A 57,671-nucleotide genomic window follows, 5' to 3' on the forward strand; every position below is an offset into this window, starting at 1 on the left:
AATACCGCCATCACTGCCTTCAATGCCCTGCTGACCGTGCTGGATGCGTTCATGGGTGTTCTGGGCATCAGCATGTCCAGTGTGACGGATGATCAGGAAGCGACCGCACTCAAGACGCTGGGGGCATCATGATCGGAGTAGCAATCGGGGCAAGCGCCGTTGCGGGCGTAGCCGTTGGCGCAATCATCGGCTTTTTCTTCGCCGCCAGCATCAGTGCCAGTTTGTAATGACGCCGGACTTTGAATGCGGAGCCATCGCCGGGGGCGCATTTGTCGGCCTTGGCATGGTCCTGCTGGCGCTCATATGGAGCTGGCGGGCAAGCGCTGGAAGCTTCTGGGGGCGACTTACGAAAGGGAAGGATGATGGTTGACCTGCCGAAAATTGCACGACCTGCCGGTTTGGCTTTGGCCTGCCTTCTGGCTCTCTCTGCCTGCTCCACCGTTCCCATGCGGGCAAAGCATGACCTAATCGGCATGCCCCGCTCGGACCTTATCGCCTGCGCTGGCGTGCCGGATAACGCAGCCAGCCTTCCCGATGGCGAAGTGCTGCAATGGCGGCAGGACCAGCAGGTGCAGGGGCCGCTGAGTTTCAAAGGGCCGTTTAGCCTGGAGCTGGACCTGTCCGGCCATGGCACATGCCACTTTGTCGCCCGGCTGCAACAGGGGCGTGTAGCGCAGGTGGAATACACCGGGCCGAGCGGCACTATGCTGGGGCCATACTCGGCCTGTCGGCCTTTGGTGCTGGCTTGTGAGCGAAACAGAAGGCTTACACCTAGAATCGGAGATAGCCCCTGAAAATGGTGCACGGATTTTGCACGTATCAGCATGGTTTAAGGCGGTCTGGTATGGGTCAATATGGACCGATATAAACCGATAGAGCACTTATTATTTTGTGGATTGTTTTCTGTAACCCGCAGAAAACTAAGGCAAACCGTGGTGGGTGCGACAGGGATTGAACCTGTGACCCCCGCCGTGTGAAGGCGATGCTCTACCGCTGAGCTACGCACCCGGTTTGTGAGGGCTAAATACCTCTATCACGAGGGGTTTGGCAAGAGGTGATTTGCTATTAAAGTCAAAAAAATCAAATATTTTGCAGCCGAACTTCACTGTCGGAATAAATGGGGAGAAGACATGCTCTTTCTGGAGCAGGAGAAACGGAATTTTGTCACAAACCGCAGGCTTGGCAGTTCTTTGGCTATAGTCGCCGGGGCAATCAACGTCGCTGCCTTTATGGAATTTGGATATTATTGCGCCAACATGACCGGCAATGCCTCCGCCTTGGCTTTGAACTTGCAGCAAAGAAAACCAGCGGAAGGGTTACACACACTGGAACTGGGCTGCTGTTTTGTGCTGGGTGCTATTGTGTGCACCTTTTTGGTTAATATTGGCCGCAGACGGCACTGGCGTGTCGTTTATGCTGTGAGCATTCTGCTGGAGGCCGTCATGCTGGCAACGCTCGGGGTTGTTGACGCTCTGGGCCTCTTTACACGCGGTAGTTTTATTCCTGCACTCACGCTCTGTTTTCTCATGGGCTTACAGAATGCAACTGTAACCCGTATATCTGGCTCAGTTGTGCGTACCACACATATTACAGGTATGCTGACTGATTTGGGGATGGAAATAGCAGACTGGTTTGACTTATGGCGCCGTCATGTCAGTAGCGAGCATCTACTCTCAATCCGGCAGCGTTTATGGCTACACTTGCAGATTATCTTCTGTTTTGTCGGTGGAGGCATTGCAGGAGCATTTGCATATCATGCATGGCCTGCTTATTTCCTGTTTATCGTCGCCATCTTGCTGGCTGCGTGCGCCATTTCAAGCATAATTGCAAACTCAGACTCACTGTTTTCTGAGGAATAGCACATCATTTGTTCTCCTGATTTGCAACAATATCTATGGTTGCAAATCAGGAGAATGAAATGGTGGTTTACGCCATAACTTCAGGGTTCAGGCGATAGCCTCCCCCTTCGGTCACAAGCAGGGATGCGTGTGCAGGATCGGGCTCAATTTTTTGCCGAAGGCGATAAATATGAGTTTCCAACGTATGGGTCGTAACCGCTGCGTTATACCCCCACACTTCGTTCAGCAGAACCTGCCGGGGTACCGGGCGGGTCCCCGCTCGGTAAAGAAACTTGAGGATAGCGGTCTCTTTTTCCGTCAGCCGAATGCGACGGTTTTTAACCGGTTCCAGAAGCAACTTGGCCGAAGGGCGGAAAGTATATGGCCCGATTGAGAAGACAGCGTCTTCGCTGTTCTCAAATAGCCGCATCTGAGCCCGCAGACGTGCAAGAAGCTCCGCAATACGGAACGGTTTTGCGACATAATCGTTCGCGCCGGCATCCAGACCACGCACAATATCCGCTTCATCATCTGACCCCGTCAGCATGATGACCGGCATACGCAGGCCTTCCTTACGCAGTTCTGCGCAAAAATCGCGGCCGTCACCATCGGGTAATGTCACATCAAGCAGGATGGCATCACACCGGGCATCCGGGCCTTTCATTTTCTCGCGCGCTTCGGCCAGAGTTGCAGCTTCCAGAACCAGAAACTCACCATCAACCTGCAATTGTTCCGTTAACGCGCGGCGGATGACCTGATCGTCGTCAACAACCAAAATGGGGCGTGCACCCGTCATGTGGTTCCATCTCCTTGTGTCAGCCTTCTACGAGTGGCTGCCTGACCTATTCTTTTGCTACCGTGCCACGAATCTTCACGCAACGTAAGAACCGACATGATACGTGAGCCGCATGGCAGGCCATGAACAGAGGCAGGATCATAAGCATGATAATACACGTGTGGCCCATAGCTGGCAGCCACAGCTACGCAAAACTGCAATGCGGGCGGTCAATAATACCAGCCGTAATTGGTAAAAACGGTCTAACCACGCACAAGCGTGAAGGAGACCTGTGCACACCGGTTGGCCATTTCACTCTCAGAAAAGTGTATTATCGCGCAGATCGGATAGAACCGCCCGTTTCGGCCTTACCCGTTGTTCCCATGACGCAGCATGATGGCTGGTGCGATGATCCAACGTCCCTCTTCTACAATCAATTCATCACTTGCCCGCACCCTGACCGGCATGAGGCATTGTGGAAAGAAGACCACGTTTATGATCTCGTGGTTGTTATTGGCTACAATGATGATCCACCCATAGCCGGGCACGGTTCTGCCATCTTCATGCACCTGCAACGGCCAGAACGCACACCCACGGAAGGGTGTGTGGCATTAACCGAGCAGGATTTACGCGCGGTGCTGGCCTCAGGAGCCAAAGCCATTACCATTCATGCCCCCCAAGAGTGACCTCGCTAAACTGGCTGAGATGCGGCTGTATCTGACGGTGGCGGCATTAGACCAATAGCCACAAGACCAACCCAGAAGGGAGGAGACGCATCATCCTCCAAAGACACAACGGTAATGGCTGCCCCCTTCTGAATCATCAGGAAAATGAGAAAATCACTACTTTCCTTAAGCAGGCGGTCTTTGTTTTCTTCCGTTATGTCCTTGGCGACAAAACGCCAGCCCTGTTTGATTAGAGTTTCGAGTAGCGTGAAATTCCATCCCGGTTGACCTAGAAGCTTTCCCCTCGCTTCGCGGCTGATGCCACGGTACTGGTCAAGTCGGGCGATGCCGGGGCTGACCTGATAAACACGTTGATGACCAAAATGGGGGGCCAGATGGGCGCAGACCAAGCCGTTGTAAATGGCGTCTGGGGTGGCGGCAATCAGGTAGTCTGCCGGGCGCTCTTCCAAGCTCTCGGCTCCCTCTTCCGATAGCACTTCTGTGCAAAGAACAGGTACCCCGGCTTTTTGTGCCGCGATCAGGTCCCGAGCCGAACTGTCCACCAGGAGCACTGGAGTTCCTACTTCATGAACGACCTGCGCAAGCTGGGTGGACCAATCGTTTGCACCGACAATGGCCAGAGCAGGCTGATCAGACAGTGTTAGATGCAATTTCCGTCCCAGCGGAATAAGGGAAAAGCCATGCAGGATCATGGTGGAGGCGATAACGGCAAAAACAGCGGGCATGACCAGCCCAGCACCGGGGTAACCTGCGTCCTGCAACCTCACTCCCGCAATACCGGCAACGGCTGCGGCAACAATACCGCGCGGAGCAATCCACCCAACAAAAAAACGTTCCCGCCAGCTAAGGCTGGACCCCATGGTAGCCAGCCAAATTCCCACAGGCCGCACAAGGAATAGAACGGCCAGAGTCAGCCCGCCAATCGACCATGAAATGCTGGCCAGTTCATTGCGCTGTAGGTCTGCCGCGAGCAGAACAAACAGGACAGATACAATCAGAACAACCAGCGCCTCCTTCATGCGCTGGATTTCGCCCATGCCAGGAATGCGTAGGTTGACCAGCCCCATGCCAAATACGGTGGACGCAATAAGGCCCGCACCATCCATGCTTAATGTGCCGATAACATACAGTATAAGCGCCAGTGTGATGAACAGCGGCATCTTCATGATTTCGGGTATAAGGTCGCGGACGCATAACCAGCGGACGCACCATGCTGCGCCCACTCCCAGCCCGATCATTAGAGCGGCACTGGCCAACATGTGCGGTACTATTGCGGCAAAGACCGTGCCCGACCCTTCATCTGGCTGCATTAGCAGTACTTCCAGCACCAAGGTTGCCAGAATAGCGCCTACGGGGTCGTTGAGTATGGCTTCCCATCGCAAAAATGCGGCAATACGGGGCTTGAGCTTGGCATGTCGCAACAGAGGCAGCACAACAGTCGGACCGGTCACCACAACAATGGAACCGAACAGAAAAGCTGGCCCCCAGCCCATGCCACCGATGTAATGCGCCGCGAGACTACCAAGGCCAAAGTTAATGGGGAGCGCCACAAGGGTCAGGCGTAAAACGCCCTCCCCAGCCTCTTTCAACTGCCGGAAATCAAGCGCAAGCCCACCTTCAAAAACAATAAGGGCAACGGCAAGAGACACCATTGGATGAAAGGCCGAGCCTATCATTTCCGACGGGTGCATGACCTGCAACACCGGGCCATAAAGCAGCCCAAGAGAAAAAAGCAGGACAATAGCGGGTAACCTGAAGCGCCATGCCGTCCATTGTGCGAGCATACTGCCGCCCAGCACAAAAAAGACAAACAGAATTACACTATCGGTCATGCAGATCTATCTCTTGGTCAGATGTGAGCCATGGTCTTTTACGCATATGGCACAAAAGCATGACAGTTATACATCAAACCAAGAGGATAGACCTTAAAGAACCTTAGAAAATATTCTTTTTATGGAAAATAATCAGGATTCAGCCACCTGACGTTCCAGAACAGCAGCAAAAAAACCGTCTGTTTCGTCTCGTGCCGGTGTCAGGCTGATCATGCTTTTGTCCCGCAGGCTATCTGGCAATGCGGGAGAACCCGATGGCACAAGGCGGAAGTCTGGATGCCGAGCCAGAAACAGTTCAACCTGCCCCGCATTTTCTGCCTTAAGTAAGGAGCAGGTCGCATAGATCATGCGCCCTCCCGGCTTAACCAACGCTGCGGCGCGATCCATGATGACGGCCTGTTTGGCCAGAAGTTCATCCAGATCGACCTGTGTGGTGCGGAAACGGGCGTCCGGGTTACGGCGCCATGTGCCTGTGCCACTGCATGGTGCGTCCACTAGAACACGGTCAAAGGAGGCCGCGCGGCGCTTAGCCCATTTGTCGCCTTCAGTCAGTAAATGGCGTTCCACATTGTGGACCCCTGCCCGACGCAGCCTTTTTACAGCACCTTCCAGACGGACGGCAGAAACATCGCAGGCAACAATGTGGCCTTTGTTTTCCATCATCATGGCCATGGCCAGTGTTTTGCCACCAGCGCCAGCACAATAGTCCAGAACGCGCATACTGGGCTCAACGCCTGCCATCGCGGCAACCAGCTGACTGCCTTCATCCTGAATTTCTATCAGACCATCCCGAAAAGGCTTGCTGGCCGTAACAGGCTGCCGCCCTTCCAACCGCAGCCCCCAAGGGGAGAGCTTTGTTTCCTCTGCGTGGAGACCCTCACGAGCCAAGGCATGCATGGCTTCCGAGCGGGTAGAGCGCAGCATGTTGATCCGCAAATCCAAAGAGGCTGGCTGCGCCATGGCCTGTATTTCGGTTTCAAGATCTGCGCCAAATGTTTCTTCCAGTTTAGGAAGCAGCCAGTCGGGCACTTCTAGCTGAACGGCCCGTGGCATTTCAGCACATGACAGGTCCTTGCCGACCAGCGCCTCAAGGGTGCTTTGTTCCTGTTGATTTAAAGCACCAGCCGCAAAGCGACCGCCTCCATACATGGAAATCAGCTTTTCCATGGGAGTGCGGTCAAATACCAGTTGGGCGCCTGCCAGCATACGGGGGCAGGCCTCCCCCCCATTCTGCTCAAGCCACCATCCCAACCTGCGCCAGTTGCGCATGATGTCCCACACAAGGCCGGAAATGGCACGCCGGTCGCCGCCGCCAATGTAGCGTCTTTCTCTGAAAAAGCTGTTGGCAACGGCATCCGCTGGTTTGCGTGGTGCCGCCTCCATAGCCACCAGCAGGTCAATGCTGGCAGCAAGTCTGGCAGTAGGTGTCATAAAAGCAGATCAGTCCTGACGGTAATTAGGGGCTTCACGCGTGATGGAAACATCATGCACGTGGCTTTCTCGCAGGCCTGCCCCGGTAATGCGGCGGAATTTGGCCCGTACCTGAAGGTCGCTGATCTCGCGCGAGCCTGTGTAGCCCATGCCTGCTTTCAGCCCACCGACAAGCTGGTGGATAACGGCAGCCATGCTCCCTTTGTAAGGCACGCGGCCTTCAATCCCTTCCGGCACCAGCTTGAGTGCGTCTTTGACTTCCTGCTGGAAGTAGCGGTCAGCCGAACCGCGCGCCATGGCGCCAAGGCTGCCCATGCCACGGTAGGACTTGTAGGAACGTCCCTGATACAGGAACACCTCACCGGGAGCTTCTTCCGTGCCCGCCAGCAATGAGCCAATCATCACCACGTCGGCGCCAGCCCCAATGGCTTTTACAATATCGCCCGAGGTGCGGATACCACCGTCAGCAATGCAGGGCACATCCATTTCCTTACAGGCAAGGGATGTTTCCAGAATAGCGGAGAACTGCGGCACGCCCACACCAGCAACAATACGGGTTGTGCAAATGGAACCCGGACCAATACCGATTTTAACACAGTCAGCACCGGCCGAGACGAGCGCCCGTGCGGCTTCTGGCGTGGCAACGTTCCCCGCCACAACCTGAATTTCATCATCCAGCGCCTTGAGGCGTTCGACCGCAGCTAGCACCCCGGCGGAGTGTCCGTGGGCCGTATCGACCACCAGCACGTCCACCCCTGCGTCAATCAGCAGTTTTGCGCGGCTGAAGCCTTCTTCCCCCACACCGGTTGCAGCAGCGCAGCGGAGGCGTCCCATGCTGTCCTTGATAGCCAGAGGATGCGCAACCGCCTTATCCATGTCCTTGACGGTGATGATGCCGACGCAGCGATCTGCATCGTCCACAACCAGCAGTTTTTCAATGCGATGTTTATGCAGAAGCTGGCGGGCCGTATCCCGGTCCACACCATTTTTGACTGTGACCAGACGATCCTTGGTCATCAGTTCGGAGACCTTCTGGTTGGGATCAACAGCAAAGCGGGCGTCACGGTTGGTGAGAATGCCGACCAGCTTCTGCGTGCCGGGCTGCACCACAGGCAGACCGCTAATGCCGTGGCGGTGCATGATCTCGCGCACTTCTGCCAGCGTCTGGTCTGGCCCAACGGTCACAGGGTTAACGACCATGCCGGATTCAAAGCGCTTGACCCGGCGGACATGTTCCGCCTGTTCTTCCGGCTTCAGGTTCTTATGGATAACACCTAGGCCGCCCTGTTGCGCCATGGCAATTGCCATGCGCTCTTCCGTAACCGTATCCATGGCGGAGGAGATGAGAGGAATGTTGAGTTCGATGGAGCGCGTCAGGTGCGTGCGCACCATTGTCTGACCTGGCACGACATCGGAAGCAGCCGGAACGACAAGAACATCGTCAAACGCCAGAGCTTCTGTAACGCGGCTGTACGGGGAGGAAGTCATGCAGCGGGCACCCTTGCTGAATTACAACGTGGCGGGTTAACCCAGAAGCAAGCAATGCCATAGGTCACCCGACCTTTGGCGCTTCCTCTTATGACTTTGGCTGGGTAAACGCAAGCGTTTAACGCCATTATGCTGCATGTTTTTTAAAAAGTGTTTTTGATGCGGTGCATGACGTCAGGCCCGACAGGCGTACGCGTGCCGGGGTATCTGACAATCGTGAGGCAATAATGCGGGGCCTTACTTGCAACTAGGCTGGTTGCGGTTCAGCCGCGTTTTTGGGCGCAGGAAGATCACTTTCTGGCCATGGCTGGCGATCATGCCATTTGCTGCTCCCGCGTCGCGCTCCCATGCGCTCAACAGAGTAACGCGCCAGCGTTCGCGCACGGCTTCACGCCAGCGGTCAGATGTCTCTGCCTGCGTGGTCTGGGCTGCCTGATGAACATACATGCGTGATCTCCCTCCCCCATGCTGTGCCTCAACTCTACACCGCTAAAAATGGCTTGGGGTATGATCGTTTTGTGACGTGTGGCTGTTCTTTAGTACCCATCGCTATGGGCGTTCGCTCTGCATGAAAGATCAGCTCCATTTTCCGGTTTGAACGTGAGCACAAAGCACGCCATACTTTTGGCCATGATCAATCGGCTTTCATGTTTACTGCTCAGTCTGGCAACGCTCCATTTTATGGTCTCTCCGAAGGCATGGGCCACGGATGATGTATCTGGTGCCCATGTCGGTGGCACACTGCGCGTTCTTGCGCAAAGTGATGCGGGCACACTCGACCCGCAGATATCCTACGTTGCCCTGACCAAAATGTTTGAAACGCCAGTCTATGACACTCTGCTGACGTACCCCAAATTTTCAGGCTCGCAGGCTCAGCCGGTTATTCCCAATCTTGTGGAAGCCGTTCCTGTGCCGGAGGATGATGGACGCACGTATCGCCTGACCCTGCGCAAGGGGTTACGTTTTTCCAATGGCAAACCCGTAGGGGTGGAGGACGTGGCCGCTTCATTCCGCCGCCTTTTCAAGGTGGGGAGCCCAACGGCTGGACCGTATTATGGCGCGCTTGTTGGTGCTCAGGCCTGTCTGGAAAATCCGGGAACATGCACGTTGGCGGGTGGCATAGAAACAGACCCTGAGACCAGGCAGATCGTCTTCCACCTCACAGCACCAGACCCGGAATTTCTGGATAGGCTGGCATGGTTGCACTCCGTCATTTTGCCAGCGGACACACCAGCGCACGATATGGGGAATACGCCCATAGCTGGCACAGGCCCTTACCGCATAGCGGAGTATGATCCGACTTCGGTTTTGAGGCTTGAGCGTAATCCGTATTTTCATGAATGGTCGCACGATGCTCAACCAGCGGCTTATCCTGATGAAGTTAGGGTATCATTCGGTCTGGATGCTGAATCTGCCGTAACGGCCGTAGAAAATGGGCAGGCTGACTGGATGTACGAAAACGCTCCTTTGGACAGATTGGGGGAAATAGGCAGCCGTTATGCCGAACAGGTGCATATGTACACGCCTCTTCTCTCCTATTTTGCCATGTTGAATGTCCATGAAGCGCCGTTTACATCCCTCAAAGTCCGGCAGGCTTTGAATTATGCGGTCAACCGACATGCAATGATCATTTACCGGGGTGGGCCTGCGGTCGCCTCTCCCCTGTGCCAGATTTTGCCCAGCGGCACACCGGGTTATGAGCCATTCTGTTTTTATACGTTAGGCGCGTCTCCATTTCGCCCGATGAAAGAGTGGCTTAAACCGGATATGGAAGAAGCGCGGAAACTGGTGCAGGAAAGTGGAATGCTGGGGCAAAAGGTTACCATTATTGTCCCATCAGAACAGCATGGAAGCGCAACTGCCGAGGATATACGTAATACGCTGCAAATGTTGGGGTTTAAGGCAACAGTAAGGAGTATAAGTCCGGCAATAGCCTTCACCTACATTCAGAATACACAAAACCATTTTCAAATTGCATTGGCCGGGTGGAATGCCGACTACCCATCTGCATCTAGCTTTTTGCGCACATTGTTCTCGTGCCAGACATTCCATCCAAATTCAGATAACTCGCCCAATTATTCAGGGTTTTGCGACCCGAAAATTGATCAGCTTATGGATAAAGCGGCCATGCTGGCGTTGACCGATAGAGCGGCCAGTAACCACACTTGGGCAGAGGTTGATAGAGAAATTATGAAACAGGCCCCGTTTGTTCCTCTGTCTCAAACGCAACGGGTTGTTTTGTTTTCCAAGCGCGTCAAAAACATCATCACAACCTTGAATGACGAAGTTATCTTTTCACAAATTCAGGTAAAATGATCTGGCTCTTTATGAAGCTGCCTGCTGAACTTCCCTTACAGTATCATGAATAAATCGTAGTTTGGTCCGCACACCATCCGTGATGACAAACGGGTAAAAATCCGCCAACCCCATGGATCTGTTCAGACTATTAACTGCGTAAGTTAAGGGGAGCCATGCTGCTATAATGTCATCAAACGGCATAAGCAGGTAAGGGTCGCTTTTGTGTGTCAGGGTAGCCTGACCATCAACAATCGGGCCTATGGTCATATCATAAGACAAAGCGGTTTCGAGTGTTGAGACAATATGGAAGTAATGCGCCCATGTTTCCGCAAAATCTTCCCAAGGGTGAGACATAGCGTAAAGGCTGACGTAGTATTCTCGCCAGTTGTTTTGTGGCAAGCGGGCATAGTGCCGTTGTAACGCCGCCTGATAATCCATACGGTCATCACCAAATATGGCGCGGAATTTTTCCAGACGTCCACCATCCCGAATAAGGACGTTCCAGTAATAATGGCCAATCTCGTGCCGGAAGTGCCCTAATAGGGTGCGGTAATACTCTCCCATTTCTACGCGCATACGTTCTCTGTACGCATCATCGGCTTCTTTGGTTGCTATTGTAATCACGCCGTTGCTATGGCCCGTCATAATGGGAGCGGCGCCATCTGGTGAATCATCTAGAAAATCGAATACAAGTCCTTCCTGCGGGTCCTGCCGACGATTTTTTATAGGCAGCTTTAAACGTAGAATAGTATAAAAAAGACGGTGTTTTGCAATTTCCAGCTTACGCCAACGTTCCATATTCCCCGGTATGTTCAGGTTGGGAATAACCCGATTGAACTGGCACGCAAAACAGAAGTCAGAATGCTCTTCCGTGGGGGGAACAAGCCAGTTGCACACATCGTAGGCATGATTGGAGCAAAAAGTGCGGAGCGCCGTATTCCCGCAGCCTCTTACAGGACGCCATAACCCTCCCCCTTGCGGAGCCAGAGCAGAAAGAATGGCGTGCTCTGGCATATAGCCCAAAGGGGCTTTGCATTGATCGCATCGCGCATCTTCAAAATGGAGTAACTGCCCACAGGACTGGCAGGTAAAGCGTTTCATCCTGCACTTCCTTCCCGTATTCAGCGTGACCGGTCCTAGCTGCAGCGTATCATGTAAACAGGCGCTCTACCTGCATGGAAACATTAAAAGTCGCCTCACACCGATCCAGTAGGCCAGAAACAGGTGCTGCGCTTTCCGGGTTAGCTGCCACAGCGAGGGGAATATGTCCCTCGCCTGTCAGGCGGCCTGAAGTTGTATCAAACCCCAACCACCCGCGTTCTGGTATGAAAATCTGCGTCCATGCGTGTAAATCACCGGTCAACACATCTTCACCATTGGATGTGGTTGCACTCTGAATAAGATACCCTGAGACAAAACGGGCGGCATAGCCCAGTTTTCGCGCTAGATTAACAAGCAGCCATGCGCTGTCCCGACAGGAACCGGCGGCATTCCTCAATGTTTCTTCCGGGGACCATACCCCCGGTTCCATCCGCCGCTGATAGCTGATTGTTTTGGCAATGGCGCCGTTGAGCGCCAACATGTTCTTTAACGCATCATCGGTCGCGCAAATGGGGTGAGATGCCAAAAACTCTTCGATTTCTGGCCCCAAAGGAGGGCAAGCCAGATAATCATCCAGCAAAACGCCGTCCTGCCCCTCAATCAAGAGAGGCTGGCGCAGCGGGTCATAAGCGGTCATATCCGCTACAAGCGAGACCTCAATATCAAAATGTGTCAACCGACTGGGAAAGCCGACACAGGCAACATCGTTGCCACAACAATCACGCTCCCATGTCAGATTAAAACCTTCTGGCTTAATGTGCAGATCATAGGATTCAATGGGGGTACGGCTTCCAGCCATGGGGCGTAGCCGTATTGTCTGCGGCCCCATGGTGACGGGGCGGTCATAACGGTAACAGGTCCGGTGCAAAAGCGTTACGTATGAACTCATAAATAAAACGGTCCTGCTGGTTATCCGCCATAGACTGTTATCATATCATAACAATAAATTGACGCGAAATCATAGCATTCTGTGCAATGTACGCAAGGAACCCATACGTGTTTGCACCCGCAGAATATGAGCGCACATTTTATGCTTGGCAAACGTTGAAAATCCTGCTCCGTTAATACGAATTCGAAACGTTTTGGCGTGAAGGGCGGCTCCGAGCCAAGGTCACTCCGCCAGATGGGAGGCTTTTATGACCAATGCTTTACACCTTGCCCCCTCCCCCACCCACGGATTGTTGGACGATTACAAGACCCCGGATTTTTTTTGCGAACTCATGAATCGTAAAGCGCCGTATCCCCCACTTGTAGAATGTATAAAAAAACGTCTGTCTGCCTTACAAATACAGGAACTTCAGAAGCGGACAGATTCAGCGGAAGCACAACTGTACAGGATGGGCATTACCTTTACGGTTTATACAGACCGAGAGGCGATCGACCGTATATTACCTTTTGATGCTATTCCGCGCGTCATTACAGCCAGCGAATGGCAGCATATTGAACGAGGTGTTCAGCAACGTATTCAGGCGATCAACCTCTTTTTGCACGATATTTACCATGAGCAGCATATTCTAAAGGATGGTGTTGTACCATCTGAACTTGTGTTGAAAAATGCAAATTACTGTCAGGCTATGGTTGGTTTGGCCGTGCCCGGCGGTGTTTACGTGCATATTAATGGCACAGACCTTATCCGCGACCAGCAGGGGCGTTTTCTGGTACTGGAAGATAACGCTCGCACCCCCTCAGGGGTCTCCTATGTCATAGAAAACAGACATATGATGCTTCGCCTCATGCCGGATCTGGCATCCGGGTTGCCCATCAGATCCGTGGAGGATTATGGTCTGCGGCTCCATCGCGCATTGTGCGAAGTCGCGCCACAAGGTGTGGACGATCCACGCATTGTTCTGCTTTCTCCCGGTATTTATAATTCCGCTTATTTTGAACATGTCTTTCTATCCCGCGAGATGGGTGTCCCTTTAGTGGAAGGTAAAGACCTGTTTGTGGAGAACCATAGGGTGTTCATGCGAACCGTTATGGGGCCTAAGCCTGTTCACTCCATCTACCGGCGTCTTAATGATGAGTTCCTCGATCCGCTCGCTTTTAACCCAGATAGTCTTTTGGGCGTGCCGGGGCTGATAGAAGCCTATCGGCGCGGGAATGTTACACTGGCCAATGCATTGGGTACCGGCGTTGCGGATGATAAGGCCATTTATGCCTATATGCCGCGCATTATCCGTTATTATCTGGATGAAGACCCTATTTTGGAGAGTGTGGAAACACACATATGCGCCGAACCAGAAGGACTGGCTTATACTTTGGCCAACCTCGACAAGCTTGTGGTCAAACCAGTGGGAGAATCTGGTGGTTATGGACTGTTGATAGGACCGCAGGCAACACCTGCCCAGTTGGACGAGTTCAGGCAGAAATTACGGAGTAATCCGGGGAACTACATCAGCCAGCCAACCATTGGCCTTTCTGTTACCCCCACGCTCTGTGGGGATACCATAGAGGCCCGACATGTGGACCTTAGACCGTTTGCTGTAACGGGGCGGTCTGTATGGGTTATGCCCGGAGGGTTGTCCCGTGTCGCACTCCGTAAAGGGTCTCTGGTCGTTAATTCGTCTCAGGGTGGTGGTTCAAAAGATACGTGGGTCATGGCGTCATGATGATTGTTTCCCCTACTCCTCTTCTTTCCCGCTATGCAGAATGCATGATGTGGCTCGCGCGCTATATGGAGCGTATGGAAAATCTGGCCCGCCTTTTGGAAGTGACCGAAACTTTTGTGCGTAATGCCGAAGGGCAGACCGCATGGGATTCCATTCTGGCGATTAATTCGGATGAAGCCATATTCGAGCAGATTTACAACAATGCCCAACATGGGGAAATTGTGCCGTTTTATGTAACGGAGACACGTAACCCCGGCTCTCTGGTTTCGCTTGCTCAGGCGGTCAGGGATAATGCGCGTGCGGTTCGTCCTCTTGTCTCCATTGAGTTATGGACGCAACTCAATGTCTTTTCCCGAAATATACTGAACCTCAAAAATGAGGATATGTCAGCCCATAACCTCGCTGAATTATGCACACGCGTACGACAGGATTGCCAGGCCCATTTTGGCATAGCCGAGGGCACGCTCTATCGCGATCAGGCTTGGTTATTCTATCGTCTCGGCAAGGCTCTCGAGCGGAGTGACCAGATTACACGCCTGATCGACATTCGTTACCATATGCTGCTCCCTAGAGCGGAAGTTCCCGGTTCGGAAATTGATATGACGCAGTGGACATCCGTACTGCGTTCAGCTGCGGCTTATCACGCATTCAGGCGATTGCGCCCTGTCACGTTAACCCCGGCCAACATTGTCGGCTTTTTGCTCAAAAATGACGGCTTCCCACGGTCTCTCAGCATCAATTTACGTCAGATTGATGAGACGCTGACACACTTGGCGGCGCATGAGAATTTACGCCAACTCTGCGCGCCCCTTCTGGAATGTGTTGCTGAATTACGGGCTAGCTTGCTGGATCAGACAGCTGAAGAGATCATTATTCGTGGGTTGCATGATTATATGGACTGGATACAGGGCCAGCTCAGACATTTACAGAACGCCATTGCAGCAACGTTTTGGCCAGTTGCAATTTATCAGGAAAGCCCATCAGAGAGCGTAGTCAGACAGGAGCAGAGCTAAAGAGGCCGGTTCCACGGTCAGTGCAACCGATAAAAATCGGTTTTCAGGGGCATCATAACCTCTTATGCTGCTTACCAGTTATCAAAGGGCATCAACTTTTCAGCATTCGAGGCGCAAAATGATCAGAAAAAGTAGGGTTTCAAAAGGGCTCCTGCTCTCCTTACTCGCTGTGCCATTTTGTGCTGGTGTTCAGTTGACCTGTAACCCTGCACACGCGGCTTTGTCGCAAGGTGCCAATGCCCCGGATTTTACATTGCATGGCGCTCTTGCGGGCAAGCCAATCCTTTTTTCTCTTAAAGCGGCCCTCGCTAAAGGCCCGGTCGTGCTTTATTTTTTCCCAGCGGCCTTTACACCGGGCTGCACGCAGGAAGCGCATGATTTTGCAGATGCGGCTGACCAGTTTCAGTCAGAAGGCGCTACCCTTGTTGGGATAACCGCTGGGAACATGGATAGGGTTGCTGAATTTTCCAAGGTGGAATGTCGGGACCGTTTTGCTGTTCTGGCAGACCCGGGTGCATTAACTGCAATCCTGTATCATTCCGTGAACACTGACCATCAGACCCTCCTTTCTCAACGCACGTCCTATGTCATTGCGCCAGACGGAACTATTCTGTTCAGCTTTACGGGTAATGACCCGGAACAACACGTTACCAAAACGCTTGAGTCTTTAAAAAATTGGCAAAAGGGTAAAATACAAGAAGAGAGTAGAAAGTAAATTAATTAGAATTCATTTATGCTTCTGCAAGCTAGTTGATGCCTGCGTAACGCGTAAACCCTGATGATTTATATTTGAAAAGTTTTCATGAATCCGTAATATCTGGAGCATGAACCACAAACAAAAAATGTTCGGCCGGCGGCTCTTTGGCTTTTCTCTCGTCGGGATTGGTCTGGCATCCCCGATTAATAAAGCTTTGGGGGACACCGCTCCCCCTCCCGCGCCCATTCCCAAAGCGGCACTGCCAAAGGCTAATCCAGAAAAGGCTGCCAACAAATCGGGGCCACGTATCCTGTGTTATGTGGGAGGGTACACCCGCTCTGGGCCAGCGGAAAGTAATGCTGCGGGCATTACTCTTTTTGAGATGAACCCCAAAAGTGGTATCTTAACGCAGTTGGGCCAAGTGACGCCCGCGGATAACCCATCGTTTCTTACACTATCGTCCGACCAGAATTACTTATACACGGTTAACGAAATAAGCGATTTTGAGGGTGGACATACGGGGTCGGTCACAGCCTTCAAGCTTGATCGTCGCACCGGGGTCCTAACGCGACTGAACGTTGTCAGCAGTGGTGGCGCTGATCCCGCTCATCTCAGTGTTCATCCATCTGGGAAATATCTGTTTGTAGCGAATTACACTGGTGGCAGCGCCGCTGTCATACGCATTCAGGAGGATGGGAGCCTAGGGTTGCTGACGGACCTTATACATAACACAGGCCCCAAAATGCCAGAAAGGGCGACAGACAACCCACCTGGTAATTATGCAGTCAGTGACCATTCTGGGGCCCATGTACATATGGTGCAATCTGACGTAAGTGGGAAATTTGTGCTCGCTTGCGATGCGGGTCTGGACCGTGTGTATGTATGGCTGTTTGATGAGGAAAACGGCACATTAAAACCAGCAGAAAAACCTTGGCTGACTATGGAACCGGGTTCCGCCCCTCGTCACTTCTGCTTTAGCCATGATGGTAAAGTCATTTATATTCTGGGTGAGCAGGATTCACGCGTGGTTGTAGCTGACTACGATCCGCAAACTGGGGCCATGCAGGTTAAACAAACAGCCTCAACTGTTACGGCTCAGTTCCGTGGCAGTACTTTGGCGGCCGAGATCATTCTTCATCCAACAGGAAAATTTCTCTACGTTACCAATAGATTAGGGAACGCTATTGCCTGTTTTAAGGTCAATGATGATGGTTCGATCACGCTATTTGATGAAGTTTGGGAACATGCAGATTATGGACGGGCCTTGAGCTTTGATCCGTCGGGTAAATTCGTATTCATTGCTAACCAGCGGAGTGATAGCATTACATCGTTCCGTGTTAACACAGATACCGGCACGCTTGATTTTACGTGGAACTTTGTTCCAATCGGCACACCAACTTCTTTTGCATTTACTGTAATTGATTCTGTGTAATTACTCATAAAACCGCGCTGCATGTTTAAGTGCAGCGCGGTTTTTCCCTTTATTTATAAAGACCATCAAAAATTCCACCGTCAGAAAAATGCTCTTTTTGCAGCTTGGTCCACCCACCTAAACTCTGCACATCAAATGTATCCACTTGAGGAAAGAGTGCTTTGTTTTCTGCCAAAACGGCCGGATCAACAGGGCGGAAATAATGTCTGGCGCCTATTTTCTGCCCTTCTGTTGTAAACAAAAAGTCCAGATATGCCTGAGCTACTTTTTCAGTACCATGCGCCTTAACATTTTTATCAACCAAAGATGCTGGCGGTTCTGCCAGAATGGTCTGGGACGGCACAACAATATCAAACTGGTCTGGCCCAATGTCGCGTGTGGCTAGCAGAGCTTCATCCTCCCATGCCAGCAAAACATCGCCCAAATTACGCTGTACAAAACTGTTTGTAGCACCGCGAGCCCCCGTATCCAGCACAGGCACATGTTTGAACAGCTCTTTGAGGTAGGCTTTTGCCGTCTCGGGTGTGCCCCCTTTCTGGTGGAGTGCCCACCCCCAAGCCGCCAGATAATTCCAGCGTGCGCCACCGGATGTTTTAGGGTTGGGAGTAATAACCTGCACACCGTCGCGGATCAGATCGGGCCAGTCATGAATGTTTTTTGGGTTCCCCTTCCGGACGAGGAAAACAATGGTACTGGTATAAGGTGTGGCGTTATGAGGCAACCGGCTCTGCCAGTTCTCCGCGATCAAACCATGCTGCGCCAGCAGATCAACATCGTAAGCCAATCCAAGCGTTACAACATCCGCCGGTGCACCTTCTAGCACCGACCGCGCCTGTGCTCCCGAACCGCCATGTGCCGATTTGACGCTAACCGTATCTTCCGGATGATCTTTGTGCCACGTCGCTGCAAAAGCCTTGTTAACATCAGCGTAAAGTTCACGAGTGGGGTCATAAGAGACGTTGAGAAGATGGTAGGACTCAGCGTGCCCAGCCGAAGCCTGAAGCCCTACCAGAAGCGACACCCCCAATAGACCGGTAACCTTGAGAACAGCGCGACGGATATTAGAAAAGCTTTCATGTTTCATAGGCTTGTTCCTTAATAATGCAGTCAGATTAGAATGCGGCCTGAACACGACCAACAACAGCATTGCCACTCCGCCCCAACAGATCAGCGCTCATGCCGTTATAGCTGGAAACGCTGAAGTGAGCGTAATCAAGCATGACCTTGATGTGTTGATTGGGGTACCAGTTAACACCGCCCTGCCAGACAGTCTGCTTGTCTCCGGTTTCACCGTTTTCTTTGATGCCTGTTGATGCCATTGTTGTTGTGCCTGAAGTGCGAAGATCCGTCACACTCCAACGTCCGCTGATTTCCAGAGCTCCCCAGTGACCTTTGGAGGGGTCAAAGTCATATTCAACACCCGGCGTTGTAAACGCGCCAATTTTTTCATTATAAGCGCGCGCATGACCCAGAAGTGTATAGTTGGCCGCTACATACCAGCCATCAAAACCAATGGATGGCGCGTTAATGCTTGAAGCGACATTATCGTGCTGCACACCAATGTGGTAATATTCACCTTTAAGTAGGAAGCTCTTGTAACGGAAAGCAAGCTGTGGGCCTGCCGCCCAGATCTGCGCAATGTTGGTCAATGCGCCAGACGTTAACAGCTTGGTCTCGCCCAAAGGAATTTCCATGTTGTCACTAAAGGTATATTGCCGCCCTTTGGAAGATTCGTTGACCTTGAAAGCTGTAGTCGCGCCGACCCCGACATGCACATCAATATCTTTGGAGACATAAGGGCGGCCCGTAGCCCGGAATACAGCACCAGTTTGGCTATCGACTATGCTTGAATCCGTGTTGCGATCACCAAACTTCTGTCCGGTAAAATACCCGGATACCAACCAGCGTTTTTCGTAGTGTTCACCGCCAATGCTAAAGCGCGCAACCCCACCTGCAATATTACGCACCAGATCAACAATGGTTGGACGTTCCAAAAATTCAAAAGCCCCAGAACGTTCAGCACTTTCTTCTTCCATACGGGGTTGGAAGTAACCGATTGTCAACGTCGTGTTATGCAGGCCTGTGTAATTAAGGTTTGCTTCAAACAGACCCACTGCACCGTCATTGTTACTGTTGCCAAAGTCGGGCGTTACGTTTACGACCCAGTCTTTATAACGCCATGAAAGATAAAGCCGCAGACGGCGTGCGTTTTGGGTGAACTTATTAAAGTTGCCAGCTGCTTCGTTTCCACGCTGACCAACTCCCATAAATCCGCCAAAGTCTTCCTGTGCCAGCAGACCTATGGAGAAAGCATAGGCTTTATCATCCGATGCGATTGTCGGCCGGCCTTTGGGGAAACCAATCTTGATTCCACCAATATCAACGTTTTCGTCCTTGGCTGTCGCTGCCTTGAACGAACTCCACGATTGAACCGGACCTTCGGGCAGTGCAATCCGACTATCACTGGCACTGCGTGGCCCGTGGTTTACAGGGACAACCGGGTCCTCCCGGAATACAGGTTGAGGTTCGTCCGCGCCACCTGCCGTTAGGGTATGATGCGACCGCAACACTTTGTGGTTTTGCTGTATTGCGACATGCTCATACTTATCCACCCGAGCCTGAAGGCGGCGGATTTCCCCCATCATCTCACGGTGCATTTCGGCAATTTCCCGCCGCAATGCAGCATTTTCAGCATCCGAAGATGCTGCATTCGCCATAAATGGAAAAAAAAGGCTCGAAACTGTTGTTGTTAACAGAACACTTGCCCGAACAGACACCGCCATAAGTTCCCCCAAAAACTTAAAAACTGTATATTTTTATTACTTATTTTCCACAAAACAGATTATATCTTGTTTTGGAAACGCATCATTTAGTCCGCAGTAAACACATCATCACCCACCCTTGTAGATAATGCTCATCTAAAACACAAAATATTACGGAAGAAGAATATTGCGCATGAATACAGACACCCTAAAGGTAGCCTGTATTCCGCTCATATCAGTCAGATTACACTCTGATTGTGTTGTGCAAACGTGGTTTGAAACTTTCTAATGACAGACGTCCGCAGGTCCTGCCCATCGGGGTAACGTTTGTTATGCAGGCTTTGAACGCTTTCATGCGCAGCATAAAAACGGCGGGTCTGGCGATCTTCTTCAAGAATAATCGCGCCTACGAATGTGCCATTGATTTCAATAATACGGGATTCAAACATGACTTTAATCCTTCCAGGCAGTAACTGACCCAGAAGGTAATCAAAACCGACTGGTCAGAGATTAGGTATTTTCTGCTTCACGACATCGGACAAGCCGACACATTCGACCAGACGGGTTCTGCATCCTGTATGCTCCTTGTGTGTCACGCATTTAACGTGTGATTTCGTATCACCCATATTTCCACGCCAGTCAATTATATAATTTCAAAAATCGTTCTTTTTTTATATCACGATAAATTATGTTATTTAAGTATGTAGGCTAGGCCTGCCGCCTACCTTTTCAATAGTCATAGCTCTTCCCTGGTTCGGCAGCCTGAAAGCAGGCTGTGCTTATTTTAGCCGATAAAAGTGCGGCTTGCAGAGCTTTCTGAGGGGCCAGAATAGCCTCATCAGTTAGCTGAAATGTTCCCCAATGAATTCCTAGCGCCTGCTTGATATGCATGTCTTGATAAATACACACAGATTCATGTGGATTGATATGCTGATCCGCCATAAACCAGCGCGGTTCGTATGCCCCTATGGGAATTAGCGCAACATCTGGAGCGCCGTGCCGGGCATACAGGGTGCGAAACAGTGCACCATCGCCATAAGCTGTGTCCCCCGCAAACCAGAGTTTTTTATGGGGAAAATCCAGCCAGAAACCAGCCCACAACGCCATGCGGCGGTCAAGTAAGCCACGAGCAGACCAATGCCATGCGGGCGTAAGCGTTACATTGAAGTTTGGAAAAATTGCGAACCGTTCATACCAGTCCCCAGCAAGGATACGAGCATGTGGAACTGCTTTTCTGATTATGGTGTCATTCCCCAAAGGCATGACCATGAAGGGGTGATGGGCGCTTTGCAAACGTTTGAGCGTCGGAATATCCAGATGGTCGTAGTGATTATGGCTTATAAGAACGACATCAATCGGTGGGAGGTCTTCAAAAGCTATTCCCGGCGGGGTGACCCGTTTAGGCCCGATGAAACTAAAAGGACTGGCCCGCTCTGACCAGACTGGATCGGTAAGAATATTAAGGCCAGAGGCCTGTATAAGCAAAGATGCGTGCCCAACCATGGTAATACGCATGGTATCCACACGCTTCTCTGGCACGGCTGTTTTAACCGAAACAGAAGAAGGCCACTGTGCTGGGTGGGATGTACGGCGCCAACGCCATATCTCTCGCCACGAACGGTCTGTAGACTTTTGCCCAGGATTAAAAAAACGTACTCCGTCAAAATGGTCGGAGGAAGGGCCTGTATAATAACGGTTACGGGTCATAGCGCACAGTATAGCTTATGCGACCAGATCTGGAGATTAAGCCAGACCTGATATCGCTATATAATGGTCAGTTCTGCTGCGATTTTAACGCTGCATCAATTTCCAATGCACGACGAGCCATTGCCAATGCCCCTTCCCTGCTGGCTGCTCCACAAATAAACCGCGCAGGATGCGCAAAAATTGCATCTGGAATGCCAGACACCTCGGCCAGAGCTTTGCCATCAAGCCCGCCCCATGCTTCCGGCAAGGAAATACGTTGGCCAAAAGCACCCCGTTCAGGCGGAATGGCTTTGACGTTCCACTGCCCACTTCCTGTTGGGGAGACAACGTAAATAACAGGCAAATCATGCTCGAAAATAACTTTTTCGGTTGGCATCCCTGTGTCCATGACCAGAATACGTTTATCTTCAGCGTTTTCGTAGGCCGCCAGAACACGATCTGTCGCTTTCAGGCTGGCACGAACGCGGTCAACAGTGTTGACCAAGTGGGATGCAACAGCAGTGGCCGCATTGGCAAAGCCCAGTGTCTCGCGCCGCTTAGCCTCTTCAGGACCGTGGAGTTCGGCTGTATCCCATGGTGGGCTACACGCAGACACGATATCGGCCAGCGAGAGCTTGCCCATTTTGGCAACACCGTTGTCATCCTGATCGATGGGAATAACCAGAGATTTGTCTATGCTCTGCCAGATTGCGGCTATTGTTGCGTCATCAACCTGCGTTCTAACCAGATTGCGGATGGCTGCTTTACCATAATCTTTCCAGAGCAGTCCCGCTGCGCTGTATGGGGTGCCGTCTTCGCGCAGGGGCTTGTTCTTCATATGGTGGTCATAGCGCCCCTTGGGCGGGTCATAGATACCACCAACATCAAATACGATATCTGCAGCCTGAATTTTTTCGGGGTCGCGGGACCGCTGGAATTTCAGGCAATCATCCGGCACATCCCCCAGAATACGGGCCCGCAAGTCCCCCATTGGTGTAAGTGCGTAATGCAGCACGACATAACCCAGTGTTTCATCAAGATGAAAGTTGCCTGAATGGGTTAATGCTGTCGTTGTTGTTGCCTCATGACCGAGACCAATAGGGGTATGTTCTGGCATTGCTTAAGACCTGATGCAGACTGTGAAGGGTAAGAATTTATAAGCCTTCTCATGCCGCACAGCCCGGTATCAGACAACCGGCTTCATCATAATATTCTGCATATATTTGGCTTTAATGGGTTTGGTTGCTTCTTAAAGAGCCCACTGCCACCACCCACCATGATAATCGCATGGTGGGTGGTGGCGAGCAGCTATGCTGGCCTTATGGCTTGATAACAGCACAGGCCACTCGGTCTCCTGCCCCACCAATAGGTTGGCTCTGATAATCATCAGGGTGTGCATGAATAACAAGGGCGGAACCATCGGAATCCAGAAGGGCCGGACGTTCTTTGCTGGTGTTCAATGCTACCAGAGAGGAATAAAGTTCCACTGTGGCGGTGCCATCAGCAGCGACAAAGATGTTAGGCAGGTCCCCATCATCATTGGCATTGGAATTCAACAAGCCATGTAAGACTGGAGTTGTAGCATGAACATGCGGTCCCGCACTGGTGAACTTCGGTGCCTCGCAACTTCCTTTATCGTGGAAGTGCATCCCATGCCAGCCAGGGGTTAACCCCTTTGCTTCCACCCGCAATAGAACACCTTTTGGAGCATCTGTGACTTGAATGGAGCCATGTGGCGCACCGTCTGTACCCACCAGAGTGCCTGCGGCCGTGTCGGCCGCATAAGCCAGTGATGGCAGTAAGGCTACCGCACACGCGAAAAGAGCAAAACGCCCCGAACGAACTCTAACCACTCTGCACGTCCTTTCAGACAAAAATGATGACCATACGCCTACCACGCCAGAACAAAGATGGCATAAGCATATGAGCTTAGAGGCTTTATTCCCACATAAACAAGGCCATGGCCCCATGTAGTGTGCTCATCGTTGCCTCTTGGATAAACCAGAAAATATTTTCGCAAACCGGATGCTGTTTACTATTCACGCACAATACTGCTGCGTAAACGCGCTTTATCACGCATCGGTTTCACCGTTCCCAACCAAGAAACCAGATGCCTTGGAACCGCGCAAACAGAACGTGCACACAACATTGTGAGCTAGAGCGCATCATACTGTTCTTCTGATAAAGTCAGTGATGAAACCCTAATGAAGAACCTACACGGACGTAGGACTGTATTCGAATTTTGTGGACAGGCAGGGGTTTTATCAAGAAGATCGCCTAATAAAGAAAGAACAGGGTGGCCGGTCCAGATAATGCATACGACATCAGTTGTTCTACTATTGCTCCTTATAACAGCCGTATCAGGACCGGTTGCAGGTCTGTTGCGGCTACCATTGCCGCTCCTCTTGATTGCTGGCGGTGTGGTTGCTTCACTTCTTGGCCTTAGTATAGATTTTGAGCCAGATACCTTTCTTCTGCTGTTTATTCCTCCTCTTCTTTTTTCAGATGCGTATCTTATTCCGCTGCGCGATTTTCGTGCATTGCGTTGGCCCATTCTGTTGCTGGCAGTCGGGCTGGTCATTTTTAGCACTGTTATCGGCGGTTACTTTATTCATTGGTTACTGCCTATGGTGCCACTGGCAGCTGCTTTTGCGTTGGCTGCCATTCTTTCACCTACTGATGCCGTCGCTGTTGGCGGCATGATAGATGAAGAACGTGTTCCCCGAAGATTTTTACATGTTCTTCAAGGCGAAGCCTTGCTGAATGATGCTTCCGGCCTCGTCTGTTTCAAGTTTGCAGTGGCTGCCACGTTAACGGGCACATTTTCAATCACGCAGGTCTCTTTAGGGTTCGTGATGGTTTCCATCGGAGGTATTCTTGTTGGAACATGCCTGACGTTTAGCTTCAATTTTGTGAATCGCATTCTTTCCCGTCATGGTTTTGACGAGCCAACTACACAAATTACGCTTATGACCCTTCTACCATTTTCTGCTTACCTTCTGGCAGAATATCTGGAAGTTTCAGGCATACTTGCAGCCGTGAGTGCCGGATTAAGCCTGAATCAAAGTCGTGTATTTGGTTCAGCACAGACAGCCACCCGTCTGCGAGGCAGTGCTGTGTGGGAGATGATTACTTTTGTTTTCAATGGGTTGGTGTTCCTGCTTCTGGGGTTACAACTGCCAGATATAGCGGAACAGGGTGTCTCCATTGCCAATCAGGCGGGTGATAGCACATGGTCACTTATAGGCACGATTGTATTGCTAACAGCTGTTTTACTATTGCTCCGGCTGGTCTGGATCTTTTTGGTCAACTGGTCGCGCTACATCATAGCAAAAGCCCGCCGCCTTACGGCCATCAAAGTGTCGTTGTTGGAAGCCACGGCCATGACCATAGGTGGTGTAAGGGGCGCTGTTACATTAGCCGGTATTCTCTCACTCCCCATTGCCGACGGCGCACTTCCAGAGTTTCCCATGAGGGATCTGCTTGTAACTTTTGCTGCGGGGGTCATCATTACTTCTCTTCTGACCGCAGCACTTTTATTACCAGCACTCAGCCGCACCCTTCGGCATGAAGGAAGTAACCCGATAGACAGGGAAGCAGACGAGGTCCGCCGCCTGCTGGTGTTGGAAGCCATTGCTGAAATGGAACGCCAATCTACTCTGGTTACCAAGCATATGGACGAAGGTGTTGCGCAACAACGTGCCGAAGTCACAGCCGCCCTTATTGCGGAATACCGTTTTCGGCTGCGGTTGCTGGAGGACACGTCTGAAGAACGACACAAGGACGCCACGACGCAAGGTAAAGATATGGCGCATCAGGATTTGGCTTTGGCTAGACGCCGGTTTGAAGCAGCCTTGCGCCTCCATTTATTACGTATGGAGCGCAAAGCCTTGGTGCGTATGCGTTATGAAGGGCTAGTGAGCGATGAGACTGAAAGGCTATTGCTCCGAGACCTCGATCTGGAAGAAACCGTGCTGTCTGGTAGCGCCCGCGCTTTGCCACGACGACTGGACCATACCGACGAACCCAAAAATACCAGCCCGTTATTTTATACGGGCTAATGGTCTCCCGCCATCATGCCAACATTTCCACTTTATGGAATGATAAATGGTGGTGCCTGCGCTGGATAAAGTCTATTTCTGGCGGCATGAGAGGTTATGATCTAGATCTATTGCGTTACCTTCAGGTCCTTATTGAGGAGGAAAGCGTCTCGCTGGCAGCCAGGCGCCTGAAGGTGAGCGAGCCAGCCATGAGCCGCCATCTGGCTAAGTTGCGCGCTGTGTTTGCAGACCCCATTCTGGTTCAGTCTGGCCGTCGTATGAGCGCGTCCGCATTTGCTTCCGGTATTCTGGACCGGGTGCAGGAGCTAGTTCGTACAGCAGACAGTTTGATAGAGACACGCGCACTGGCCAATCTGGCCAATATGTCCCCTACTTTTACCATCAGAGCTAACGATCTGGTTGTCGCATCTCTTGCTCTGCCTCTTTTACAGGCACTCAAAAAAGAATGTCCATGTTGCGAACTCATCTGGGCGCCCGAGGTGGATGACCCAGCATCCGACCCGCTTCGTCACGGTAGTGTGGACCTTTACATCGGCGCGACTGATCTTATGAAGCCGGAAATCAGACGTCAGACCTTGTTTAGAGATCACATGCGCGGGTTGGTGCGCCAAGGCCACCCAATTCTCTCCGCCCCTGTTACGCCTCAGAGTATGGTGCGTTACGATTACATCAGCGTATCCCGCCGGGGGCGCGCGCAGGGGCCTATCGATTGGGTTCTTCGCAATCAATATGGGCTTACACGGCGGATAGCCATGGTCGTTCCCAACTACCATTGTATGGTGGAAAGTATGAAAAATTCAGACCTCATACTCCCCCTCCCCGGCATTGTTCTTGAACATATTTCAGTTAAGGCTTTGGGTCTGGAAACGTTTGAGTTCCCCCTTTCTCTTCCCAGTATCAACGCATTTCAGGCGTGGCACCCACGGCGAGATACAGACCCTGTGCACCGCTGGCTTCGTGAGACACTGTTCCGTGTGTCACGTCAGGTTCTGGGGCCATGCACGGAGTAGTCAAAGGTGCTTACAGAAACCCAGCGGTACGGATATACGGGCGAAGATCGCTTAAAAAAGCACGAACACTGGCTCGCGTATGCTGCCGTGTGGGTAATACAGCGTAGAGGTCAATTTTCTCGCCCTGTAGGTCAGGCAGAATACGCACCAGTTTACCCTCTTCCAAATCCTGATAAACGTCACAAAGTAGCTTATAGGCTATGCCCTGCCCCGATAGAGCCCAATCATGAATGATCTCGGCATTTGTGGTGGAAAGGCGCGGTTCTACCATCACCACGTCAGTTTCTGTCTCGTTTCCGATAACCCATTTGTTCAGCAGCGCCATGGTTTTGTTTTTACGCAGGCATAGACAATCATGTTTGGGAATGTCCCGCGGGTGGGCTGGCATGGAACGGCGTGCAATATAGGTAGGTGACGCGCACAAAACCCGCATGGTCGAAGCAAGGCGCGTTACCACTGCTCCCGGTGTTTCTGGCAATCCGAGCCGGAGAACAACGTCCAGATAGTCGTTAAAATCATAGTTTCCTTCAGGTGCAAGAGCCAGATTGATCATCAGACGTGGGTGTTTGGCGCTAAAGGCTTCAATGAACGGGGCAATCTGCCTACGACCCAGTTCTACAGGAGCACCGATGCTCAGCGTGCCGCGTGGAGCCTGAGTGCTGGACGATATTTCCTCTTCAAGCTGGTCAATTTCGGCCACAATGGTCAAGGCCCGTTCGTAATAGAGCCGCCCTGTTTCGCTTAGCCCAAAGTGCCGTGTGTTACGAATAACCAACGTGCTGCCAAGGCGCGTTTCCAGCCGTGATAAACGACGGGAGGCAGCGGCAGGGGATGTACCAAGGCTACGTGCACCAGCGGAAAGGCTGCCTGCATCCACCAGGCTTATGAAAAAACGTAGATCCCCTATTTCGTCATAAGGCACGGGCAAGGACACTCCATAACACGTTTGGCTGGCTCATTTTTGCGTTTAGCGTAATATTATTTTTCCTAAATTGTCACTACCGGAAATGTGAAATGGGAGGCATGTTCGCATCAACACCTAATGACAAGCGTAAAAACTCCTTTGCGGAACTGCCGGAAACCCGACAGACGATACGCATCAGCAACGGAACAGGACAAAACCAGTGCAAGCAGTCGCCCAGAAAATTATGGATGATTATGACGAGCAGGATGCCCAGAAGGAAGAAGCCCTGAGGCAGAACCTTATCGGCACATGGGAACTGGTGTCCTACAAGGTGGAAGAGAAAGAGACTGGTTCTTTTATTAACGCCATGGGACCGGCCCCGCGTGGGCGGGTGATTTTTACACCTGATGGTTGGGTTGCTTTTAATCTGGAAGGTAGCAACCGCCTGCCCGCCACAACCGATGCGGACCGCGCCCAGCTCATGAAAACGCTGGTCGCCTATATTGGTCGTTACCGTGTTGAGGGCGACCAGTGGATTACCAGTGTTCAAACCGCATGGGCACCGGAATGGGTGGGAACAGAGCAACGCAGAACTGTTACCGTAAATGGGCAGTATGCGGATGTTGTTACCCCTTGGCGCAAAATGCCTAACTGGGCAGCCGGTCGCCTGTCACGTAGCATTATCCGCTTCCGCCGCGCTGGGACTGCTGCCTGAACAGGTAGCGCAATGGTATTTTAAACCGGGCATACACCACTTGCACATTGCAGATGGGCCCAGTCCACGACTTCGCGCACGTTATCGTCCTGAATGCCTGCTGTGATAGCCGCAAACCTACCGGCGGAAACTTCTTCTTCCGGTAGGTATTCATAGCCAAGAGCTGAGGATTCTGGACGGCTGGGCAGCACGGCGCAGCATCGCACATGTGGTTGATGTTGCGCCACAATGGCCCGGAAGTTTTCCAAATCATGCCGGTCTGTGTAGATTTTGAGAGTATAGGAAACCTGATTCCCCTGCTCTGCCCCTATCCAGTATTTTTCCAACAAACCGAGCCAGTGATACTGTTCTCCCGGCGTGGCCTCGGGAGCGGTTAAAACGCGTTCCCCCATACCAAGTCGTTGGATAAGAGGCACTGTTGGAAAGCCAACAATGCTCATGCCGGGAAAACTGCGTAATGTGCGCACGGGGTACCCTTTGCTTTCATACGCAGGGAGGAGTGGGTCTGTGCCCGCTTCCCACACCCCGTTTTCGCGCCGCACACCTTTAAACTGCACCCACCGCACGTATTGCCGTCTAGCTGGCAAGTGCGCGCCTTCAGTCAAGCCGAACAGTTTGGAGGTTGTTCCGGCAGGTTTTACGGTTGTTACCGTAACGGGGCGCGTTGTGCCCATCTCCTGTGCGTAAGCATTGGCTTCTTTTTTTGCTATAGCTGAAAGCTCATGCAACGCAGCCCAGAAAGGTGCAGCTCGTTTTTCATCAAGCAGGTCTTTAAAATCAAGACCGAACCGCAGCCACGCCCATTCGTGCAGTCCGGTCGGGCCAATGCCTATACGGTTGGTTCGTGCAACTTCTTCGCCGTACAGGGCATCCATTCTGTTGGCGCGCAATAAAAAACGCACACCCAGACGAACGGAATCTCTTACCCGTGCATCCCATTGTTCTGCTATGTCTGGCGCAGACAGGCCGGGCGTTACCGTATCCAGCGGGACCGGACAGGCCAGTAAAGGCGCAAAATCTCCAATAACGCAGTAACCGCCGGTAACATGCAGTGTGATTTCTCCACACGGATTGGTCGTAACGGGAAAACGCGCATGAGCCGCACAACCTGCCAGTTCTGCCAGAAGGGCCGCGGCATCGGTTGCCTGATAGCGTGAAGACCGAAAATCTCGCCCATCCGTGTGCACTGGCTTGTTGCGTGCGCTGCCAGTGCGGCTGTCCTCCAGTCTGTCGCCATTAATAAAACCGGGCTCGCCGTTAATCCATGCGCAACGCGTTGCCTCTGCAAATACGCTCTTTGCATGTTCGGCCAGAGGCCCTGTCTGCTCTGGATTGTTAATAAAGTCCCAAAACTGTTGATCCACCATGACCGAATGATTGGCCGTCCACAGCCCTCCTTCCTCCTTGGCGCGAATAAACCGTAAAACTTCCTTATCTCGCCAGGATTTGGTGGCCATACGTGCGGCCCGTCTGGCTCCCCCCACCTGCACTTCCATAGACAGATAATGATCCACCCGTAAGGCCTGCTCCCATTGTGGCATACCTTTTTTCCGTGCTGGCTCAATAACATTCAGGCGAATATTCAACAGGCCGCGCAACAACGAAATAGGGCCGGAGGCTGGCCGTCCCTGCATACCAGCAATAGGGCTACCCGCACAGCGAATTCGGCTAAAGTCTAGGACCAGAGAGCTTTTTTGCTCTCCGTCAAATGCCATGGCTTCTACCATTTCGACAGCTTTAGCCCAGCCTTCCCGACTATCTTCAATAATATGCACACGTGCATCTGGCTCTTGGGGAGCTGTTGTTAAGACGAACTCATGCAAAAATTTACGTACGTCGGCTTCCATACCAGCGTCAAACGCCTCGAGCATGGTGCCCCATGGCACTATCTGCATTTCCAGCCCGAAATGTAGCAATGCGGCACGGTCACGCGGGTAGTCTGGATGCTGCGCATCCAGCACAAAATGGAGGTCTGGCGCCTGAGCCCAGTTGACGATGCAGAGTTCGTCGTCATACGCACGCCCCACCCCGGAGCCATTGAGTAGTAGATAGAACTTTGCAAACGAACAGATAGCCGTCGCGCAGTTTGTAAAGACTTCCATATTCCTACTGGGCTGCTCGGCATCGCCATGTTGCAGGTGTCGGCCTGAGGTCAATAACGCTCCCGTTGCGATGGCATTCCGCAACTGCATGACTTCCCGATCATCCACATGGTTGAGTAACCCCGTATTCCCTGCTGCCACCCGGTTTGCAACAGTTCCAAAGTCCTCATGATCCGATGGACGAAAAACCGTGCGGCGGCCAACGGCTTCCCCCATGCCACGGTCAAGCGAGCGAGCTGTTTCCACCTTGCTGCCAAAAGCGTCCTCAAAGGGATAGCGTGAAGGTACTGCGCGCACTGGCAGGCTACTCATCTGAGGAAAATATCCGCCCACTGCATGTCTCCATCTTTCAGGCTGGCTCAATCAAACAGAACCAAATATCGGTTATCTTGTGTAGTTTTGGCAAGAATGGCACCATATGTAGTGTTGCGCACGTACAAAATTGTGCACACGCCGCACCTGCCGCAAAAAGTCAGGACTTACCTGCCATTGATGCGCACATTTTTTGCAAATGCTCCGCATTACGGTTTGGGTGAGCTGATTTAAGACACACATCACCGATCATCAGATGAACTATGCGCTGGTGTTCTCTTATGTGCGTTCGTCTTGCATCTTGCCATGCGTCGGCATGGCTTTATGCTGTAGCCCGCTATTATTGAGTGCGTCTTGTAGGGAGCTTCAGTCCGTTGTCCACACCCCAACTTGTTGATCCAAAACTGACACAGGCGGCAGTTTTTCTAGTCCTGACCCTAAAAGACGACACATCCATCAACCCTCAGGTTCTGGACCTTCTGGGAGATATATCGTCGCTTGTGCGTGGAGTTGGCTTTCGGATTCCCGATGGCAAACTCAGTTGCATAACTGGTATTGGCTCAAACGCATGGGACCAGCTGTTTGGGGCGCCGCGCCCCAAGGACTTGCACCCGTTCCGCGAAATTAATGGCGTGCACCATGCTCCCTCTACAGCTGGGGACCTACTTTTCCATATTCGTGCAACACAGATGGATCTCTGTTTTGAACTGGCCGCAGCGCTGGTCAACCGTCTGGAAGGGGCGGCAACAGTTGTGGACGAAGTGCATGGGTTTAAATACTTTGATGCGCGTGACTTATTGGGCTTTGTAGATGGCACGGAGAACCCATCGGGGCAGGTTGCTGTAAACGCGACAATTATCGGTGATGAAGACCCCGCCTTTGCGGGCGGGAGCTACGTGATTGTCCAAAAATATCTGCATGACCTCAAAAAGTGGGATGCCATTCCAACCGAGGTGCAGGAACACATTATTGGGCGCAAAAAAGTTTCAGACATAGAACTGTCAGAAGCCGCAAAGCCTAGTTATGCGCACAATGTGCTGACCAATATTGAGGAGAATGGTGAGCAGCTTCAGATTGTGCGCGAAAACATGCCATTTGGCGCCGTGGGCAAAGGTGAATTTGGCACCTACTTTATTGGTTACGCGCGTTCTCCCGCCCGAACAGAGCAGATGCTCCAGAACATGTTTATTGGTAAGCCTCCGGGCAACTATGACAGGTTGCTGGATGTCAGCACCGCTGTAACAGGTTCACTGTTCTTTACACCAACAGGCGAATTTCTGGATGCGGCTCCAGACTACGCTGCTCCCCCTCCCCCTGTCTCTCCTGATTTGCATCCAGATGGACCACAAGATGGCTCCCTCGGTATTGGATCATTAAAAGAATAAGGACGCCTGACTATGAACAATCTGCACAAACACCTAGCCCCTATTTCTGCCGAAGCATGGGCCCAGATTGAAGAAGAAGCGACCCGCACCATCCGCCGCCACTTGGCCGGACGTCGTGTTGTGGATACCCCAGAGCCCAAAGGGACGGCCTTTGCAGGCGTTGGCACCGGGCGCGGTAAAAAAATTGAAACGGCTGAAACCGGCGTAATTGCTTCGCAGCGCGAGGTCTTACCGTTGGTTGAGCTTCGGGTACCTTTTACCCTGTCTCGAGAAGAAATTGACGCCGTCGAACGCGGGGCGCTGGATTCCGACTGGCAGACCGTCAAAGATGCCGCACAGAAAATTGCATTTGCCGAAGACCATGCCATTTTCAATGGTTTTGAGGCCGCAGGCATTGGCGGTATGCGCACAGGAACCTCCAACCCGCATCTCAAACTCCCCGCATTGGCCAAGGATTACCCGCACGCCATTGCCGAAGCCCTGAACGCCCTACGCCTTGCAGGCGTAAACGGTCCCTATTCGGTTGTGCTGGGGGCGCAGGCTCATTTGGCGGTTAGCAGCGGAGATGACGATGGGTATCCTGTCCGCAAACACATCGAAAGCATGATTGACGGTAAAATTATCTGGGCTCCTGCGCTGGAAGGTGCCTTTGTTGTCTCCACACGTGGTGGGGATTTTATGCTCGATATTGGTCAGGATATGTCTATCGGCTATCTGAGCCACACAGCCGAAACAGTCGAACTGTACTTGCAGGAAAGCTTTGTATTCCGTGTTCTGACAAGTGAGGCCACTGTTACGCTTGATCACGCTTCTGCCTGATCAGGGGCTGTAGCTGCACATTGTCGTTTAATGTGTAAGATGGTGGCGCAATACTAACGCATGAATGGGTTTTATTCTTCTTCATGCGTCGCGCCACCATCCTGTTCAGGATTTTATGCAATACAATAAAACTATACTGTATTGTGCATTATAATTCTAAAAATCATTCCTATAGAATTTTAATTCTGGATATACCAGAAACTTAATGTTGCCAGCTGTTTACGAAGAGCCGGGGTTACGCAATAAGACTGCTCTGCACTCTGTTTCGTGACACGTTTTTTATTCTGAGGTTCCATGATCCGGCTCGACAATATCAGCAAATATAATGGTCATCGCGTGATCTTTGTCGAGGCGTCGGCAGCCTTGCAAAAAGGCGAAAAAATTGGGTTGGTCGGCCCGAATGGCGCAGGGAAAACCACTCTTTTCCGCCTGATTACAGGGCAGGAAGAACCAGACGAAGGCCACGTTCTGACTGACAAAGGCATAACAATCGGCTTTTTTAATCAGGATGTGGGAGAGATGGCTGGCCGGAGTGCGGTAGCCGAGGTGATGGATGGGGCTGGGCCAGTCTCGGAAGTTGGTGCACAGCTGGCTGAACTTGAAGTCGCTATGGCTGACCCTGAAAGATTTGATGAACTGGACACCATTCTGGAGCAATTTGGCGAGGTTCAGGCACGTTTTGAAGAATTAGGGGGATACGCTCTGGACGGCCGGGCGCGTGAAGTACTGCACGGGCTTGGGTTCAGCCAGGAGATGATGGATGGAGATGTCGGCCGCCTGTCTGGTGGGTGGAAAATGCGTGTTGCACTGGCGCGCATCCTGCTGATGAAGCCTGATGTGATGCTGCTGGATGAGCCAAGCAACCATCTTGATCTGGAGAGTCTGATCTGGTTGGAGCAGTTTCTGGCTGGCTACGATGGCGCCCTGCTCATGACCTCTCATGACCGTGCTTTCATGAACCGGATTATTAACAAGGTGATTGAAATTGACGGAGGCGTGTTGAACAGCTTCTCTGGTGATTATGAGTTCTATGAACAACAGCGGGCATTGAACGAGAAACACCAGCAGGCACAGTTTGACCGCCAACAGGCCATGTTGGCCAAAGAGGTTGCGTTTATCGAACGCTTCAAGGCGCGTGCGTCTCACGCTGCACAGGTGCAAAGCCGGGTTAAGAAGCTGGACAAAATAGACCGGGTAGAGCCGCCAAAACGTAGGCAGGCTTTGTCCTTCACGTTTCCACAGGCGCCCCGGTCCGGCGATGCCGTGGTCAACCTGCGTGGTGTAGATAAAAGCTACGGGAGCCGGGTTATTTACAAGGGGCTTGATCTGCTGATCCGCCGGCAGGAACGCTGCTGTGTGCTGGGGGTCAATGGTGCGGGCAAGTCAACCCTGCTTAAACTGGTTACCGGCACCACCGAGCCTGATGCAGGCAGCGTTACCCTGGGAGGCAGCGTTAAAATGGGCTATTTTGCCCAGCACGCGATGGACCTGCTTGATGGCGAACGAACCATTTTTGAAACACTAAACGATACATTCCCTCTGGCCGGTCAGGGCGCCTTGCGCTCCTTAGCGGGTGGTTTTGGTTTTTCCGGGGATGATGTGGATAAAAGCTGCCGCGTGCTATCTGGCGGCGAAAAAGCACGGCTGGTGATGGCGCTCATGCTGTTTGATCCTCCCAATTTTCTGGTGCTTGACGAACCGACTAACCATTTGGATATCGCCACAAAAGAAATGCTCATAGCGGCGCTGGCGGACTATGATGGTACAATGCTTTTTGTCTCGCATGACCGTCACTTCCTTGCGGCTTTGTCCAACCGTGTTCTGGAGCTTACTCCCGAAGGTATTCATCGGTATGACGGGGGATATACGGAATATGTTGCAAGAACGGGCCGGGAGGCTCCGGGCTTACACGAATAGCCAGACTTCCCTGCCCTTTTCCACGCAGAGCATCAAAACGGTGCTCTGCGCTGCCTGTCCGTGCGCCCCCCCGATACGGCAAATTTATATTCCGGGTTTCATGCCGTTAATTTCCCGCGTATCTATAACGCGCTGATCACTTTCAGACCTGCCAGAATGGCATTGGGAATAACGGATGTTTCGCCGGGACGCATCATGTATTCAAACTCAGGCGTAATAACCAAACCCGGCATGACGGGAATACCATAATACGCTTCCAAAATAGCCGAATGTGTTTGAGGAGCATTAACATACGCTCCCATAGAGAGGCCAGCCATCTGCCGTAACTGCTGGCCATAAGTCGTTCTCGGGCTTAACTGGTAATAGGAATACATCACCCCAAGCCGATCAAATGGTCGGCCCGGGATAATTCCAAGCAACGAGGCTCCAGCATAAAACTCATTTGAAAATGTCGAATTGCTTGGCGTATTATGAATAAACCCTGCCAGCACATACCCACCCGCCATCTGATGTTGCCCATGACTACGGTACACCATCTGATCTGTTTCGATATAAAACGTATCCCGTGGTTTTTCTTTATGCTTTTGGACGGAGCCGGTAAACTCTGCTGGTATCACCCCAATCATATCCGCATAAGGGGAGGTATCGTGCGCATATCCGATCTTGTAGTGGCCCGGTAATTTGCGTTCGCCAAAAAAGGGTTCCCATGTCAACTCAACAGGCGTCTGAATACCCGTGTAAGGCTCGCTACCCCATGCCCATCCGGTATTATCCACGGGTTTAGGGCCGATGCGATATACGCCTGTTCTCAAAATTAGATCCCGCGTAGGACGAATACGGAATGTCCCACCCCACGATGTTTTTGGGTAAACACTCCAGCCTGCGGGTTCACGAATGGCCATAGGGGCTGAACACATGGTCATGAATGTACAAAGCAGCACAGACGTAGAATATGTGTGTGTCAGTGCAATACGGCCAAGGTTGATATTGATCTTATTGTTGAGGAATGATTTTTCAACATAAAGATCTGCCAGACGCGCTGCCGCCGGCCCATGAATACTCCAAACCTCTGTAAGCAGAACATTCCGTTCGCCCACATGGTCCCACCCGACCTGACGTCCCTCACGATTCATGACAATACCGTGCAGGAACCACCCATTTAGCGGTTCCCATTTGGTCAGTTTACCCAAATCAAAAAGCATGGCGATGCGGACTTCATGTGTATAGTCCATGCCTTTAGAGACACCACCGCTCACATTCGCCATACCCTCCCCTTTGTAGGTCAATTCAAAACTAAAACCATGTTCTGTCAGACGGTCGCGCAGTGGTTTGAGGGTGGGCACTAAATTGCCAAAAGCCTGCTCGGAAACATAATACCCCGCACTGATGTCCCTACGACGCAGCGCGTTGCCATTATGGTTCAATAAATAGGAAATACTCTCGGTATTAAACAGACTTTCCAAGCGGTCTTCCGCAATGGGGCGCTTATGTTTTGCGAGTTGCTCGGACGGCACTGATGTGGAAACAGTGCCTCTCTGGGCTACCGAATTTTGCTGTGGAGCAGCGTTCTCTTCCTGAGTTGCAGCTTTGGAGATCTGAGACGTCAGTATGAGCACAAGCCCAGAAACTACAATAAGAGCAGAGGATTTTAAAAAGAGCTTATTTCGAGGCACACAGGCGGAGCGTACAAAATGGCGATTTTTGGACATAATTTTATCCAAAGCGGTACATTCCTGTCTTGATAAGACAAAAATGACGCAACGTGATTCATGATAGAAATATTTTGAGGCGAGCTTTATGTCTTAGGCACGACTAGCAGTTGCGTAGGCGGCCTTGCATTGTCATCTCGTGCGCAGGCGAAGCTCGTAGTCGTATTATATCAGGCATCTTATTCTTTTTCTTATAGCTGTTTTCTAGTTTCTAAAAAATTCTTCAAACCTTTTCAAGTCACGTTGTTGTTGAATTATTGTAATAACAATAAGGGGCTGTGAATATATTATAATATATTTCTTATATAAGAAGGCCTGATTGTCTTCATACAAACAGAAACCATGTCCTATAAAAAGCAGTTACACTGCCGCGCGCCTCAAAAATATTGACGCACGACAGTACCGCCTCATTTTAAGGAACAGGAGGGAGACTTGCATCCACTGTTATGGGTTTATCACTCTTTAACAGGGCTTTAATTTCTTCCTCAGTCTCCACCGCGGGAGGTGAACCACGGAGAGGCATACGAGCCGTTTCTTTTACCGTTAGCATCGTCACAATACCAATAACGGCTACGCCCATCAGGTAGTAGGCAGGCATCATCAGGTCATCTGTGCGGCGTATAAGCCATGCTGTGACCAAAGGCGTTGTACCGCCGAACATGGAAACAGAAATGTTAAAAGCCAACGAGAGCGCCGTATAACGCACCGGGGTATAAAACAGTGCCGGTAAGGTTGCTGGCATGGAACTAGTAAAACACACCAACGAAACCCCGAGCAGCATAAGGCCCAGAAAAATTAACCAGTCATTGCCACTTTGTATAAGCCACAAGCTGGGAACTGAAAGCAGCAGTAGCCCCAGACAAGCGCCTATGATCATGGGGCGCCGCCCTAGCCTATCGCTAAATATGCCGCCAACAACGTTAAGAGGCATCATAACAAGCATAACCAGCAGGATCAGTAACAGACCTTTAGTTTCTGGGTAGCCAAGCGTCACGCTCAGATAACTGGGCATATAGGTCAGGACCATGTAGTAGGTCACATTAAAGACCATCACCAGTCCCATACATTTAAGCAGCTGACGCCAATGCACTTGGAGCAGATCTCGCCAGCCGGGCTTTTCCTGTTCCCGTTGCTCCGCTTGTTCAGCATAAGCCGCGAATGCAGGTGTTTCCTCCAGTTTCATGCGCATGTAGAGGCCCAGAACACCTAGCGGCCCGGCCAGAATGAACGGAATACGCCATCCCCAAGACAACATCTGCTGATCTGCCAAGCAGAATTGTAGAATAAGAACTGCGCCGGCCCCGGCCACATATCCTGCCAGTGTGCCAAACTCCAGCCAGCTTCCCATCAACCCACGTTTTCGATCTGTGGAGTATTCAGCAATAAAAGTTGCAGCACCACCGTATTCTCCCCCGGTGGAAAAACCCTGCACCATACGAGCCAGCAATAGTAAAATAGGTCCCCATATGCCGATACTGGCATAAGAGGGGATAAGACCTATGGAAAATGTCCCCAATGCCATAAGAATCATTGTGAACGCCAAAACTTTTTGTCTTCCGTATCTGTCTCCCAATGGGCCAAAAACAGCCCCGCCAAGGGGTCTTACCAAAAAGGCAACAGTAAACGTGGCAAAAGTCGCAATAAGTTGAGCTGTAGCATCGACTGAAGGAAAGAAAACGCGCCCAAGTGTAATGGCAATATAGCCATAAACCCCGAAGTCAAACCATTCCATGGCATTGCCAAGGGCCGCGGCCCCTACGGCCCGCTTGAGCATATCGCCGTCCACCACGGTGATATCATTTGGTTCTATATGCCTCCGACGTTTGAACCATCCAAAATGAGCATGTGCCGTTTCGGGCTCCTGCATATAATCTTCTTCCTTCTTTCCTAAAGGCCGGGCACCATTTACCGTAACCATTGGTAACGCGCATGATGCAGGTCGGATCTTTATCAAAAAAAGAATATCGACCCGGCACTTATTTCCGACATTTGGCACTTATGTGCCAGAATGCCGCAAAAAAGGGAAGGAAATAAGAATTTACAAATAAAAATTCAGTATATCATATTAATATTACCTACTATTAGACATATAAATCAGATAAATTAAAAAATATAAAATTTATTATTATAATATTATATTGACCTTACCATTTGGCACTTAAGGTTAGAAAAAACATACGAGGAGCAACAGGAAAGGCGCTATAATTTCCAGAAGTATACGTTGGGGTAAGCGTTGACCATGCTTTAGTATTCGTTAAATTTGTAATATTCCCCTGAACTTTCAGTGATGGAAGATGGGGAATTCCATATATTGTATAGCTAGCATTCATACTGAAGAGAACGTAAGGCGAAGCTTTCAGATCATTTGTATAGGTTGTGAAGCGTTTCCCCATTGTTTCACCAATAAACTGAGCAGAGGCATTGCCCCAGTACGTCGAGGCTACAAATTTTTCTGTCCAATCGGGGATCCCAACCACTTTCTTTCCTGATGTTTGTACAACACTCGATCCATTGCTGTAATTATTATTATATACAGAATGATTATAGGAGAGAGCATTATAAAAGGAAAAATGAGATCCAAACTGCAACGTAAAAGAAAAATCCATGCCATCTGTATTAACAGAACCTACATTTGCCAGTGTAGTTGCAGAACCAACAATGGCCGCATATTGCGGTGTAGTTGCAACTGCTAATAGACGATTTGAAAACCGAACGTGATAATATTCAATCTGCCCTTGCACATCAGTCAAAGGGCCCAGCTTCACATGGTGATGAGAGCGTAGTCCCAGTTCATAAGTCCACGACATTTCCGGTTTTCCATGCCGTGCAAAGTTTTCAAATGCAGCCTGACTTGTGGCTCCCCATGGAGTGGCGTTTCCATAGCCTCCTTGAGAATAAGATCTCATATTTTCCTGAATATTAGCAAACAGTTGCTCATTCTTCGTCATTGACCATAACGCCCCAAACGCAGGAAGGAAGGGCTTTGCTGTAGCCACTGCGCCCCCAGGCACAGTTATGGCGCCAGCAGGTATAAGAGAGCCACTTCTTGCGGCTACAGGTAGTGTCCCATTAGTATAAACCAACTCGGACTTAAATCCTGCGTTGAGGGTGAAATTTCTAGTAACTGCCCAAGTATCCTGTAAATGGACGACCCATGTATTGGTATCAAACTTATTTGTGAAATGATGAATGAGCGGGTCTTGCTGTCGTGCATATGGGGATGTGGGATTGTTAAAACTAAACGCGTACCACCGCCTTGCCTGCGTATCTTCATTCCGTTCGTACCACCCACCAATTTCAATATGATGCGCTCCAATTCTATAATGTAAAGTTGAGGTTATACCGCCTCTATTATCCCAATATTCTGTTGTTCTTGTTGCCAGTCCAGACCCACCGAAAACTTGAGTCATATTCTGCCCTGGAAAATACGTGGAAAAAATAGCCCCTAAACCCGAGACGTCGATTGGAATAGATACTGCCGTTTCACCTAACTCATGGTGATAATACAAGGAGGTATCCCAACTTAGAAACTGGTTGAAGTCATGATGCCACTTTAAATAAGATAAAAAATCCTGCCGTTGTGCAACACTGTAATAACCACGATAATTCAACCCATCGTCACGGTAAGATGCTGAGTTATAATAATTTTTGGCATAATTAATATCTGGGTAAATGGATGGCCGAACGTACAAGCCTTGGCCGTTTGGTAAAAATATTCCATCTTCGTTTGGTTCATCTTTATTAGACCAATTGAAAAACCATGTGATTTTATCATTATCGCTTTTATGAACAAATTTCATATTAACCTGATTTCCGCCCTGATGAGACCCTAAGTCCCACGCTCGAGCATCCTGTCGGGCCCAGGATATATAAGCAGAATTTCCATGCCCCAGATCACCCGTATCAATCCGGGCGAATGTTCTAAATGTTGACCAACTGCCAAACGTCTGGTCCAACTGGCCGCCAGCTTTATGCTTGGGATCGCTGGAAAAAAACTCTAACGTTCCACCCAAGTTAGATGTGGATGCTGTTCCTAAAGCCCCTGCCCCGGTAGATACCGAAGACGATGCTACATTTTCACTAATAACCGCACGTTGCGGGCTTAACCCATTATAATCATTATAGGATTGGTCCCCAAGAGGAATTCCGTCCAAAGTAAATCCCAACTGGTTCTGATTAAATCCATGGATGTAAAGCGAACTATTCCGCTCGTTGTTGCCCCACGGATCGGCATTTGTATAAACGACCCCGGGCAGGATAGACAGAGCTTTGACGGGATTAATACCGGGCAGAATACGCTGAATTTGTGCCTGCTTCATGCTTTGTACAGAACGGGAATGTCGGCCTTGGGCTACAATTTGTTCGACTGTATTGGACCTATCAAGAGGCTTATTCCAATCCAGATTGACGACTGCACTCTTGCCTCCACTCGCTGACAATGATCGCTTTTCAGAAGACTGCGTAATATCCGCAGAAGGCGATGCAAAAGCAGCATGACATGCGGCATTTTCAATTATGATGATGGCTGAGGAGAATAAAAGAGAACGATAGAAACATGAGACACGAAGCATGACCGATATTCTCCTCCAACCGGAAACAAAACGTTATAACATAACATATTGTGATAATTTATTTCCTATCCTTGCAAAATAAGAACTAAATTTTCACTTTTACTTCATGAGAATCTTACGTGCGTTTATCTATGCTTGATTTTTTTATGCATATTAAAATCGAACATAGAGGTTATAGTTTTGTGGTTTACACTCGGTAATTTGGAAATTTTTTCTGCCCGGTTCTTTATTTTATCAAGAACATGCAGGAATGTTTCCAATTGTTCGCTAGAGACGTCTTGCAAAATTTTTTCTCGAACTTTTTCAACAGCATTATCTATTCCACGATGTATGGCCTCCCCTGCTTCGGTCAAAAAAAGCCCTTTAACACGCAAGTCATCTTCAGTCGCTTTTCTTGTAATCAGATGATTTTGTTCTAAAAAATAGATGGCTCGAGAACACGTGGAAATTTCGCTATACAAAAAATTAGAAACTTCAGTTAGCGTACAACCATCTCCCAACTCTACTATTGCTCTCAAAACCAGCCAATGAGGCCTGTTTACGGACATCTGGAATACCGATTTGTTCATGGCATCTATCCACAAACGATTGGTTACATCCAAATGAATACCTACGGCGCAAAAATGTTCTTTTCCCTTGCCCATCGTCTCTCTCGAACAGAATAAACTTGCTTGTGCAAGCATATAGTTATTTTCCGAGCCCAGGCCCATCTTATTGATATTAATTTTAATTAATGATTTTCCTGCCTCTATACAGGCGGTTACGTTTTAATGGGTTATGCGGCCTGCGGCATCTTACAAAAATACTTTATGCCGTAGACCACATTAAAATCATGCTGCAATATTAAAGAAAATAATTATTACATTTGAGCGCCAATCATCCACGGGACGATTTCCTCATTACCAACATTGAGTTCTTCGCTCTTGCTATGCTCGCCTGACGCCATGCGGATAATGGAACGAAAAATGTCTTCACCCATTTCTGTTACGCTGGAATTTCCGTCCAAAATACGGCCACAGTTAATGTCCATATCATCCTGCATACGCTCATACATGGCAGTGTTGGTCGCGAGCTTTATGGTAGGAGCGATCCGAGAGCCAAAACAGGAACCGCGTCCAGTAGTAAACGCCAGAAGCGTTGCACCGCTGGCAATCTGCCCTGTTGCTCCCATGGGGTCATATCCTGGAGCGTCCATAAACAGTAATCCATGGGCGTCAATGGGTTCCGCATATTTGTAAACCCCCTGTAGTGCACTGGAGCCACTTTTTGCGACTGCACCGAGGGATTTTTCCAAAATGGTCGTCAAACCTCCTTTTTTATTCCCTGGCGTGGGGTTGTTATCAATACTGCCATGTTCGCGTTCTGCGTAACGCTCCCACCCGTGGATAATGTCCACAAGTTTTTCACCAATATCGCGCCGCACGGCTCTGCGGGTCAGCAGGTGCTCCGCACCATAAATTTCTGGTGTTTCCGTCAGAATGGCAGAACCGCCATGCGCGACCAAAAGATCAACGGCATGCCCTAAAGCCGGATTGGCCGTAATACCTGAATATCCATCTGATCCGCCACACTGCAAGGCAAGAACAAGATGGGACAGAGGAAGCGGTTCACGCTTAACATCATTGATTTCAGGAAGAATTTTTTCAATGGCAGCAATGCCGGCCTCCACAGTATTCTGTGTTCCGCCTTCCTCCTGCATGACAAGAGGGATCAGACGTGCGCCCGGACGCACTTTTTCTGTCATGAATATAGCGTCCATTTGGTTTGCTTCACAACCGAGCCCAATAACCAGAACGGCTGCAAAGTTTGGATGCACCACATAACCACCAATTGTCCGCCTGAGTTGCTGAATACCTTCTCCTTTAGTGTCGATGCAGCACCCAAAGCCATGCGTAACGGGGATAACCCCGTCAATATTGGGATACTGGTCTAGGATATCTGAACGAACAAAATGTTCGGCAATCTTCTTGACTGTTGTTGCTGAACAATTAACCGTACTGACAATACCAATGAGGTTGCGGGTCGCCCCACGCCCATCCGGACGTAAATAACCGTTAAAAGTCAGGTGGTCCGTAACCTCCAGCGGAGGCTTTACCCCTTGGCCAAAAGCATAGTCACGCGCAAAGTCATGGCCCATAGAGAGATTCTGGACGTGTACATGTTGGCCGGGTTCAATATCCTGTGTGGCAAACCCTATTATCTGACCATATTTGTGAACGGGGTCACCGCGATGGATTTCTCGTAAGGCAACTTTATGCCCACCAGGTATCTCTGTAGCCGTGCGTACCCCGCCTGCATCTTGCAGGATACTACCAGCAGGTAGTGTCTCTCTGGCTATGGCAACATCGTCCAAAGGGTTTAATTTTATAATGCTTGCATTCTCGGACATCTTTCTAACTCCTTTTGAATTCCCCGCTTAATTCATAAAGCCAATTTGAAATTCAGTGGGTTGAAATCGCTGCACCTGTCTGTCAAAGTTTTTTCACCAATGCTTCAAACTGAAAGCTTCAGATGCAACGCCGCCTCCCGCCCCTGAACACGCTTTACGCGTTTGAAAGTGCAGTCAGGCACCGGTCGTTCAGCAAAGCTGCGGAGGAATTGCTGCTTACACGCAGTGCGGTCAGCCATCGCATCAAGCTTTTGGAAGAACTAACCGGCTTTGCCCTATTTCACAGGTATGGACGTTCATTGGTCCTTAGTTCGGCCGGAGAAGCATATATTATCGCTGTACGCCACGCCCTTGCTGCGCTTGAGGAGGTAAAACTCCCTCGCTTGGCCTACGAAAGCGAAACCAGCATTACAATCAGCACCCCACCGTCTTTTGCCCGCCTAATTTTATGGCCTGCAATCCAGGATTTTACACAAGAATATCCCGAGGCTCAGATCAGTATTGAACTCAGTTCTTCCGGGTTGGACGTTAAGACGGAAGATGCGGATATTTACATTCGCTTCGGAACCGGAAATTACCCCGGCATGAAAAGTATCATGTTCATGAAATCAGATATTTTTCCTGCCGCCACGCCCGATTTCGTAACCCGGCATAGTCTTTCCACGGCAGAAGACCTAGCCCATTGCACCTTGCTTAGAAGCCCACTGGAGCCGTGGAAGCCGTGGTTTGTTGCTGCGAATCTGCCGTGGCCCGAACCTGCTGATGGTCCACATTTTGGTGATTTTGCCATGATGTATCAGGCTGCCCAAGAAGGAATGGGGGTGGCTTTGGTGCGGTCCTCGTTACTCGATCACTTTGACCCCAGCTCACAGTTGGTCCCGATTACTCATATTCGGGCCACTCCCGAATATGGATATTATCTTGTTTACCGAGAAGATAAGATCGAAAATGAGATGATACGCCTTTTTCTGGAGTGGGTCGGCAAAGACATGCGAGCCTAATAAGCCCGCATTTCAGACTGTTTAAAATTGGACAATAAGGATGGCATTCCGTAAAATGGCATCCTTATTGCTTACCGAACAATCCCAGATACCGTGAAGGCCTCTGACATTTTCGCCGGAATTCCTCCTGCCGGCTTGTGAAGAACGAACTTCCCTAAATTCGATCAAGCCGCGTGGGATGCCTCCCCTTTGTTTAGGCCCAGTGCAGCGATTACCTGCTCACTTTCTGTTCGGTCCATCCAGTCAGGCGATACATCGGCAAATTGAATAACGTGTTCTGGCCCCACGACCAATACCGCAGGTTTGGGCAGTTCCCACACATCATCAAGACCATTTATATCTAGGCTTTTTCCTCCCTTGGAGGTGGCGGCCTGACACGATGCGGCGTCAAATCTGTAAGTAATGCCGAGTGCACGAGACAATTCTAGCTTGGTGTCAGAAGCAACTGGGAATGGTAGTTTATGGCGCGTAACAATTTCTGAAAGTGCAGATACTGGCTGAGGTGAAATTGCCAATAACGGAATGCCTGCAGCCATAAGCGTCGGCCAAAGCGTATCACGATAATGCGGAAGAGCAATGTTGCAGGCAGGGCAACCAGCAAAGCGGAAAAATACCAGCACAACTGGGCCATTTGCTACCAGATTACTTAACGAAACCTGGCCACCATCGACAGTCGGCAATGTGAAGGGAGGAATTCTATCCCCCTTCTGCACAGCATGTAAGGTTTGCCTGTGCTCACGCACGAGAAGAGCGCGCTGGTTAACATTGACGGCCAAGGCCTCAGGCGTCCATGTCTGCTCACGTTCTTGTTCCAAAGCCAGAAATTTTGCACGTAGAGGACCCAAAGTTACGGATGATGACATGACATACCTCACGTTAAATATCAGAACATTCTGACCCTGCCGTAAGTTTACCCTGTCGCAAAAAGAGTTCTTTTCATCCGTTCCTTGAGTATCTTTCAACCACCTGCGGCTACTGCCAACAGGTCGCCTAGATCGTTAGCCGCGTCTGACAAATGATTGCGGCGCACAAGAATGGTCTCAATTTCTGGCACCGTCGGCAAGGTATCACTTGTAATAGTCGGTAAGCCCTCCGCCATGGCAAAGCGACGCGTACGGCAACTGATGCCAAGCCCTCCCCGCACTCCGGCCCGCATTGCAGGGAGATTGGGTGTTTCCAGAACCAGTCGGTAATCCCGTCGTTCCTGCGTTAAAACACGAAGCACGGCATCACGAAAGCGGCAAGGCGGTTCAAGAAGAACCAGAGGCAATTCAGCTTGTTCCGCAATGCCCGGATCTCCGATCCACGCCATGCTATCACGTCCGACAATGTCCCATCTCGCACCGGACCGATCCCCATGTTGCCCAAGGCAGAGCACCATATCCAGCCGTGAGCGATCGAACATCTCCAGCAATTCTGCGGACCCGCCAACACGTACCACCAACCGTGACCGAGGGTGCGCAAGACGAAATTGGCCGAGCACATCGGGGAGAATAGTGTCTGCAAAATCCTGCACCATGCCGACACTGATCGGCTCTGGTTCAGAATCCTGCCCCAACGTGCTCATTATCCGGTCATTCAAGGCAAGAAGCTGGCGCGCATAATTCACCAGTTCTTCGCCTATGGGCGTAAGGATTAACCGCCGCCCATCACGACGGAAAAGCTTTTGCTGGAGCACATCCTCCAGCCGCTTCATCTGTAAACTTAGAGCAGATTGGGTGAGAAAAATTGTCTCCGTAGCCTGTGCCATGGAACCTGCTTCCACAATGGCGACAAAGGAGCGCAGCAACTCCGTTGGCACGTTACGCGCCATACGCTGCGGCAGAAAAAGTCCTGCAGAAGAATGAGCAGATTGTGACATGTGCAGCCTCTGGTCTCAGCCTCGGTCGGGCACTCATATTAACGCGGATGAAGTGCGTCTTGAGCATTCCTTGCTTGATTTACCATACTTTTCAAGTGTTAATTTTCAAACAACACAACAATATAGTGATATATGCAGGAGTCCATCATGCCCGTTGAATTCATTGGCTATATCGGCAGCCGCAATCAGTCCGAAATTATCCCACCCACAGGGCCCAGTGTTAACCCTAAACATATTGAACTTGCAGCAAAAATTCATGAAATTGCAGGCTTTGACCGTGCTCTTGTAGCCTTTCACTCCAATTCACCCGAAAGTATTTTGGTGGCGCAACATGCTGCGACCACCGCCCCGGATCTCGGATTATTGATCGCCCATCGTCCCGGTTTCAATGCCCCCACCATCGCGGCACGACAATTTGCAACACTGGATAATATCACCAAAGGTCGTATTGCCGTTCATATCATCACTGGAGGCAGTGATTTAGAATTGCAGGCAGATGGTGACCATACCACCAAGGTGGAACGATATGCCCGGACCAGCGAATATCTCGACATAGTGCGCCGCGAATGGAGCGAGACTGCGCCCTTTGACTACAAAGGGGTATTCTATGATGTGCATGGGGCGAATTCTCTGGTTCATCCGTATAAGGATAGCGGGATCCCGATCTATTTTGGCGGGTCCTCCCCAGAGGCCATAGAAGTTGCTGGCAGGCACGCGGATGTTTACGCCCTATGGGGGGAAACATATGAACAGGTCGCCGAAACGGTTACCCGTGTTCGCGCAGCTGCGGCAAAGCATGGTAGGTCGCCCCGTTTTTCTTTGTCACTCCGCCCGGTACTGGCCGAGACGGAAGAAGCCGCATGGACCAAAGCCGATCGCATCCTCGAAAAAGCGCGCTCTTTGCAGGACAAAACAGGCTTTACCCGTGCGGCCGACATTCCCAACGAAGGCTCTCGCCGCTTGCTTGCTGCGGCGGCACAGGGGAGCCGTCTGGATAAAAGATTATGGACAGGCATAGCGGCCCTAACAGGTGCAAAAGGCAATTCCACCTCGTTGGTGGGGACGCCGGAGCAGGTTGCTGGAGCTCTGATCGACTATTACCGTTTGGGCATCTCCACGTTCCTCATCCGTGGGTTCGACCCTCTACTAGATGCTTATGAATATGGACGGGATCTAATTCCACTCGTGCGGCAACTTGTGACGACGGAAGATGCGCGCAGCCCTGCAAAGGCAGCCTAGGGTAAGCCATGACTACCTCGGCAGCCCGTCCCCTGCTTGTGGACCAGATAGGTGGGCCTATTGCCCATCTTCTGGCGGATTACACAGAACAAGTGCGCGTTATCTCTGGCGATTGCGAGAACGCAGCGCCATGGGATGTGCAAGGGGCGGATATTCTGTTTACCCGTCCTTCCCGCGCATGGGCCAATGCGCCTTCCTCGCCTCCAATAGCGTGGCAAAAAGGACCTCGATGGGTACAAATCGCCTCTACTGGTATCGACTGCTTTCCCAAATGGGTAACAGAAGGTCGCCTTGTTACCTGCGGACGTGGTGATGCTGCAACGCCAATTGCGGAATACGTTATAGCGTCACTCCTCCATCATGAACGGCAGATCGACACGCTCCACCCTGCGTCCCCAAAGGAATGGGAGACTATGATTGCGCCGTTTCGCCAGAACCCAGTGACCGGCACCCTACGGGGACGGAACCTCGGACTGGCGGGCTATGGCGCAATAGGGCGCGCAGTTGCCAATTTGGCCAGTGCTTTTGGCATGAACATCCATGTATTGCGACGGGAGCCGTGGGAAGGAGAGACTAACGGCGTTCAGCCTGTTCAGTCTCTCTCCGAGCTGTTTCGTGTGTCTGATCATCTCGTTCTGGCCATGCCACTTACGCCTGACACACGACACATTGTTGGCGCTGACGTTCTGCGGCAGGCCCGACCGGGATTGCACCTGGTCAACGTTGCGCGCGGAGCCCTGATTGATCAGGAAGCCCTACTCCGAGCATTGAATAATGGTCGTCCGGCCTTTGCCTCACTGGATGTGACCACGCCCGAACCGCTCCCTGAGGGGCATCCATTTTACACTCACCCGCGTATCCGCCTGACACCACACATTAGTTGGGTTGGCCCGTCAGTCCGAGACAACCTCGTTCGGCGCATCCGCACAAATCTTACACATTTTCTTCAAGGCAAACCTCTCATCGATACCGTTGATCCCGCCCGCGGCTATTGAACAGCGCTACGGGCAACACCAGAAACGAGGATACCCCCATGAACGCCCCTCCCCCTGTCTCTGCACCAAAAGCTCGTTCTTTCCGCCTTGAACCACGTGCACCAGCCTCATCCCATGCAGAGGAGCGTCTGCACCGCAAGCAGCGTCTTGCAGCCACGTTCCGCCTGTTCGGGCGTTACGGCTTTGATCAGGGGTTAGCTGGGCATGTTACTGCGCGTGACCCGGAATTTCCGGAACAATACTGGATCAATCCACTTGGAGTTCACTTCTCACAAATTCGTACCTCTGACCTCCAGCTTGTGGATCATGACGGTAATATTCTCATCGGTAATCGTCCTATCAATACAGCAGGTTTCACAATTCATTCCGCCCTGCACAAAGCGCGCCCCGATGTTATTGCGGCCGCACACACACATTCCACCTACGGCAAAGCTTTTTCTACACTTGGCACGCCTTTATTGCCCCTGACGCAGGATTCCTGCGCTTTTTATGAAGATCATTCCGTCTTTGATCCTTTTTCGGGCGTTGTTCTTGATGATGGTGAAGGAGAGCGTCTGGCAAAAACTCTTGGCCAGCATAAAGCCATCATTCTGCAAAACCACGGTTTGTTAACGGTCGGAAATTCCGTGGAAGCCGCAGCATGGTGGTTCATCACCATGGATAATGCCGCCCATGCACAATTGCTGGCGCAGGCTGCGGGCACCGTCAAACCGATTGCACCCGAGATCGCCCGCAAGACAGCCGCTCAGGTGGGCACAGATCTTGGAGGATATTTCTCCTTTCAGCCTCTGTGGGATTGGATTGTGGCGCAGGAACCCAACCTTCTGGACTAATTTCTCCAACGTGAATGTGAGAAAACCATGACCGCAATTTCTCCACTGCGTGACTTCATTGTAGAATTCACGAGAATACATGACTCCCCTCTTCCTACACTGGCACTCCAGACCAAGGGGGCCTCTCTTTTAGAAAAGCTGATCTCGCGGGATGACTGGCTACCAGAAGAATTCGCCCGCCCCAGCCCGGAGCGTTACAGCCAATACCTGCTCCATTGTGACCCTCTTGAACGCTTCTCGGTTGTCAGTTTTGTATGGGGACCGGGGCAAAAAACCCCCTTACATGACCACCGCGTGTGGGGGCTCATTGGGATGCTGCGCGGACGCGAAAGCGAGACCCAATTTGTGCGAGACACCGATGACCATTTCCACGCAACAGAAACAAGGTTTCTTGACCCAGGCGAAGTCACCATCTTAACCCCGGACGTCAATGACTATCATCTGGTAGCAAATGCCTTTGATGACCAGACATCCATCTCCATTCACGTCTATGGCGCCAATATCGGTGGTGTAGCCCGTGCCACCTACGACCCGGATACCGGGCAAGAGAAGGCATTCATCTCCGGTTACTCCAACGAAGAAATACCCAACCTGTGGGATCGCTCCCGCGAAAGGAAAGCAGCATGAACACGCTTGCTCCCAGGAATACCCTGCTTGCCGAAACATCTTCCGAGACTGTCCGGGAGCAATTACGGAACAAGAAAGAAGTTGCTCTTGTTGATGTGCGTGAAGAAGCTCATTATGCAGCCGGGCATCCACTTTTTGCCATTAATCTCCCCTTGGGTCGCATAGAAGAACGCGTGGCAGGGCTTATCCCACGCCATACTGCTCCTATTGTGCTTTATGATAATGGAGAAGGCCTAATCCACCTCGCTGCCACACGCCTCCAACGGTTGGGATACACCAACGTTTCCGTTCTTGCAGGCGGACTAGATGGCTGGCGTGCATCTGGTGGCGAACTGTTTATCGATGTGAACGTGCCTTCAAAAGCATTTGGGGAACTAGTCGAGCATGTTCGGCAAACGCCTTCCCTTCCTGCTGAAGACGTCCATGCCCATATTGCCCGTGGGGATGACCTGGTCATTCTCGATGCGAGGCGCTTTATGGAATACAACGTGATGTCCATACCCGGTGGCCGCTCCTTGCCCGGAGGGGAATTGGCGCTACGTATCCGCGATATCGCCCCATCGCCAGAAACAACTGTCATCATTAACTGCGCTGGGCGCACCCGCTCAATTATTGGCACCCAGTCGCTTGTCAACGCCAACATCCCTAACCCGGTCTTTGCTCTGCGCAATGGTACAATCGGGTGGACACTAGCCGGTTTTGAACTGGAACACGGGGCATCCCGAAAGGCAGATAGCCTTACTGACCGCAACCACAAACAAGCTCGCCTGAAAGCACAGGAACTGGCGAACCGTACAGGCGTGCGGGTTATCACACCACAACAGTTGAGGGGGCTGGAAAAAGATCAAAAGCGCACACTCTATCGTCTGGATGTACGCTCCCCAGAAGAATATGAAGCAGGTCATCTGTCTGGTTTTCGCTCAGCACCGGGGGGCCAGTTGGTTCAGGCGACTGATGAATGGGTTGGTGTCCGCCATGGCACTATTGTACTGACTGATACAGACGGTGTTCGCGCCCGTATGGCTGGCCATTGGCTAAGTCAGTTAGGATGGCAGGAAGTTTATGTGCTTGATGACTGGTCAGACGTGCCGCAAAATTACGGCCCAGAACCAGTATTCCCTGTGCATTCTTTGCCTCCTGTGCCCACACTCACCAATGACGAACTGGCCGATGCACTTTCTGGTTCCAATCCACCATTACTGCTTGACCTTGCAACCAGCCCAGTTTTCCATAAAGCCCATATTCCGGGGGCTTTTTTTATAATTCCTGCCAATCTCACGGCTCATGACCTCGTGCATAAAGCGCAGGACGTAGTGTTGACCTCCCCCGATGGCCTTGCCGCGCATATTGCCGCCGCGCATTTGCAGGAAGTCGGTATTGCTGCCCGTATTCTGGAAGGCGGTACAAATGGTTGGAAAGCTACTGGACGGCCAGTTGAGACCGGTCTTTCAAACAAGAACAGCCTTTCCGAGCCCATTGATGCTTACAAACGCCCCTATGAAGGAACGGATAACGCCAAAACGGCAATGCAGGCTTATCTGGACTGGGAGTTCGGGCTTGTCGCACAACTGGAACGTGATGGAACACATGGCTTTTCTGTTCTGGAATAACGTGTCTACACCTGTGAACGGATAAGGGGAGAGTGATTAATCACTCTCCCCTTTTTTGCAGCGGCTCCGTGATGTCCGCTCTCAGAGCGTAAAGCGGGCTGTCACATAAATGGTGCGAGGGTCGGCAAAATAACCCGTGTAATAAACAGGCACACCATTACCCTGTGCAAAGGATGTGCCCTGTAGGTACCGGCGATCAAGCAAATTCCGCGCCTGCGCCTGTATCTGCCAGCGTGAGTCAGGGCTGGACCAACTCATCATGGCATTAACATAAGTCTGCGCAGGAATACGATCCTGAGGGTTGGCCAGTGATGTTGTATGCATTCCGGTCTGGAAAGATACATCCGCACCGATATGAAACGTCCCCGGTAGATTGACCGGAATACGGTATGTCAGAGATCCAGCTGTCTGAAAACGTGGTGCCCATGGCAACGGCGCACCCGCATAGGGTGTTGTGTTGTAAGCACTCCCATCCGCTAGAGTAATATGGCTGGCCTGCCCCTTGAACTTGTCCAACACTGAGTAAAGATAGGACGCAGTATAATGCAGATCCAGATCGCGGGTAATCTTTACAGACGTTTCAATTTCAGCTCCAGCGGAATGCCCCTTCCCTGCATTAAACCTGCGGCTAAGCCCAGTGGAAGGGTCGGTTGTGGTTAACTGAATATCGTCGAACTGATTCCAGAACAGCGCACCATTAAACCGCACGCGGCCGGGGATTGGGTCGGACTTTACGCCGACTTCGTACGTCGTAACAATTTCTGGTCGGAAGGGAAGAGAGGCCTGAAGGCTGCCACTGGCAGACGGAGACTGCGCCCGGAAATCATAACCCGCTGATTTTCCTCCCTGCGAAATGGAAACATAAGTCATTAGCTGTGGCAGAGCCTGCCACGTAAGAGACCCTTTGGGGAGAAGTTGTATCCAGCTCCCTTGTGCAGCCGTTTGCCACGCTATGCCGCCCTCCGGGGTGGACAAAAGAAGGGTTGAGAGCTGGTTCGCCACTGTGGTGATATGATTGCCACCCGCAAGATAACTGAGAGTTTCGGAATTTGAGTGGTTTTCCCAGTTAAAACGCAAACCTGCGGTAAAAGTCAGCTTAGGCGTAATGTGGTAGTGTGCTTCTCCATACACTGCCCAGTTCCGATTCAGCTGGTCAATAACTGCATTAACCGGAAAATACTGTATTTGTGCCGGGTCGTTCGTCAGTGTACCATAAGGGTTGTTCGCATTACGGCTGGTATACCAATCCTCGTATAAAAAGTAGGCTCCGACGTTAAAATCGACTTTCCCATAATCACCATGCAGCCGCAGTTCTTCGGAATACATCCGATCCTTATAGATTAACTGCTGGGATGACCTTGAATAAATATCGCCAAAATTATCGTACATCCCTTTATCATTATACCCACGAATTCCTGTAATTGAATACAATGTGAGACGTGGTGATATTGTATAACGAATATTCCCGGTAAATCCTACTTCAGCATAACTGTTCTTTGGGTAAGCAGGATTGTAGTTTCCAAACTTGTAAGTATTCAAAAGATTGCCTGCACCCCGGTTTGTGCTGCCGTCGACCGTGCCATCAAAGGCCAATGTGATGTCCCAATTTTCATTGGGTGTAAAACGGAGCTTTCCGCGCCCCTGTGTATAGTCAATATTGTTGACACCCTTGCCAACCGTGTAATTGTGGTCGATGGCTCCACGTGCGTGATGGTCAAAGGCAAAGCTGCCAAAAACCTTGTCTCGCAGGATGGCGCCACTAGCCGCTAACGCAATCTGCCATTCGTTGTAGGTACCATAACCAGTCTGTACAACAACGCGTCGTTTGTTTGTTGGCACAATGGTATTGATGTGAACAGCTCCGCCTTCGGACTGATGCCCGAGGGATGTTACAGGACCACGGTCGATCTGAATATTTTCGACATCAAGCAGCTCCTGCATATTCCCCATATTGCGTGGCAAATAAACACCATCAATGTAGGTACCCACGGAAGGCTCGCCCTGAGGGTCGATCTCGCCTATTCCGCGAATAAAGTAATTTGTTACCGAATAGCCAGGCATATTATTGGGAATGTAAAGATTGGGCGTCAGTCTGGCGAGTTGCTTTGTACTCTGCACACCCAAACGCTCCAGTCGGGCTGCGGAGAGCAACGAGGCAGAAGCCGGTGTTTTCTGCAGCACTGCATCCTTGTGAGCAGTTCTGTTTTTGCCTGATACGCTAATTGTTTCCCCCTGTGCCGCGGCATACAGAGCACGCGGGGGCTTTACCGAGCGTCCCGGCTTTTTTGTTATGCTCCTATTACTTGCCACTCCGGTGGACGATGAAGGTTGGGGGCGTATTTCCGCAGCCAACAGTTCCTGCGCAGACATTAAGAAAAGCGTAGCACAGAACGTTGTTTGAAACAGGAAAGAGACGTGGAAACGCCGGTTTCCAACACGCTCAAAATAAAGTGTGCCTTGCTGTACATACATTGTTATTTCTGTCTCGCCTGCAAGAGTAAAAAAGAGGAAGAACAGATACGTTCTTTCTTTTCCGGTATCTCTCAAGCGGAGTCATATCGTCTATTAACTAATATCAAAGGCAGAATTGACAATAACTTCCATTTTTTCGGATCTATAAAGTAACGCCAATATGACGGAAAAGAATTTTTCATACTTAGAAAATCAAGAATAGTGACAGAATCACCATGACATCGGCCACAACAGTCCAGACGAGACATATATGATTTTCCTACAAAAATACCTACCTCGCCGTCACTTCGGTTTGGGAGCGCTTGCATTTTTAGGTAATGCGGGCCTGCTCAGTACAAGCCTAGCCTCTGCATCTGATTTTTCTTCTGTAACACTGCGTGTTGCCAGTTTTAGAGGGATGGATTCCACAATTCTTCCTGCCACAGGACTTGCTGATTTTCCGTATAAAGTAGAATTCAGCGAATTCAATTCAGGCAATCTCATTGCACAGGCGATCAATGCCAATGCCATTGACCTTGGTGGCTGGAGCGAAATTCCTCTCGTTTTTATTGCCGCCGCAAAAGCAAATGTAAAAGTTGTTGCCACCATGGATGGTCCCACGACTAATCAGGCCGTTGTTGTTCCAACCAACTCGACAGTGCGTTCTTTTGCCGACCTACGCGGTAAGAAAATTGGTTACATCCGCTCCACAACGGCCCATTACTTTCTAATCCGGATGCTCCAGCAGGTTGGTCTGACGCTTGCAGATATAAAACCAGTGCCTTTAGGCATGAGCCAAGGGCTTACGGCATTTAAATCCGGCAGTCTCGATGCGTGGGCAACTTATGGGTATGTTATCCCGTTGCTGCAAGCCGATGGATCTGCACGTATTCTGGAAAGTGCGGAAAAGATTCTGTCAGGACATTATTTTATTGGTGCTAATCCTGAAAAACTTTCCAATCCTGCTTTTCAGGCCGCAGCCGCAGATTACATACTGCGCCTTGGCAAAGCCTATGCACGCCTGACACAAAACAAGCCGCAATGGGCCAAAGTTGTTGCACCAGTCATTCAAGTTCCAGAAGGCATTGTTCTTCGGGACTTGAACGAACAGAACCGTGCCTACTCTCCCCGCCCATGGAATGCCAATGACATTCAAAGCGCTCTCTCCGTTGCTGATGTTTTTATTCAGCAGGGTCTGATTACTCCCAACCTTACTCTGGAACAGGTCTTTTCCAATGCATTGTTTCCACTTTTATCGGGATAAATGAATGTGGAATTCGGTATAAAATATTTGGGAAAATCTTATTATATTAATGAATATTCAAAAATTTATTACTGTTTAAATCCACACACTCAATCACTTAAAATTTCTCGTTATCAGAAAGATAAGATACTCGTCCAAAATGAAGTTCCTACCGTTCAGGAGGAATTTTGTGAACCCAAGAGGAATGCCACGCCAAGCTTACCGTCATTTTGGTAGCGTTTGCACAAATTCTAATCCTGCACAATTCACTCTGGGAAACGCAAATCCGATGTCCTTATCCATTAACCGTAAAGCAGCTCCAACAGTTGCCCCTTTCATCCTCAACCGCTGGTCCCCTCGAGCCTTCACTCCTGATGAAATAACACAAGCAGAGCTCCTGAGTATTCTCGACGCTGGACGTTGGGCACCTTCGGCTTATAACGCGCAGCCTTGGCGGTTTATCTATGCCCATCGCAACACGCCTGATTGGGAGCGTTTTCTGTCATGGTTTATTCCCTTCAACCGATCATGGGCAGAAAATGCTTCTGCCATCGTCTATATTGCATCCAGATCGGTCATCGACAGTTCAAGCACCGATGAGCCTGTTGAGCTACCCAGCCACGCTTTTGATGCCGGTGCCGCGAGTATTCTGATTCAGTTGCAGGCAAACCAGAACGGGTGGTTCGCTCGCCCAGTGAGTGGTTTTGATAAAAGCCTTGCCCATGCTGGTTTGGAACTTCCAGAAGACCACATTGTGCATGCTGCTCTTGTTATTGGGCATCGTGGGAAGGTTTCGCAGCTCCCAGAAAATCTTCAGGCAAAAGAACAGCCATCCAACCGTGTTCCGCTTGCATCTATCGCGTTTGAAGGACGGCTTATCCATAAAACTCTATAACTATCGCATAAGCGAACCCAGTTTCGGGTTCGCTTATGAGGCCCCTATTGAACGCCTAAATGCCTTAAAAGCGTAGAACGTAGTCTCTCAAACTCCAGGTCAGCATGACGACGCGGCCGTGGGAGAGATATTGGCAATTCCACCTTGATGCGACCGGCATCCAGCACAACAGCCCTATCTGCTAACAACAGAGCCTCGTCCACATCATGTGTTACCAGAAGTACCGCACTTTTGTGGCGTTGCCATAATGCAAAAACCAGTTCCTGCATACGCAAACGCGTAAGTGCATCCAAGGCTGCAAAAGGTTCATCCAACATTAAAAATCGCGGCTCTCTTATCAACGCGCGCGCCAGCGCAGCTCTCTGCGCTTCCCCTCCTGAAAGAGTCAATGGCCACGCGTCCACCCGGTGCCCTAACCCGACTTCTTCAAGAACAGGCAATGCCTGTTCTCGCGTCGCATTGTCCTGTCCCAATGTGATGTTCTGCCATACTTTTTTCCACGGCAATAAGCGACTTTCCTGAAAAACGACTGAAATTTCAGTGGGACGAGAGACATTGCCTTCTGTAACCGGGTCCAGACCCGCCAGTGTACGCAGCAAGGTGGATTTTCCAGACCCACTATGCCCCAACAGAGCAACAAACTCCCCATGAGCAATGTTCAGGTTCAACTGGTCCAGCACTCGTGGCCCGTTCCCAAAACGACGGCTCAAACTTTGGACATTGACAACTGGGGGCAAAAAGGCCCGGTCTGGAGATGCCATAACAATACTGTTCATCACTTTCCCGCCCCTCCGGATAAATGAACGGGACGCCAGACAAGAGCGTATCGTTCAAGTAAACGCACAAATTGATCCGAGATCAGCCCCAGAAAACCATATATGGCAAGGCCAACAAAAATGATGTCCGTGCGCAGAAAATCCTGAGCATCCATCATCATATGGCCAATGCCGCTATCAGCATTCACCTGCTCGGCAACAACAAGCATCAACCATGAAATACCGACAGCAAACCGAATACCGACCAGAAGATCCGGCAGGGCTCCTGGCAAAATAACATTCCGAATTGTCTGGATGCGAGAAAGGCGTAGCGTACGGGTCATCTCAATCAGTTTGGGGTCAATAGTGCGGATGCCCTTATACAAATTCAAATAAATAGGGAATGTGGAACCCAACGCCACCAGAAGAATTTTTGGCGTTTCTCCTATTCCAAACCATAAAATAAATAAGGGAACGAGCGCGAGAACAGGCAGTGTCCGCAGGATTTGGAGGGGGGCATCCACAATATTTTCCCCAATACGGGAAAGCCCCGAGATCAAAGCCAGACTGGTTCCGGCTAAAAGTGCCAGAGAAAGCCCCGTAGCGGCCCTGAGCAGAG

General features: G+C 50.8%; 49 protein-coding genes and 1 tRNA gene (2 of these 50 only partly in view). 23 read left to right on the plus strand and 27 right to left on the minus strand.

Annotated features, from left to right (window positions below):
• On the plus strand, positions 1-132 hold the end of the coding sequence (locus AGA_RS08455; RefSeq protein ID WP_059023852.1) for a twin-arginine translocation signal domain-containing protein. It extends 417 nt beyond the left edge of the window; the window shows 132 of its 549 coding nt (coding positions 418-549); its start codon lies beyond the left edge, outside the window; its stop codon occupies positions 130-132.
• Here AGA_RS08455 and AGA_RS13835 read toward each other — a convergent pair.
• Positions 110-475 carry a hypothetical protein gene (locus tag AGA_RS13835; protein ID WP_172793706.1) on the minus strand — a complete coding sequence of 122 codons (366 nt, stop codon included), beginning with the start codon at positions 473-475 and terminating at the stop codon, positions 110-112. The two genes, AGA_RS08455 and AGA_RS13835, sit on opposite strands and share 23 nt — an antisense overlap.
• On the opposite strand from AGA_RS13835, the gene AGA_RS08460 reads away from it, so the two are divergent.
• Positions 474-794 carry a hypothetical protein gene (locus tag AGA_RS08460; protein WP_231945753.1) on the plus strand — a complete coding sequence of 107 codons (321 nt, stop codon included), beginning with the start codon at positions 474-476 and terminating at the stop codon, positions 792-794. The genes AGA_RS13835 and AGA_RS08460 overlap by 2 nt on opposite strands.
• Positions 795-933: 139 nt before the next feature.
• Here AGA_RS08460 and AGA_RS08465 read toward each other — a convergent pair.
• Positions 934-1,008, minus strand: a tRNA-Val gene (locus tag AGA_RS08465).
• Positions 1,009-1,130: 122 nt separating this feature from the next.
• Between AGA_RS08465 and AGA_RS08470 the strand changes: the two genes are divergently transcribed.
• On the plus strand, positions 1,131-1,859 hold the full coding sequence (locus AGA_RS08470; RefSeq protein WP_059023854.1) for a YoaK family protein: 729 nt from the start codon (positions 1,131-1,133) through the stop codon (positions 1,857-1,859).
• 67 nt (positions 1,860-1,926) lie between these two features.
• Here AGA_RS08470 and AGA_RS08475 read toward each other — a convergent pair whose 3' ends face one another.
• A complete protein-coding gene (locus AGA_RS08475; protein WP_059023855.1) occupies positions 1,927-2,634 on the minus strand; it encodes a response regulator transcription factor in 708 nt (235 codons plus the stop codon).
• A gap of 146 nt (positions 2,635-2,780) precedes the next feature.
• Between AGA_RS08475 and AGA_RS08480 the strand changes: the two genes are divergently transcribed.
• Complete coding sequence (locus AGA_RS08480) at positions 2,781-3,299, plus strand: L,D-transpeptidase family protein (RefSeq protein WP_059023856.1); 519 nt, start codon at positions 2,781-2,783, stop codon at positions 3,297-3,299.
• Positions 3,300-3,304: 5 nt separating this feature from the next.
• Here the strand turns inward: AGA_RS08480 and AGA_RS08485 are convergent, their stop codons facing one another.
• From AGA_RS08485 to AGA_RS08500, 4 genes are all read right to left on the minus strand, one after another.
• Positions 3,305-5,131, minus strand: coding sequence for a cation:proton antiporter (locus AGA_RS08485; RefSeq protein WP_059023857.1), 1,827 nt, complete (start codon positions 5,129-5,131; stop codon positions 3,305-3,307).
• Between the two features lie 132 nt (positions 5,132-5,263).
• Positions 5,264-6,562, minus strand: a complete 1,299-nt coding sequence (locus AGA_RS08490; RefSeq protein WP_059023858.1) for an RsmB/NOP family class I SAM-dependent RNA methyltransferase — start codon at positions 6,560-6,562, stop codon at positions 5,264-5,266.
• Positions 6,563-6,571: 9 nt separating this feature from the next.
• Entirely contained in the window at positions 6,572-8,050 is a 1,479-nt protein-coding gene (guaB, locus tag AGA_RS08495) for an IMP dehydrogenase (protein ID WP_059023859.1), read from the minus strand.
• Between the two features lie 237 nt (positions 8,051-8,287).
• Positions 8,288-8,497: a hypothetical protein gene (locus AGA_RS08500; protein WP_059023860.1), complete on the minus strand. Its 210-nt coding sequence runs from the start codon at positions 8,495-8,497 to the stop codon at positions 8,288-8,290.
• A 234-nt stretch (positions 8,498-8,731) separates the two neighbouring features.
• Here AGA_RS08500 and AGA_RS08505 point away from each other — a divergent pair, with 234 nt between their 5' ends.
• Positions 8,732-10,366, plus strand: coding sequence for an ABC transporter substrate-binding protein (locus AGA_RS08505; RefSeq protein ID WP_231945754.1), 1,635 nt, complete (start codon positions 8,732-8,734; stop codon positions 10,364-10,366).
• 9 nt (positions 10,367-10,375) lie between these two features.
• Here AGA_RS08505 and AGA_RS08510 read toward each other — a convergent pair whose 3' ends face one another.
• Both AGA_RS08510 and AGA_RS08515 read right to left on the minus strand, forming a co-directional pair.
• Entirely contained in the window at positions 10,376-11,449 is a 1,074-nt protein-coding gene (locus tag AGA_RS08510; RefSeq protein WP_059023861.1) for a zinc-binding metallopeptidase family protein, read from the minus strand.
• 49 nt (positions 11,450-11,498) lie between these two features.
• Positions 11,499-12,338 (minus strand): transglutaminase family protein, encoded by an 840-nt coding sequence (locus AGA_RS08515; RefSeq protein WP_059023862.1) that lies wholly within the window; start codon positions 12,336-12,338, stop codon positions 11,499-11,501.
• A 247-nt stretch (positions 12,339-12,585) separates the two neighbouring features.
• Between AGA_RS08515 and AGA_RS08520 the strand changes: the two genes are divergently transcribed.
• The 4 genes from AGA_RS08520 (at position 12,586) to AGA_RS08535 (ending at position 17,200) form a co-directional block, all read left to right on the plus strand.
• Positions 12,586-14,058, plus strand: coding sequence for a circularly permuted type 2 ATP-grasp protein (locus AGA_RS08520; protein WP_059023863.1), 1,473 nt, complete (start codon positions 12,586-12,588; stop codon positions 14,056-14,058).
• Positions 14,058-15,071 (plus strand): alpha-E domain-containing protein, encoded by a 1,014-nt coding sequence (locus tag AGA_RS08525; protein WP_059024774.1) that lies wholly within the window; start codon positions 14,058-14,060, stop codon positions 15,069-15,071. The genes AGA_RS08520 and AGA_RS08525 overlap by 1 nt, the downstream gene beginning before the upstream one ends.
• Positions 15,072-15,135: 64 nt before the next feature.
• A complete protein-coding gene (locus tag AGA_RS08530) occupies positions 15,136-15,786 on the plus strand; it encodes a peroxiredoxin (RefSeq protein WP_197556472.1) in 651 nt (216 codons plus the stop codon).
• Between the two features lie 127 nt (positions 15,787-15,913).
• Positions 15,914-17,200, plus strand: coding sequence for a lactonase family protein (locus AGA_RS08535; RefSeq protein WP_373319914.1), 1,287 nt, complete (start codon positions 15,914-15,916; stop codon positions 17,198-17,200).
• Between the two features lie 49 nt (positions 17,201-17,249).
• On the opposite strand, the gene AGA_RS08540 is transcribed toward AGA_RS08535, so the two are convergent.
• The 6 genes from AGA_RS08540 to sodC form a co-directional block, all read right to left on the minus strand.
• Complete coding sequence (locus tag AGA_RS08540; protein ID WP_059023866.1) at positions 17,250-18,284, minus strand: sulfate ABC transporter substrate-binding protein; 1,035 nt, start codon at positions 18,282-18,284, stop codon at positions 17,250-17,252.
• 28 nt (positions 18,285-18,312) lie between these two features.
• Complete coding sequence (locus AGA_RS08545; protein WP_059023867.1) at positions 18,313-19,983, minus strand: OprO/OprP family phosphate-selective porin; 1,671 nt, start codon at positions 19,981-19,983, stop codon at positions 18,313-18,315.
• A gap of 218 nt (positions 19,984-20,201) precedes the next feature.
• Positions 20,202-20,411, minus strand: a complete 210-nt coding sequence (locus tag AGA_RS08550) for a hypothetical protein (RefSeq protein ID WP_059023868.1) — start codon at positions 20,409-20,411, stop codon at positions 20,202-20,204.
• 280 nt (positions 20,412-20,691) lie between these two features.
• Positions 20,692-21,465 (minus strand): MBL fold metallo-hydrolase, encoded by a 774-nt coding sequence (locus AGA_RS08555; RefSeq protein WP_231945755.1) that lies wholly within the window; start codon positions 21,463-21,465, stop codon positions 20,692-20,694.
• A gap of 271 nt (positions 21,466-21,736) precedes the next feature.
• Positions 21,737-22,765, minus strand: a complete 1,029-nt coding sequence (locus tag AGA_RS08560) for an MYG1 family protein (RefSeq protein WP_059023870.1) — start codon at positions 22,763-22,765, stop codon at positions 21,737-21,739.
• A 202-nt stretch (positions 22,766-22,967) separates the two neighbouring features.
• Entirely contained in the window at positions 22,968-23,501 is a 534-nt protein-coding gene (gene sodC / locus AGA_RS08565; RefSeq protein ID WP_059023871.1) for a superoxide dismutase[Cu-Zn], read from the minus strand.
• 459 nt (positions 23,502-23,960) lie between these two features.
• Here sodC and AGA_RS08570 point away from each other — a divergent pair, with 459 nt between their 5' ends.
• Together AGA_RS08570 and AGA_RS08575 are read left to right on the plus strand one after the other, a co-directional pair.
• Positions 23,961-25,709 carry a Na+/H+ antiporter gene (locus AGA_RS08570; protein ID WP_172793732.1) on the plus strand — a complete coding sequence of 583 codons (1,749 nt, stop codon included), beginning with the start codon at positions 23,961-23,963 and terminating at the stop codon, positions 25,707-25,709.
• Positions 25,710-25,795: 86 nt separating this feature from the next.
• Positions 25,796-26,719, plus strand: a complete 924-nt coding sequence (locus AGA_RS08575; protein ID WP_059024775.1) for a LysR family transcriptional regulator — start codon at positions 25,796-25,798, stop codon at positions 26,717-26,719.
• A gap of 10 nt (positions 26,720-26,729) precedes the next feature.
• Here AGA_RS08575 and AGA_RS08580 read toward each other — a convergent pair whose 3' ends face one another.
• Entirely contained in the window at positions 26,730-27,641 is a 912-nt protein-coding gene (locus tag AGA_RS08580) for a LysR family transcriptional regulator (RefSeq protein ID WP_059024776.1), read from the minus strand.
• A gap of 202 nt (positions 27,642-27,843) precedes the next feature.
• Between AGA_RS08580 and AGA_RS08585 the strand changes: the two genes are divergently transcribed.
• Complete coding sequence (locus tag AGA_RS08585; RefSeq protein ID WP_059023873.1) at positions 27,844-28,338, plus strand: lipocalin-like domain-containing protein; 495 nt, start codon at positions 27,844-27,846, stop codon at positions 28,336-28,338.
• 20 nt (positions 28,339-28,358) lie between these two features.
• On the opposite strand, the gene AGA_RS08590 is transcribed toward AGA_RS08585, so the two are convergent.
• On the minus strand, positions 28,359-30,752 hold the full coding sequence (locus AGA_RS08590) for a hypothetical protein (RefSeq protein WP_059023874.1): 2,394 nt from the start codon (positions 30,750-30,752) through the stop codon (positions 28,359-28,361).
• A 374-nt stretch (positions 30,753-31,126) separates the two neighbouring features.
• Between AGA_RS08590 and AGA_RS08595 the strand changes: the two genes are divergently transcribed.
• The 3 genes from AGA_RS08595 to AGA_RS08605 all read left to right on the plus strand — a co-directional run bounded on the left by AGA_RS08595 (position 31,127) and on the right by AGA_RS08605 (position 34,873).
• Complete coding sequence (locus AGA_RS08595) at positions 31,127-32,137, plus strand: Dyp-type peroxidase (protein ID WP_059023875.1); 1,011 nt, start codon at positions 31,127-31,129, stop codon at positions 32,135-32,137.
• A gap of 12 nt (positions 32,138-32,149) precedes the next feature.
• Positions 32,150-32,956 carry a family 1 encapsulin nanocompartment shell protein gene (locus tag AGA_RS08600; RefSeq protein WP_059023876.1) on the plus strand — a complete coding sequence of 269 codons (807 nt, stop codon included), beginning with the start codon at positions 32,150-32,152 and terminating at the stop codon, positions 32,954-32,956.
• Positions 32,957-33,250: 294 nt separating this feature from the next.
• Entirely contained in the window at positions 33,251-34,873 is a 1,623-nt protein-coding gene (locus AGA_RS08605) for an ABC-F family ATP-binding cassette domain-containing protein (protein WP_059023877.1), read from the plus strand.
• A 122-nt stretch (positions 34,874-34,995) separates the two neighbouring features.
• Here the strand turns inward: AGA_RS08605 and AGA_RS08610 are convergent, their stop codons facing one another.
• The 5 genes from AGA_RS08610 to AGA_RS08630 form a co-directional block, all read right to left on the minus strand.
• Positions 34,996-36,582 carry a carbohydrate porin gene (locus AGA_RS08610; protein ID WP_059024777.1) on the minus strand — a complete coding sequence of 529 codons (1,587 nt, stop codon included), beginning with the start codon at positions 36,580-36,582 and terminating at the stop codon, positions 34,996-34,998.
• A gap of 412 nt (positions 36,583-36,994) precedes the next feature.
• Entirely contained in the window at positions 36,995-38,449 is a 1,455-nt protein-coding gene (proP, locus tag AGA_RS08615) for a glycine betaine/L-proline transporter ProP (RefSeq protein WP_059024778.1), read from the minus strand.
• Positions 38,450-38,726: 277 nt separating this feature from the next.
• The gene (locus AGA_RS08620) at positions 38,727-41,153 is read right to left on the minus strand and encodes a TonB-dependent receptor (protein WP_083503598.1); all 2,427 of its coding nucleotides are present in this window, start codon (positions 41,151-41,153) and stop codon (positions 38,727-38,729) included.
• A 125-nt stretch (positions 41,154-41,278) separates the two neighbouring features.
• Positions 41,279-41,836 carry a MarR family winged helix-turn-helix transcriptional regulator gene (locus tag AGA_RS08625; protein ID WP_197556473.1) on the minus strand — a complete coding sequence of 186 codons (558 nt, stop codon included), beginning with the start codon at positions 41,834-41,836 and terminating at the stop codon, positions 41,279-41,281.
• A 176-nt stretch (positions 41,837-42,012) separates the two neighbouring features.
• Positions 42,013-43,542: a UxaA family hydrolase gene (locus tag AGA_RS08630; protein WP_059023878.1), complete on the minus strand. Its 1,530-nt coding sequence runs from the start codon at positions 43,540-43,542 to the stop codon at positions 42,013-42,015.
• A gap of 122 nt (positions 43,543-43,664) precedes the next feature.
• Between AGA_RS08630 and AGA_RS08635 the strand changes: the two genes are divergently transcribed.
• Positions 43,665-44,543 carry a LysR substrate-binding domain-containing protein gene (locus AGA_RS08635; protein WP_059023879.1) on the plus strand — a complete coding sequence of 293 codons (879 nt, stop codon included), beginning with the start codon at positions 43,665-43,667 and terminating at the stop codon, positions 44,541-44,543.
• Positions 44,544-44,707: 164 nt separating this feature from the next.
• On the opposite strand, the gene AGA_RS08640 is transcribed toward AGA_RS08635, so the two are convergent.
• Complete coding sequence (locus AGA_RS08640) at positions 44,708-45,406, minus strand: peroxiredoxin-like family protein (protein WP_059023880.1); 699 nt, start codon at positions 45,404-45,406, stop codon at positions 44,708-44,710.
• 95 nt (positions 45,407-45,501) lie between these two features.
• Complete coding sequence (locus AGA_RS08645) at positions 45,502-46,356, minus strand: LysR substrate-binding domain-containing protein (protein WP_231945757.1); 855 nt, start codon at positions 46,354-46,356, stop codon at positions 45,502-45,504.
• 195 nt (positions 46,357-46,551) lie between these two features.
• Here AGA_RS08645 and AGA_RS08650 point away from each other — a divergent pair, with 195 nt between their 5' ends.
• From AGA_RS08650 to AGA_RS08670, 5 genes are read left to right on the plus strand one after another with little or no spacing between them, the layout of a single operon-like run.
• Positions 46,552-47,643 carry an LLM class flavin-dependent oxidoreductase gene (locus AGA_RS08650; protein WP_059023882.1) on the plus strand — a complete coding sequence of 364 codons (1,092 nt, stop codon included), beginning with the start codon at positions 46,552-46,554 and terminating at the stop codon, positions 47,641-47,643.
• An 8-nt stretch (positions 47,644-47,651) separates the two neighbouring features.
• Positions 47,652-48,638 (plus strand): NAD(P)-dependent oxidoreductase, encoded by a 987-nt coding sequence (locus tag AGA_RS08655; protein ID WP_059023883.1) that lies wholly within the window; start codon positions 47,652-47,654, stop codon positions 48,636-48,638.
• A 38-nt stretch (positions 48,639-48,676) separates the two neighbouring features.
• Entirely contained in the window at positions 48,677-49,471 is a 795-nt protein-coding gene (locus tag AGA_RS08660; protein ID WP_059023884.1) for a class II aldolase/adducin family protein, read from the plus strand.
• A 27-nt stretch (positions 49,472-49,498) separates the two neighbouring features.
• On the plus strand, positions 49,499-50,098 hold the full coding sequence (locus AGA_RS08665) for a cysteine dioxygenase family protein (RefSeq protein WP_059023885.1): 600 nt from the start codon (positions 49,499-49,501) through the stop codon (positions 50,096-50,098).
• The gene (locus AGA_RS08670; protein WP_059023886.1) at positions 50,095-51,708 is read left to right on the plus strand and encodes a rhodanese-like domain-containing protein; all 1,614 of its coding nucleotides are present in this window, start codon (positions 50,095-50,097) and stop codon (positions 51,706-51,708) included. The genes AGA_RS08665 and AGA_RS08670 overlap by 4 nt, the downstream gene beginning before the upstream one ends.
• A gap of 81 nt (positions 51,709-51,789) precedes the next feature.
• Here AGA_RS08670 and AGA_RS08675 read toward each other — a convergent pair whose 3' ends face one another.
• On the minus strand, positions 51,790-54,255 hold the full coding sequence (locus AGA_RS08675; RefSeq protein WP_231945758.1) for a TonB-dependent receptor: 2,466 nt from the start codon (positions 54,253-54,255) through the stop codon (positions 51,790-51,792).
• Between the two features lie 175 nt (positions 54,256-54,430).
• Between AGA_RS08675 and AGA_RS08680 the strand changes: the two genes are divergently transcribed.
• Positions 54,431-55,423 carry an ABC transporter substrate-binding protein gene (locus tag AGA_RS08680; RefSeq protein ID WP_059023888.1) on the plus strand — a complete coding sequence of 331 codons (993 nt, stop codon included), beginning with the start codon at positions 54,431-54,433 and terminating at the stop codon, positions 55,421-55,423.
• 268 nt (positions 55,424-55,691) lie between these two features.
• Positions 55,692-56,297 carry a nitroreductase family protein gene (locus AGA_RS08685; protein ID WP_059023889.1) on the plus strand — a complete coding sequence of 202 codons (606 nt, stop codon included), beginning with the start codon at positions 55,692-55,694 and terminating at the stop codon, positions 56,295-56,297.
• A gap of 44 nt (positions 56,298-56,341) precedes the next feature.
• Here AGA_RS08685 and AGA_RS08690 read toward each other — a convergent pair whose 3' ends face one another.
• Positions 56,342-57,073, minus strand: coding sequence for an ABC transporter ATP-binding protein (locus AGA_RS08690; RefSeq protein ID WP_059023890.1), 732 nt, complete (start codon positions 57,071-57,073; stop codon positions 56,342-56,344).
• A protein-coding gene (locus AGA_RS08695; RefSeq protein ID WP_059024780.1) for an ABC transporter permease crosses the window boundary here: on the minus strand, positions 57,073-57,671 show its 3' portion. It continues 187 nt past the right edge of the window; the window shows 599 of its 786 coding nt (coding positions 188-786); its start codon lies beyond the right edge, outside the window — the gene reads right to left on this strand; it ends in the stop codon at positions 57,073-57,075. The genes AGA_RS08690 and AGA_RS08695 overlap by 1 nt, the downstream gene beginning before the upstream one ends.

It is taken from the genome of Acetobacter ghanensis, from assembly GCF_001499675.1.
GTDB lineage: Bacteria > Pseudomonadota > Alphaproteobacteria > Acetobacterales > Acetobacteraceae > Acetobacter > Acetobacter ghanensis.

What these genes read in the sequence shown, in the direction of transcription:
- AGA_RS08460 (WP_231945753.1), top strand. Translation starts at nt 474, where the DNA reads ATGCCCCGCTCGGACCTTATCGCCTGCGCTGGCGTGCCGGATAACGCA.
- AGA_RS13835 (WP_172793706.1), bottom strand. Translation starts at nt 475, where the DNA reads ATGCCGATTAGGTCATGCTTTGCCCGCATGGGAACGGTGGAGCAGGCA.
- AGA_RS08470 (WP_059023854.1), top strand. Translation starts at nt 1,131, where the DNA reads ATGCTCTTTCTGGAGCAGGAGAAACGGAATTTTGTCACAAACCGCAGG.
- AGA_RS08475 (WP_059023855.1), bottom strand. Translation starts at nt 2,634, where the DNA reads ATGACGGGTGCACGCCCCATTTTGGTTGTTGACGACGATCAGGTCATC.
- AGA_RS08480 (WP_059023856.1), top strand. Translation starts at nt 2,781, where the DNA reads ATGATAATACACGTGTGGCCCATAGCTGGCAGCCACAGCTACGCAAAA.
- AGA_RS08485 (WP_059023857.1), bottom strand. Translation starts at nt 5,131, where the DNA reads ATGACCGATAGTGTAATTCTGTTTGTCTTTTTTGTGCTGGGCGGCAGT.
- AGA_RS08490 (WP_059023858.1), bottom strand. Translation starts at nt 6,562, where the DNA reads ATGACACCTACTGCCAGACTTGCTGCCAGCATTGACCTGCTGGTGGCT.
- guaB (WP_059023859.1), bottom strand. Translation starts at nt 8,050, where the DNA reads ATGACTTCCTCCCCGTACAGCCGCGTTACAGAAGCTCTGGCGTTTGAC.
- AGA_RS08500 (WP_059023860.1), bottom strand. Translation starts at nt 8,497, where the DNA reads ATGTATGTTCATCAGGCAGCCCAGACCACGCAGGCAGAGACATCTGAC.
- AGA_RS08505 (WP_231945754.1), top strand. Translation starts at nt 8,732, where the DNA reads ATGGTCTCTCCGAAGGCATGGGCCACGGATGATGTATCTGGTGCCCAT.
- AGA_RS08510 (WP_059023861.1), bottom strand. Translation starts at nt 11,449, where the DNA reads ATGAAACGCTTTACCTGCCAGTCCTGTGGGCAGTTACTCCATTTTGAA.
- AGA_RS08515 (WP_059023862.1), bottom strand. Translation starts at nt 12,338, where the DNA reads ATGAGTTCATACGTAACGCTTTTGCACCGGACCTGTTACCGTTATGAC.
- AGA_RS08520 (WP_059023863.1), top strand. Translation starts at nt 12,586, where the DNA reads ATGACCAATGCTTTACACCTTGCCCCCTCCCCCACCCACGGATTGTTG.
- AGA_RS08525 (WP_059024774.1), top strand. Translation starts at nt 14,058, where the DNA reads ATGATTGTTTCCCCTACTCCTCTTCTTTCCCGCTATGCAGAATGCATG.
- AGA_RS08530 (WP_197556472.1), top strand. Translation starts at nt 15,136, where the DNA reads ATGCTGCTTACCAGTTATCAAAGGGCATCAACTTTTCAGCATTCGAGG.
- AGA_RS08535 (WP_373319914.1), top strand. Translation starts at nt 15,914, where the DNA reads ATGTTCGGCCGGCGGCTCTTTGGCTTTTCTCTCGTCGGGATTGGTCTG.
- AGA_RS08540 (WP_059023866.1), bottom strand. Translation starts at nt 18,284, where the DNA reads ATGAAACATGAAAGCTTTTCTAATATCCGTCGCGCTGTTCTCAAGGTT.
- AGA_RS08545 (WP_059023867.1), bottom strand. Translation starts at nt 19,983, where the DNA reads ATGGCGGTGTCTGTTCGGGCAAGTGTTCTGTTAACAACAACAGTTTCG.
- AGA_RS08550 (WP_059023868.1), bottom strand. Translation starts at nt 20,411, where the DNA reads ATGTTTGAATCCCGTATTATTGAAATCAATGGCACATTCGTAGGCGCG.
- AGA_RS08555 (WP_231945755.1), bottom strand. Translation starts at nt 21,465, where the DNA reads ATGGTTGGGCACGCATCTTTGCTTATACAGGCCTCTGGCCTTAATATT.
- AGA_RS08560 (WP_059023870.1), bottom strand. Translation starts at nt 22,765, where the DNA reads ATGCCAGAACATACCCCTATTGGTCTCGGTCATGAGGCAACAACAACG.
- AGA_RS08570 (WP_172793732.1), top strand. Translation starts at nt 23,961, where the DNA reads ATGCATACGACATCAGTTGTTCTACTATTGCTCCTTATAACAGCCGTA.
- AGA_RS08575 (WP_059024775.1), top strand. Translation starts at nt 25,796, where the DNA reads ATGAGAGGTTATGATCTAGATCTATTGCGTTACCTTCAGGTCCTTATT.
- AGA_RS08590 (WP_059023874.1), bottom strand. Translation starts at nt 30,752, where the DNA reads ATGAGTAGCCTGCCAGTGCGCGCAGTACCTTCACGCTATCCCTTTGAG.
- AGA_RS08600 (WP_059023876.1), top strand. Translation starts at nt 32,150, where the DNA reads ATGAACAATCTGCACAAACACCTAGCCCCTATTTCTGCCGAAGCATGG.
- AGA_RS08605 (WP_059023877.1), top strand. Translation starts at nt 33,251, where the DNA reads ATGATCCGGCTCGACAATATCAGCAAATATAATGGTCATCGCGTGATC.
- AGA_RS08610 (WP_059024777.1), bottom strand. Translation starts at nt 36,582, where the DNA reads ATGTCCAAAAATCGCCATTTTGTACGCTCCGCCTGTGTGCCTCGAAAT.
- proP (WP_059024778.1), bottom strand. Translation starts at nt 38,449, where the DNA reads ATGCAGGAGCCCGAAACGGCACATGCTCATTTTGGATGGTTCAAACGT.
- AGA_RS08620 (WP_083503598.1), bottom strand. Translation starts at nt 41,153, where the DNA reads ATGCTTCGTGTCTCATGTTTCTATCGTTCTCTTTTATTCTCCTCAGCC.
- AGA_RS08625 (WP_197556473.1), bottom strand. Translation starts at nt 41,836, where the DNA reads ATGCTTGCACAAGCAAGTTTATTCTGTTCGAGAGAGACGATGGGCAAG.
- AGA_RS08630 (WP_059023878.1), bottom strand. Translation starts at nt 43,542, where the DNA reads ATGTCCGAGAATGCAAGCATTATAAAATTAAACCCTTTGGACGATGTT.
- AGA_RS08635 (WP_059023879.1), top strand. Translation starts at nt 43,665, where the DNA reads ATGCAACGCCGCCTCCCGCCCCTGAACACGCTTTACGCGTTTGAAAGT.
- AGA_RS08640 (WP_059023880.1), bottom strand. Translation starts at nt 45,406, where the DNA reads ATGTCATCATCCGTAACTTTGGGTCCTCTACGTGCAAAATTTCTGGCT.
- AGA_RS08645 (WP_231945757.1), bottom strand. Translation starts at nt 46,356, where the DNA reads ATGGCGCGTAACGTGCCAACGGAGTTGCTGCGCTCCTTTGTCGCCATT.
- AGA_RS08650 (WP_059023882.1), top strand. Translation starts at nt 46,552, where the DNA reads ATGCCCGTTGAATTCATTGGCTATATCGGCAGCCGCAATCAGTCCGAA.
- AGA_RS08655 (WP_059023883.1), top strand. Translation starts at nt 47,652, where the DNA reads ATGACTACCTCGGCAGCCCGTCCCCTGCTTGTGGACCAGATAGGTGGG.
- AGA_RS08660 (WP_059023884.1), top strand. Translation starts at nt 48,677, where the DNA reads ATGAACGCCCCTCCCCCTGTCTCTGCACCAAAAGCTCGTTCTTTCCGC.
- AGA_RS08665 (WP_059023885.1), top strand. Translation starts at nt 49,499, where the DNA reads ATGACCGCAATTTCTCCACTGCGTGACTTCATTGTAGAATTCACGAGA.
- AGA_RS08670 (WP_059023886.1), top strand. Translation starts at nt 50,095, where the DNA reads ATGAACACGCTTGCTCCCAGGAATACCCTGCTTGCCGAAACATCTTCC.
- AGA_RS08680 (WP_059023888.1), top strand. Translation starts at nt 54,431, where the DNA reads ATGATTTTCCTACAAAAATACCTACCTCGCCGTCACTTCGGTTTGGGA.
- AGA_RS08685 (WP_059023889.1), top strand. Translation starts at nt 55,692, where the DNA reads ATGTCCTTATCCATTAACCGTAAAGCAGCTCCAACAGTTGCCCCTTTC.
- AGA_RS08690 (WP_059023890.1), bottom strand. Translation starts at nt 57,073, where the DNA reads ATGAACAGTATTGTTATGGCATCTCCAGACCGGGCCTTTTTGCCCCCA.